Source organism: Enterobacter wuhouensis (assembly GCF_035835995.1).
GTDB classification, from domain to species: Bacteria; Pseudomonadota; Gammaproteobacteria; order Enterobacterales; family Enterobacteriaceae; genus Enterobacter; species Enterobacter wuhouensis.
This window is the reverse complement of sequence record NZ_CP142124.1, coordinates 2065003-2121888: the sequence shown is the minus strand read 5'-3', so window position 1 is coordinate 2121888 and position 56886 is coordinate 2065003. Positions and strand designations below refer to the sequence as shown.

Annotated in this window: 59 protein-coding genes and 1 pseudogene (2 of these 60 cut by a window edge); 41 read left to right on the top strand and 19 right to left on the bottom strand. The window is 55.0% G+C overall.

The features are described 5' to 3' along the window. Positions 1-291, bottom strand: partial view of a toxin YdaT family protein gene (locus tag VPX56_RS10190; protein ID WP_326471501.1) — the 5' portion only. Its footprint begins 261 nt before the window's first position; 291 of the gene's 552 nt are visible here — the first part of the coding sequence; its start codon is at positions 289-291; its stop codon lies beyond the left edge, outside the window. A gap of 2 nt (positions 292-293) precedes the next feature. Next, positions 294-521: a transcriptional regulator gene (locus tag VPX56_RS10185; RefSeq protein ID WP_044596538.1), complete on the bottom strand. Its 228-nt coding sequence runs from the start codon at positions 519-521 to the stop codon at positions 294-296. 102 nt (positions 522-623) lie between these two features. On the opposite strand from VPX56_RS10185, the gene VPX56_RS10180 reads away from it, so the two are divergent. The 11 genes and pseudogenes from VPX56_RS10180 to tus all read left to right on the top strand — a co-directional run bounded on the left by VPX56_RS10180 (position 624) and on the right by tus (position 11319). Then, entirely contained in the window at positions 624-1004 is a 381-nt protein-coding gene (locus VPX56_RS10180; protein WP_224065705.1) for a helix-turn-helix domain-containing protein, read from the top strand. A 144-nt stretch (positions 1005-1148) separates the two neighbouring features. Then, positions 1149-2141, top strand: a complete 993-nt coding sequence (locus tag VPX56_RS10175; RefSeq protein WP_224065706.1) for a P63C domain-containing protein — start codon at positions 1149-1151, stop codon at positions 2139-2141. Positions 2142-2460: 319 nt separating this feature from the next. Beyond that, positions 2461-2616, top strand: a pseudogene (locus tag VPX56_RS10170) (hypothetical protein); the annotation flags it as partial. Next, on the top strand, positions 2609-2773 hold the full coding sequence (locus VPX56_RS10165; RefSeq protein WP_061098049.1) for a YdaE family protein: 165 nt from the start codon (positions 2609-2611) through the stop codon (positions 2771-2773). The pseudogene VPX56_RS10170 and the gene VPX56_RS10165, both read left to right, overlap by 8 nt. Before the next feature lie 140 nt (positions 2774-2913). Beyond that, positions 2914-6051: a RecE family exodeoxyribonuclease gene (locus tag VPX56_RS10160; protein ID WP_326471494.1), complete on the top strand. Its 3138-nt coding sequence runs from the start codon at positions 2914-2916 to the stop codon at positions 6049-6051. Positions 6052-6060: 9 nt separating this feature from the next. After that, positions 6061-7146, top strand: coding sequence for a RecT family recombinase (locus VPX56_RS10155; protein WP_326471492.1), 1086 nt, complete (start codon positions 6061-6063; stop codon positions 7144-7146). A 38-nt stretch (positions 7147-7184) separates the two neighbouring features. After that, positions 7185-7427, top strand: a complete 243-nt coding sequence (locus tag VPX56_RS10150; protein ID WP_048979543.1) for a DUF4060 family protein — start codon at positions 7185-7187, stop codon at positions 7425-7427. 64 nt (positions 7428-7491) lie between these two features. Further along, positions 7492-7707 (top strand): excisionase family protein, encoded by a 216-nt coding sequence (gene xisR / locus VPX56_RS10145; RefSeq protein ID WP_047647992.1) that lies wholly within the window; start codon positions 7492-7494, stop codon positions 7705-7707. Further along, the gene (locus VPX56_RS10140; protein WP_326471489.1) at positions 7707-8987 is read left to right on the top strand and encodes a site-specific integrase; all 1281 of its coding nucleotides are present in this window, start codon (positions 7707-7709) and stop codon (positions 8985-8987) included. Before xisR ends, VPX56_RS10140 begins: the two co-directional genes overlap by 1 nt. Positions 8988-9016: 29 nt before the next feature. Then, positions 9017-10315 carry a two-component system sensor histidine kinase RstB gene (gene rstB, locus VPX56_RS10135; RefSeq protein ID WP_326471487.1) on the top strand — a complete coding sequence of 433 codons (1299 nt, stop codon included), beginning with the start codon at positions 9017-9019 and terminating at the stop codon, positions 10313-10315. Positions 10316-10389: 74 nt separating this feature from the next. After that, positions 10390-11319 carry a DNA replication terminus site-binding protein gene (tus, locus tag VPX56_RS10130; RefSeq protein WP_131634497.1) on the top strand — a complete coding sequence of 310 codons (930 nt, stop codon included), beginning with the start codon at positions 10390-10392 and terminating at the stop codon, positions 11317-11319. On the opposite strand, the gene fumC is transcribed toward tus, so the two are convergent. Further along, positions 11320-12714 (bottom strand): class II fumarate hydratase, encoded by a 1395-nt coding sequence (gene fumC / locus VPX56_RS10125; RefSeq protein ID WP_326471484.1) that lies wholly within the window; start codon positions 12712-12714, stop codon positions 11320-11322. 182 nt (positions 12715-12896) lie between these two features. Further along, complete coding sequence (fumA, locus tag VPX56_RS10120) at positions 12897-14543, bottom strand: class I fumarate hydratase FumA (protein ID WP_131634495.1); 1647 nt, start codon at positions 14541-14543, stop codon at positions 12897-12899. 199 nt (positions 14544-14742) lie between these two features. Here fumA and manA point away from each other — a divergent pair, with 199 nt between their 5' ends. Next, positions 14743-15918, top strand: coding sequence for a mannose-6-phosphate isomerase (gene manA, locus VPX56_RS10115; RefSeq protein ID WP_326471482.1), 1176 nt, complete (start codon positions 14743-14745; stop codon positions 15916-15918). 99 nt (positions 15919-16017) lie between these two features. Continuing rightward, positions 16018-17544 carry a YdgA family protein gene (locus tag VPX56_RS10110; RefSeq protein WP_326471480.1) on the top strand — a complete coding sequence of 509 codons (1527 nt, stop codon included), beginning with the start codon at positions 16018-16020 and terminating at the stop codon, positions 17542-17544. Between the two features lie 101 nt (positions 17545-17645). Here VPX56_RS10110 and VPX56_RS10105 read toward each other — a convergent pair whose 3' ends face one another. Further along, positions 17646-18674, bottom strand: coding sequence for a Mal regulon transcriptional regulator MalI (locus tag VPX56_RS10105; RefSeq protein ID WP_131634492.1), 1029 nt, complete (start codon positions 18672-18674; stop codon positions 17646-17648). A 178-nt stretch (positions 18675-18852) separates the two neighbouring features. On the opposite strand from VPX56_RS10105, the gene malX reads away from it, so the two are divergent. From malX to add, 3 genes are all read left to right on the top strand, one after another. Continuing rightward, positions 18853-20445 carry a maltose/glucose-specific PTS transporter subunit IIBC gene (malX, locus tag VPX56_RS10100; protein WP_326471477.1) on the top strand — a complete coding sequence of 531 codons (1593 nt, stop codon included), beginning with the start codon at positions 18853-18855 and terminating at the stop codon, positions 20443-20445. Positions 20446-20493: 48 nt separating this feature from the next. Beyond that, positions 20494-21666: a MalY/PatB family protein gene (locus tag VPX56_RS10095; RefSeq protein WP_326471475.1), complete on the top strand. Its 1173-nt coding sequence runs from the start codon at positions 20494-20496 to the stop codon at positions 21664-21666. A gap of 96 nt (positions 21667-21762) precedes the next feature. After that, on the top strand, positions 21763-22764 hold the full coding sequence (gene add / locus VPX56_RS10090; protein ID WP_326471473.1) for an adenosine deaminase: 1002 nt from the start codon (positions 21763-21765) through the stop codon (positions 22762-22764). Between the two features lie 53 nt (positions 22765-22817). On the opposite strand, the gene VPX56_RS10085 is transcribed toward add, so the two are convergent. Further along, positions 22818-23858, bottom strand: coding sequence for an oxidoreductase (locus VPX56_RS10085; protein ID WP_326471471.1), 1041 nt, complete (start codon positions 23856-23858; stop codon positions 22818-22820). Positions 23859-24099: 241 nt separating this feature from the next. On the opposite strand from VPX56_RS10085, the gene blr reads away from it, so the two are divergent. The 12 genes from blr to gstA all read left to right on the top strand — a co-directional run bounded on the left by blr (position 24100) and on the right by gstA (position 34200). After that, entirely contained in the window at positions 24100-24225 is a 126-nt protein-coding gene (blr, locus tag VPX56_RS10080; protein WP_168112406.1) for a division septum protein Blr, read from the top strand. A gap of 230 nt (positions 24226-24455) precedes the next feature. Further along, the gene (ydgT, locus tag VPX56_RS10075; protein ID WP_131634487.1) at positions 24456-24671 is read left to right on the top strand and encodes a transcription modulator YdgT; all 216 of its coding nucleotides are present in this window, start codon (positions 24456-24458) and stop codon (positions 24669-24671) included. An 86-nt stretch (positions 24672-24757) separates the two neighbouring features. Then, the gene (locus VPX56_RS10070) at positions 24758-25198 is read left to right on the top strand and encodes a DUF2569 domain-containing protein (protein WP_263609381.1); all 441 of its coding nucleotides are present in this window, start codon (positions 24758-24760) and stop codon (positions 25196-25198) included. Between the two features lie 76 nt (positions 25199-25274). Continuing rightward, on the top strand, positions 25275-25856 hold the full coding sequence (gene rsxA / locus VPX56_RS10065; RefSeq protein ID WP_131634485.1) for an electron transport complex subunit RsxA: 582 nt from the start codon (positions 25275-25277) through the stop codon (positions 25854-25856). After that, the gene (gene rsxB, locus VPX56_RS10060) at positions 25856-26434 is read left to right on the top strand and encodes an electron transport complex subunit RsxB (protein WP_131634484.1); all 579 of its coding nucleotides are present in this window, start codon (positions 25856-25858) and stop codon (positions 26432-26434) included. Before rsxA ends, rsxB begins: the two co-directional genes overlap by 1 nt. Beyond that, complete coding sequence (gene rsxC / locus VPX56_RS10055) at positions 26427-28358, top strand: electron transport complex subunit RsxC (protein ID WP_326471465.1); 1932 nt, start codon at positions 26427-26429, stop codon at positions 28356-28358. The genes rsxB and rsxC overlap by 8 nt, the downstream gene beginning before the upstream one ends. Next, positions 28359-29411, top strand: a complete 1053-nt coding sequence (rsxD, locus tag VPX56_RS10050; RefSeq protein WP_131634482.1) for an electron transport complex subunit RsxD — start codon at positions 28359-28361, stop codon at positions 29409-29411. A 10-nt stretch (positions 29412-29421) separates the two neighbouring features. Continuing rightward, a complete protein-coding gene (gene rsxG, locus VPX56_RS10045; RefSeq protein ID WP_131634481.1) occupies positions 29422-30042 on the top strand; it encodes an electron transport complex subunit RsxG in 621 nt (206 codons plus the stop codon). A 2-nt stretch (positions 30043-30044) separates the two neighbouring features. Continuing rightward, positions 30045-30731 (top strand): electron transport complex subunit E, encoded by a 687-nt coding sequence (locus VPX56_RS10040; RefSeq protein WP_131634480.1) that lies wholly within the window; start codon positions 30045-30047, stop codon positions 30729-30731. Next, complete coding sequence (gene nth / locus VPX56_RS10035) at positions 30728-31363, top strand: endonuclease III (protein WP_131634479.1); 636 nt, start codon at positions 30728-30730, stop codon at positions 31361-31363. The genes VPX56_RS10040 and nth overlap by 4 nt, the downstream gene beginning before the upstream one ends. A gap of 613 nt (positions 31364-31976) precedes the next feature. After that, positions 31977-33485, top strand: a complete 1509-nt coding sequence (gene dtpA, locus VPX56_RS10030) for a dipeptide/tripeptide permease DtpA (RefSeq protein ID WP_131634478.1) — start codon at positions 31977-31979, stop codon at positions 33483-33485. Positions 33486-33594: 109 nt separating this feature from the next. Next, a complete protein-coding gene (gstA, locus tag VPX56_RS10025) occupies positions 33595-34200 on the top strand; it encodes a glutathione transferase GstA (RefSeq protein WP_326471457.1) in 606 nt (201 codons plus the stop codon). 59 nt (positions 34201-34259) lie between these two features. Here gstA and pdxY read toward each other — a convergent pair whose 3' ends face one another. The 5 genes from pdxY to anmK form a co-directional block, all read right to left on the bottom strand. Continuing rightward, positions 34260-35120 (bottom strand): pyridoxal kinase PdxY, encoded by an 861-nt coding sequence (pdxY, locus tag VPX56_RS10020; protein ID WP_326471455.1) that lies wholly within the window; start codon positions 35118-35120, stop codon positions 34260-34262. A 66-nt stretch (positions 35121-35186) separates the two neighbouring features. Continuing rightward, a complete protein-coding gene (gene tyrS / locus VPX56_RS10015; RefSeq protein ID WP_131634475.1) occupies positions 35187-36461 on the bottom strand; it encodes a tyrosine--tRNA ligase in 1275 nt (424 codons plus the stop codon). A gap of 125 nt (positions 36462-36586) precedes the next feature. Then, on the bottom strand, positions 36587-37243 hold the full coding sequence (gene pdxH, locus VPX56_RS10010) for a pyridoxamine 5'-phosphate oxidase (RefSeq protein ID WP_131634524.1): 657 nt from the start codon (positions 37241-37243) through the stop codon (positions 36587-36589). 57 nt (positions 37244-37300) lie between these two features. Next, complete coding sequence (gene mliC / locus VPX56_RS10005) at positions 37301-37624, bottom strand: C-type lysozyme inhibitor (protein ID WP_131634474.1); 324 nt, start codon at positions 37622-37624, stop codon at positions 37301-37303. A gap of 94 nt (positions 37625-37718) precedes the next feature. Beyond that, entirely contained in the window at positions 37719-38843 is a 1125-nt protein-coding gene (gene anmK / locus VPX56_RS10000) for an anhydro-N-acetylmuramic acid kinase (RefSeq protein ID WP_326471450.1), read from the bottom strand. Positions 38844-39096: 253 nt separating this feature from the next. On the opposite strand from anmK, the gene slyB reads away from it, so the two are divergent. Then, the gene (slyB, locus tag VPX56_RS09995) at positions 39097-39564 is read left to right on the top strand and encodes an outer membrane lipoprotein SlyB (protein WP_131634472.1); all 468 of its coding nucleotides are present in this window, start codon (positions 39097-39099) and stop codon (positions 39562-39564) included. A gap of 202 nt (positions 39565-39766) precedes the next feature. Beyond that, positions 39767-41128 (top strand): sensor domain-containing diguanylate cyclase, encoded by a 1362-nt coding sequence (locus VPX56_RS09990; protein ID WP_131634471.1) that lies wholly within the window; start codon positions 39767-39769, stop codon positions 41126-41128. Positions 41129-41165: 37 nt separating this feature from the next. Here the strand turns inward: VPX56_RS09990 and slyA are convergent, their stop codons facing one another. After that, entirely contained in the window at positions 41166-41606 is a 441-nt protein-coding gene (slyA, locus tag VPX56_RS09985) for a transcriptional regulator SlyA (RefSeq protein ID WP_131634470.1), read from the bottom strand. A 187-nt stretch (positions 41607-41793) separates the two neighbouring features. On the opposite strand from slyA, the gene VPX56_RS09980 reads away from it, so the two are divergent. Genes VPX56_RS09980 through VPX56_RS09970 form a run of 3 tightly spaced genes read left to right on the top strand, consistent with a single transcriptional unit; the run spans position 41794 to position 44926 of the window. Continuing rightward, positions 41794-42030 (top strand): DUF1656 domain-containing protein, encoded by a 237-nt coding sequence (locus tag VPX56_RS09980; protein ID WP_263609376.1) that lies wholly within the window; start codon positions 41794-41796, stop codon positions 42028-42030. 2 nt (positions 42031-42032) lie between these two features. Then, the gene (locus VPX56_RS09975; RefSeq protein WP_131634468.1) at positions 42033-42893 is read left to right on the top strand and encodes an efflux RND transporter periplasmic adaptor subunit; all 861 of its coding nucleotides are present in this window, start codon (positions 42033-42035) and stop codon (positions 42891-42893) included. Further along, the gene (locus tag VPX56_RS09970; protein WP_326471443.1) at positions 42893-44926 is read left to right on the top strand and encodes an FUSC family protein; all 2034 of its coding nucleotides are present in this window, start codon (positions 42893-42895) and stop codon (positions 44924-44926) included. Before VPX56_RS09975 ends, VPX56_RS09970 begins: the two co-directional genes overlap by 1 nt. On the opposite strand, the gene sodC is transcribed toward VPX56_RS09970, so the two are convergent. The 3 genes from sodC to VPX56_RS09955 all read right to left on the bottom strand — a co-directional run bounded on the left by sodC (position 44905) and on the right by VPX56_RS09955 (position 46688). Beyond that, on the bottom strand, positions 44905-45423 hold the full coding sequence (gene sodC / locus VPX56_RS09965; RefSeq protein ID WP_326471441.1) for a superoxide dismutase [Cu-Zn] SodC: 519 nt from the start codon (positions 45421-45423) through the stop codon (positions 44905-44907). The two genes, VPX56_RS09970 and sodC, sit on opposite strands and share 22 nt — an antisense overlap. Before the next feature lie 80 nt (positions 45424-45503). After that, positions 45504-46400, bottom strand: a complete 897-nt coding sequence (locus tag VPX56_RS09960) for an aldo/keto reductase (protein WP_326471439.1) — start codon at positions 46398-46400, stop codon at positions 45504-45506. Positions 46401-46448: 48 nt separating this feature from the next. Further along, positions 46449-46688: a DUF1289 domain-containing protein gene (locus VPX56_RS09955; protein ID WP_263609372.1), complete on the bottom strand. Its 240-nt coding sequence runs from the start codon at positions 46686-46688 to the stop codon at positions 46449-46451. 149 nt (positions 46689-46837) lie between these two features. Between VPX56_RS09955 and eptA the strand changes: the two genes are divergently transcribed. The 5 genes from eptA (at position 46838) to rnt (ending at position 51513) form a co-directional block, all read left to right on the top strand. After that, a complete protein-coding gene (gene eptA / locus VPX56_RS09950) occupies positions 46838-48463 on the top strand; it encodes a phosphoethanolamine transferase EptA (RefSeq protein WP_326471436.1) in 1626 nt (541 codons plus the stop codon). A gap of 41 nt (positions 48464-48504) precedes the next feature. Beyond that, positions 48505-49104, top strand: coding sequence for a TetR/AcrR family transcriptional regulator (locus tag VPX56_RS09945; protein ID WP_263609370.1), 600 nt, complete (start codon positions 48505-48507; stop codon positions 49102-49104). Positions 49105-49157: 53 nt separating this feature from the next. Continuing rightward, positions 49158-50255: an alkene reductase gene (nemA, locus tag VPX56_RS09940; RefSeq protein ID WP_263609369.1), complete on the top strand. Its 1098-nt coding sequence runs from the start codon at positions 49158-49160 to the stop codon at positions 50253-50255. A 98-nt stretch (positions 50256-50353) separates the two neighbouring features. Beyond that, on the top strand, positions 50354-50761 hold the full coding sequence (gene gloA, locus VPX56_RS09935) for a lactoylglutathione lyase (protein ID WP_131634460.1): 408 nt from the start codon (positions 50354-50356) through the stop codon (positions 50759-50761). A gap of 92 nt (positions 50762-50853) precedes the next feature. Next, positions 50854-51513, top strand: coding sequence for a ribonuclease T (gene rnt / locus VPX56_RS09930; protein WP_131634459.1), 660 nt, complete (start codon positions 50854-50856; stop codon positions 51511-51513). A gap of 75 nt (positions 51514-51588) precedes the next feature. On the opposite strand, the gene grxD is transcribed toward rnt, so the two are convergent. Further along, positions 51589-51936 (bottom strand): monothiol glutaredoxin 4, encoded by a 348-nt coding sequence (gene grxD / locus VPX56_RS09925; RefSeq protein ID WP_263609367.1) that lies wholly within the window; start codon positions 51934-51936, stop codon positions 51589-51591. 338 nt (positions 51937-52274) lie between these two features. Here grxD and VPX56_RS09920 point away from each other — a divergent pair, with 338 nt between their 5' ends. Further along, positions 52275-53048, top strand: coding sequence for a C40 family peptidase (locus VPX56_RS09920; protein WP_326471431.1), 774 nt, complete (start codon positions 52275-52277; stop codon positions 53046-53048). Between the two features lie 121 nt (positions 53049-53169). Then, entirely contained in the window at positions 53170-53751 is a 582-nt protein-coding gene (gene sodB / locus VPX56_RS09915; RefSeq protein WP_263609365.1) for a superoxide dismutase [Fe], read from the top strand. A gap of 37 nt (positions 53752-53788) precedes the next feature. Here the strand turns inward: sodB and VPX56_RS09910 are convergent, their stop codons facing one another. Next, positions 53789-54955 carry an MFS transporter gene (locus VPX56_RS09910; protein WP_131634455.1) on the bottom strand — a complete coding sequence of 389 codons (1167 nt, stop codon included), beginning with the start codon at positions 54953-54955 and terminating at the stop codon, positions 53789-53791. A gap of 164 nt (positions 54956-55119) precedes the next feature. Further along, a complete protein-coding gene (gene cydH, locus VPX56_RS09905; protein WP_041162048.1) occupies positions 55120-55209 on the bottom strand; it encodes a cytochrome bd-I oxidase subunit CydH in 90 nt (29 codons plus the stop codon). A gap of 297 nt (positions 55210-55506) precedes the next feature. Between cydH and purR the strand changes: the two genes are divergently transcribed. Further along, positions 55507-56532 carry an HTH-type transcriptional repressor PurR gene (purR, locus tag VPX56_RS09900; protein WP_131634454.1) on the top strand — a complete coding sequence of 342 codons (1026 nt, stop codon included), beginning with the start codon at positions 55507-55509 and terminating at the stop codon, positions 56530-56532. Between the two features lie 18 nt (positions 56533-56550). Here the strand turns inward: purR and punR are convergent, their stop codons facing one another. Then, positions 56551-56886: the 3' end of a DNA-binding transcriptional activator PunR gene (gene punR, locus VPX56_RS09895; protein WP_131634453.1), read on the bottom strand. Its footprint extends 576 nt past the window's final position; 336 of the gene's 912 nt are visible here — the last part of the coding sequence; its start codon lies off the right edge, out of view; it ends in the stop codon at positions 56551-56553.

Here is a 56886-nt window from a genome sequence, read left to right as displayed (position 1 = left end):
GTTCTTTCGGTACGACGCGGAGTCTTCTTTGTTGTCGAGCCAGCGGAACAGCTTCACGTTCCAGACATCGGCCTGGCCTGAGAAATCCAAGCCATCAAGTTTAAGTTCTTCCGCCGCTTCTTGGATTTGAAGCGCAACAATTACGCGCCCTTCTGCCGCTGCCCAGGCTCGGACCGCAGAGCAGATATCACGATGATCAATATCCTGCCCTGCATATTCGCTTTGATGACACTGGAATATCAGAGGATTAGAGGAAGCTCTGCTACTCTTTTGAAATGAAACAGTTTGCATAGTTAAGGCTCCTGTTTAGGTAAACCGTCTGTTGGGTTTGGGTAGAGATCTGGGCGCAGCTCGTGCGGAGTTACGCCGGTCATTTTGAAAATGGGGAAAATGTAGTTTGGCGGGACGATCCCATGGTCACGATTCTTCCAGTGACTTACGGACATACTGGTCACACCAAGCGCGATGCTGAGCTTTCTTGCTGATCCAGCGGCTTTAATTGCTTTATCAAGTGCGGACATGTGCTTCTCCTGCTTAATGTTAGCGAAAGTAAACCACAGATTTATATTTTTCGCAAATCTCGAGTTTATTGCGTGTGTAAACCAAATATTTACAATGACACTATGAGAAAAGAAGAACCCAACCTCGTTCTGGTAGAACGCCTTACTGAGATCACCGATCGGGGCGTTACCAAAGCAGACATGGCACGAATAGCTGGAGTAACACCTCAGGCCGTAAATGGCTGGTTCAAAAAAGGCGTGATTAGTAAGAAATCAGCATTGGCCATAGCCGATGCTGTTGGCATTTCTGTCGCCTGGCTACTCGGTGAGGACGTTGGTGAGAAAGATGGACTCAAGCCAGACGAACAGCGCCTGCTCGAGCTTTACCGACAGTTGCCGGAGGAAGAACAACGGAACATGCTTCGCATTTTCGCGCTTCGTTTAAAAGAACTTGATGAGCTGTACGAGAAATACATGAAGGGGCGTGTTCGTTCACAGGATTGACTCATTTGGATTGCTAAAAGGCATACCAAGATAAATAGTATCTTACGCTGCAGAAATGCAGCTTTTTTTTGCAAAAACAAAATTTGCACGTTGTTACATGCATATGTTTTAATGCACGTAATTTCACAACACGAGTAGAGTACCATGACTAAACATATTGATAGCGATGCAGATAATGAGCCTTCAGGAAAAGCAAAAGGCGGTAAAGCAAAAGCTGCAAAAATGACACCTGAAGAAAGAAAGGAAGCTGCCAAAAAAATGGCAGCGGCTAAAAAGGAATTGGCATCACTTCCTGTAGCTGAATATGGATCCTCAGATGCCCCACTACGCATTGGTGATGCTGAGATACAATGCTATGTACTTAGTGATGGCTCACGTGTTCTTTCTCAAAGGGGGGTGTTTTCCGGATTAGGAATGTCTGGTGGTGCTGCTGACCGACTACTTAATTTCGTAGGCGGTGACAGGATAAAACCCTTTTTAAACAATGACATACTGCCGGTTATCGAAAACCCAATAAAATTCAGACACAAAAACGGTGGAGGAGTCGCTTTTGGTTACCCTGCAACCATATTGGCAGACATTTGCGATGCAATTCTCGCGGCCAGAAAAGAAGGAAAGCTTCAAAAACAACAGGAGCATTTAGCTGAACGTGCTGAACTACTCGTTCGTGGCTTTGCTCGAGTTGGTATAGTAGCTCTAATTGATGAAGCAACCGGGTATCAAAAAGCTCGTGAGCGAGATGCACTCGCAAAAATACTTGAAGCTTTTGTTGCTAAAGAATTACAACCATGGGTACATACCTTCCAACCTGATTATTACGAGCAGTTGTGCCGTCTCAGAGGGGTTCCGTATCCACCACAAAAGAAAAATTTTCCATCTTATTTTGGTACATTGACCAACAAAATTGTCTATGACCGACTTGCCCCCGGGTTACGCGATGAGCTAAAGAGCGAAGCAGCTAAAAGTAAGAAGAAGGGGCGTCTGCATCAACATCTTACTCAAGAAATTGGCCATCCCAAGCTCAGAGAGCATTTGTCTTCAGTTGTTACAATCATGAAATTGAGTAAGGATTACGAACACTTTGAGGGTAACTTAGAAATGGTTCATCCTGAGCTGCCTAAAACTGATATTGAATAATTTAACTACCCGGCCGTCGAGTCGGGTTATATTCTTTACCCACCCTCTCTGTTTCCAAGCCGCACTAATGAATCCCCTATCCCGACCTTAGCGTCGGGATTTTTTTCCGCTATATGTCAACCACTTCACATAATCCACACCTATAAACCTCAGATTTACAATTAAAACCAATCACTGGTTGACACAAATATAAACCAGTGATTTAATCACATTTACCAAGACGCACTACGAACCACTAAGGCAGGACGCCCACGAAGTAGCCGCCGACGGCATACGAATAGTCGGATGAGGTGGAGAGATTAACGCGCATCAGGTGTAAACGTTCCGCTGGCCAGCGATAAGGCAAACGAGGGTGAGAATGATTGATTTCGCACGCAAACCAGGACGGCAGCAGGCCGTAAAACTGAACTTCTTCGAGGTGATTCTTCGCCGCTTGTGCTACCTGCTGGCGCAAAAGGGGAATCCAGATGTGTAACTCAACGAAATGCGGGTACTGCGGCAAGCCGGTTGAACCGGAGGAAGTAGTCAAAAGTACCCTTCTCTATCGCAACGGCGCACAGCTGGCGCGCAAAGAAAAAGAATACTGCTCTGAACGTTGTGCTTCGTACGACCAGATGGCCCACGAGGCATAACGTAAAAGCCGCGCAAGGCGGCCCGTACGTCCGGTGCTCCCGACCAAAGTTACACCGGAAAACTACTTAAAAAACCAAAGTTCACCCAATGGGCGCTATCTCTGGCCCGGGGATCTTACATCCAAAAAAGAGGATCTCACATGGAATTTTTCTATGTAGTTAAGGCTACGCAGAAATCTGGCAAAGAAGACGCAGTGATTTGGTTCACTGCGAAATCAGAAGCCCGCGCAAACCTGCAGCTCGATGTTGAGTTAGAAGATGCTGGTATTGAAACCGGCCGCGGTAAGGATTACACCAAGCCGCTTCGCACCGATTTCCCTGTTTACAACGACCTGCCGGAAGAAAGTGCAGTGGATTACACCTGGTGCAAACGCTACGCACTCCAAGACGATGGATGCACCTGGCTGCCAAAGGCTGGTGCTGAGTCGCCTGAAGTCGTGGACAACACTGCCGCACCGGAAACGACCGTTAAAGTCGAAACTATCGTCGAAAGTGTCCCGCTTGAAAACCGCACTCCAGCGGTCCGTTTTGCCATCCACCTGACCTGCGACAAATACCAATCACACATCACTAAAGAGCAGCAGCTGGCTGCCAGCGAAATGTCACTGGATGAAGGTAACACCTATCTCCAGAACCTGCTGCTGGCGAAGAACGACATCCCTGAAGTTGCCGAACTGAGCCTGAACGCTGAGTGGAAACTCGTACAGGCGATAAAGCTGGTATTCGCGCCAGATGAAGCGCACGAAGCTGAAGTAATTGCTGCATTCATGACTGACTGGGTGAGAGCAGATGCCGGCGACCGCAATCAGTTAGTTGAAGAGTGGAGAAGCGGAAAGCTTACTCTTCTCAAATCAGAAAGCACCAGCGACGCCGACGTTACAACTGGTCAGGATCTAAAACCTGATAACGGTATCCAGATTGACGAAAGTGATGACGAAACCACACGTTATCCAGTCGTTCGTATGCCGTTCCGCAAGCAGCTACTCGCCCAGTTCACCGGCGATGAACTGCGCCACCACTTAACCCGCGAAGAGTACGAAGCTATCAGCGCGCTGGAGATGGACACTGACAACAGCTATGTCCAGAACCTGGTGCTGGCGGCAGAAAACTGCGAAGAAATGAAGGGTTACGATACCAAAGACCTGTGGCGCTATACCGACGCCATTCGCAAGGTGTTCAGCCAGGATAAGCGCCACGAACTCGCTTTGGTACTTCGTTTTACCCGCATCTGGGCGGCGACTTATTATATTGACCGCGGAATTCTCGTTCGCGAGTGGGCAGCCGGTAATCGCATCAGTAATGTTCAGCGCACTGATTCTGGGACCAATGCAGACGGTGGCTATGTAACGGATCGCGGCGAAGGCGCGCACCACACTCTGGACACTCTCGATCTTGAGATCGCATGCGCCCTACTGCCTATGGACTTCCACCACTTCGAAATTCCTTCGAGCGTGTTACGACGCGCCAAAGAAATCGTGGCTAAGAAAGAAGAACCATGGAAGTCATGGAGCGCCATCCTGCGTAATCAGCCCGGCGTACTAGCGGTGAACCGTGCGGCAATCTTCAATCTTATCCGCATCGCGCCGGAAAATATCCACCACACGCCAGCGGCGCATCTTGAGTTCGTGAATAAAACCATGACGGCTGAATTTAACTCTGCTGTGGAATTACTGCCGTTGCCTACTCCTGTAGTTGAGGCTGAAGCCCCAGCTGAACAACCGCAGGTTGAAAATCTCGGTAGTGGCGTGTTCTCCATCGATGGCCTGGTGGTTGGAAATACCGCCCCGGTCATCGATATCCCCTCAAATGAAGTCGAAAAAACGGAAAACGCAACGGAGACCACCAGCGATGTGCAGATGGAAACGACTCAGCCAGAGAAAGTCGAAAATACTGATCCGGTACAACCAGGCAAAGGCGCTGATGCAGCTAATAAGCAAGCAGTTACCGTAGCGCCGGAAGAGCAGCAGTCAGAGCCAGTAATCGAATACCCGGCTTGCTTCGAGCCTGGCCGCTACGAATGTCTGCCGAATGAGGTTTATCACGCAGCAAACGGTATTAGCTCAACCCAGGTAAAAGATGCCCGCGTCAGCCTGATGTACTTCAACGCGCGCCATGTGGCTAAAACTATCCCGCGCACAGCATCCAAAGTGCTGGACATGGGAAACCTGGTGCACGCCCTTGCATTGCAGCCGGAAAACCTCGAAGCAGAGTTCAGCGTAGAACCAGAGATCCCTGAAGATGCGTTTACGACCACCGCTACTCTGCGTGAGTTCATCGACGGGTACAACGCCAGCCTGCCGGCACTGCTGAGCGCTGACGAGATTAAAGCGTTACTTGAAGAACATAACGCATCCCTTCCCGCTCCAGTGCCGCTTGGCGCCAGCCTGGAAGAAACGGCTCAAAGCTATATGGCTCTCCCTGCTGAGTATCAGCGTATTGAAGAAGGCCAGAAGCAGACAGCAGCGGCAATGAAGGCATGCATTAAAGAGTACAACGCAACCCTGCCCATGCCGGTTAAAACCAGCGGCAGCCGTGATGCGTTACTTGAGCAATTAGCAATCATCAATCCAGACCTGGTGGCGCAGGAAGCGCAGAAACCGACGCCGCTGAAAGTCTCCGGCTGCAAAGCAGACATGATCCAGGCTGTTAAATCAGTTAAGCCCGATGCCGTGTTCGCAGACGAGCTGCTGGATGCCTGGCGCGACAACCCTGGCGAAAAGATTCTGGTTACCCGCCAGCAGCTGGCCACAGCGCGGGCAATTCAGTCTGCACTCCTGGGGCACCCGACCGCCGGCATGCTGCTGACACATCCAAGCCGCGCCGTTGAAGTGAGCTATTTCGGTTTCGACGACGAAACCGGATTAGAAGTGCGTGTACGCACTGACCTCGAGATTGAACTGGACGGCGTGCGTATCGGTGCTGACCTGAAAACCATCAGCATGTGGAATGTGAAGCAAGAAAGCCTGCGCGCCAGGCTGCACCGGGAAATCATAGACCGTGACTATCACCTCAGCGCTGCTATGTATTGCGAGACCGCGGCGCTGGACCAGTTCTTCTGGATTTTCGTCAACAAAGACGAGAACTACCACTGGATCGCCATCATCGAGGCATCCACAGAACTGCTGGAACTGGGCATGCTCGAGTACCGCAAAACTATGCGCGCCATTGCCACAGGATTCGACACAGGCGAATGGCCAGCGCCGATCACTACCGATTACACCGATGAACTGAACGATTTCGACCTGCGCCGCCTCGAAGCGCTGCGTGCTCAGGCTTAAGGGGGATTTATGCATAACACAAACGTTACCGTTGCTGACCAGAATACCGTTATTAACTCCAACGTGGCTTTGTTCGATTCCCAGTATCTGAACGCCATCAGCACGTTCGCGCAGATCATGGCGCAAGGAATCGCGACCGTTCCTAAACACCTTCAGGGTAATCAGGCCGACTGCATGGCTGTAGCGATGCAAGCAGCACAGTGGCAGATGAATCCCTTTGCCGTGGCGCAGAAAACGCACCTGATTAACGGTGTGCTCGGGTATGAAGCGCAGCTGGTTAATGCCGTAATTTCACGCAGCGGCGTGCTGGCCAGCCGCTTTGAATATGAATGGTACGGGCCATGGGAAAAGGTAGTTGGAAAATTCAATATCCGTAAAGGCGACAAAGGCGAGTACCGCGTCCCGGGCTGGACCCTGGCTGACGAAGCCAGGATCGGCATTATTATCCGCGCAACCCTGAAAGGTGAAGATCAGCCAAGGGAACTCGATTTGCTGCTGGCTCAGGCCCGTACCCGAAATTCTACCCTCTGGGCTGACGACCCTCGCCAGCAACTGGCGTACCTGGCTGTCAAACGCTGGGCGAGGCTGTTCTGCCCGGATGTGATTCTGGGCGTCTACACCCCGGATGAACTCGATGATCGCCGTGAAGAACGAGAGGTAAACCCCGTACCGGCGCAGCACGTAAGCCTTGCAGACATTTCAGGTGACAACGTCACTACTACTCAAACGGCTCAGGAATCAGCTCAAAACATCGATGCACTTGCTGATGATTTCCGTGATCGCATCGAGGCGGCTCAGGATGTGGATAGCGCTAAAGCTCTGCGCGCAGATATTGAAACCGTCAAAGCAACGCTGGGTTCTGCCCTGTTCACTGAGCTGAAAAACAAGGCCGTGAAGCGTTATTACCTGGTTGATGCACGGAACAAAGTCGAAGCAGCCATCAATTCCTTGCCACCTTCAGATGAGCCCGATGCAGCTGAGCGGTTCGCAGAAGTAGAGCGCGTTCTTGCATCGTCGAAACGTCATCTGGGCGACGAACTGCATAGTCAGTTCAGCATTACCCTGGCGGATATGAAACCGGAATACATGGACTAACGAGATCGGGAGGGGAAACCCTCCCTCAAGGAGAAGAAATGCGACTGATTAATCGAGGCAGTAAGCAATCCCCTTTAGCTCGCCAGGCATGTGAAATCGCACTCGCAGCCCACCAGCAAAGATATGGTGACTATGGGCGTAGCAAGATGAAAGAGACCTATACGGTGAAAGTGGAAGGCGTGAAGGTCTGGGTTGAAGTGGTCAACTGCAAGGCAAGCTACGTGGCCACAGCAATGACTGGCATGCGCCGACTACGTTCCCTGCCCGGCCAGGCAAACTGAAACTGAAATATCAACGACTAAAGACCGGCATATCTATACTCATGCCGGTTACCTGAGGTGAACTATGTCGCAGGTAATTTACGATTCAGAATGGGGCGTTGCTTCAAAACTAAAAGAGAAGACAGGCCTTACCGATCGTCAGATTAAAAGCTATCGCCAAACCTCCTGGGTAGAAGGTGTTCATTTTAAGAGAATCCCATTGGATGGAAGCAGCTCCGAAGAGCGAGGACTTGTCTGGTACAACATCCCAAACATTAACAGGTTTGTGAAGGAGGCATAATGGCTGCAATGCCAACGGGTGTTGAGATCCATAACAATAAAATACGAATTAGTTTCAAGTTTCAGGGCGTTAGATGCCGAGAAACATTGAAAGGATGGATCGTAAATGCTTCGAATCTCAAAAAAGCCGGGAATCTAAGGGCCAAAATTGTTAGCGAGATTCAGCTGGGTACTTTTGACTACCGGGGCGTGTTTCCGGAGTCAAAGGTAGCAGCAAAGTTTTATGCATCTAAAAATATTACGACGTTCGCCGAACTTGCATCAGCCTGGTATGAAAACCATAAAATCGATCTCTCCCCCAATGCCACAAGAAGCTATGGGATAGCTGTAAGAACGTTAACAAAACTAATTGGCCCTGATACGCTGGTTGCATCCATCACCAACAGCGACATTCTGGGCTGGAGAAAGGAATTACTGACTGGCGAGACCAACTATGCTCCCGAAAAGAGGAGAAATAAAACCGGCCGCGCCGTTAGAACAGTAGATTATTATCTGGCCATCCTGCGACAAATCCTCGACTATGCGGTTAAAAATAAAGTCATTTCATATCAACCATATGTCGGAATAAAAAGGCTTCGCAAAGGGCAAACAAAACCAGATCCGCTTCTGAGACATGAGTTTGAGCAGTTGAAAGAGACTGCTCCGGCTCAGCAGAAAAACATGTGGCAATTTTTCGCTTATACCGGCGTTCGGCCCGGGGAGCTTTGCGCTCTTGCCTGGGAGGATATCGATCTTAATTCCGGCGAAGCTACGATTGCACGCAATCTAACTCAGGAAGGTTTGTTTGGACCACCCAAAACCGAACCTGGATACCGGACGATAAAGTTACTGGAGCCGGCTCTGGAGGCTTTGCGAGCTCAAAAGGAACTTACCGGGAGTGCCCCTAAGGTACCAATCACTTTTCACCACCGGGAGTTCGGTAAAACGGAAACGCAGAAACTGCACTTTGTGTTTATGCCTCGACCTCAGAAAGGCAAGCAAGCTGCGTACTATTCAGTCAGCTCAATTGTGTCACTATGGGATATTACTGTAAGACGATCGGGCATTCGCCGCAGACGCCCCTATCAGCTGCGTCATACATACGCGTGCTGGATGTTGTCGGCAGGTGCTAATCCTGCTTTTATAGCGAATCAGATGGGTCATGAGAATGCAGAGATGGTCTTCCATGTATACTCTGCGTGGATAAATGCTCTCGATAGCGATCAGGTATCATTTTTGAATCAGCGCTTTGGCGGATATGCAAATGCCCCTATAATGCCCCTGAAGGTAAAAACAAAGTAGTTAATTACTTGATTTTCCGGTGATATTTAATGAAAAAGCTGTTTGTGCAGTTTTATCTCCTGCTGTTTGTCTGCTTTCTGGTAATGACCATGCTGGTTGGGCTGGTCTATAAATTTACCGCCGAACGCGCGGGCAGACAGTCGCTGGATGATTTGATGAAGAGCTCGCTCTATCTGATGCGCAGCGAGCTGCGTGAGATCCCCCCGCACGACTGGGCCAGAACCCTCAAAGAGCTGGATCTTAACCTGTCATTTGATCTGCGCATTGAACCGATGAAGGATTTCGATTTAGACCCGCCGACCATGCAGCGCCTGCGTGATGGTGACATCGTGGCGCTGGACGAAAAATACACCTTTATTCAGCGCATCCCGCGCAGCCACTACGTTCTGGCCGTGGGGCCCGTTCCCTATCTTTACTATCTGCACCAGATGCGCCTGCTGGACATGGCGCTGCTGGCATTTATTGCCATTTCGCTGGCCTTACCGGTGTTCATCTGGATGCGGCCACACTGGCAGGACATGCTAAAGCTGGAATCCGCCGCGCAGCGTTTCGGCGACGGGCACTTTACGGAGCGCATTCACTTCGACAGCGGTTCCAGTTTTGACCGGCTGGGCGTGGCCTTCAACCAGATGGCTGATAATATTAATGCGCTAATTGCCAGCAAGAAACAGTTAATCGACGGGATCGCTCACGAGCTGCGAACGCCGCTGGTTCGTCTGCGCTACCGCCTGGAGATGAGCGAAAATCTCACCGAGGCAGAGAACCAGGCGCTGAATCGCGATATTGGCCAGCTGGAAGCGCTCATCGAGGAGCTGCTAACCTATGCCCGCCTCGATCGGCCGCAAAACGAGCTGAATCTCAGCACGCCGGACCTGCCCGCCTGGCTGCAGACGCATATTGATGATGTACAGAGCGTAAATCCGCAGCGGACGCTGCTAACCGCTATCGCTCCCGGTGATTACGGCGCGCTGGATATGCGCCTGATGGAGCGCGTGCTGGACAACCTGCTCAATAACGCCATGCGCTACAGCGAAAGCACGCTGCGGATTGGTTTAGATTTGCAGGGAAATCAGGCCAGCCTAACCGTTGACGACGATGGCCCGGGCATCGCCCCGGAAGCGCGTGAAACCGTCTTCGAGCCGTTTGTACGCCTCGATCCCAGCCGCGATCGCGCTACCGGCGGCTGCGGCCTGGGGCTGGCGATTGTCTATTCCATCGCGCAGGCGATGGGCGGAACCGTTCGCTGTGACGAAAGCCCGTCAGGCGGCGCGCGCTTCTGCTTTAGCTGGCCGGTTTACCATAACATCGTCCTTCCCCAACCTGCCTGACCATAACCGCACGCTGGCCTGACCCGGTGTGCTGTGCTATACCGTAAGTATGTTGTAACTAATTAAGGAAAATCATGGCGACGTACGACCTCCTGGAAAGGCTAAACGCCACATTTCGGGAAATAGAACACGAGCTGCTCAGCCTCGCTGACCATTTGCAGTCCTGCCGTCTGTTGGCCGCGCGGGTATTCAGCCTGCCAGACGTGGCAAAAGGTGCCGAGCACGATCCGCTGGAAACAATCGAGGTGAAACAGCACATCGGCAAATCGGCGCTGGAGATGACGCTGCAGCACTATCGCCGACTGTTCATCCAACAGCAGTCAGAACATCGCAGCAGCAAAGCGGCGGTTCGCCTGCCCGGCGTGATTTGTCTGCAAACGGAGACCGCGGCGCGCGAGGCGCTGGAAGCGCAGATTGCGCATATCAACGCGCTAAAAGCCGCGTTTGAAAAGATCGTCACCGAGGAGTCTGGCCTTGCCCCGGCGGCCCGCTTCGAGTGGGTGCATCGCCAGCTTCCGGGCCTCATTACCCTTAACGCCTATCGTTCGCTGACGGTACTCCGCCACCCCGCCACGCTCCGTTTTGGCTGGGCCAACAAGCACATCATCAAAAACTTCACCCGCGATGAGATCCTTGCCCAGCTGGAAAAAAGCCTGAAGGCGCCGCGCACGGTCGCGCCGTGGTCGCGCGAGCAGTGGATTGAGCGCCTGGAGCAGGAGTATCACAGTATCGCATCGCTTCCGGCCAGCACGCGCCTTAAAATCAAACGTCCGGTGAAGGTTCAGCCCATCGCCCGCGTCTGGTATTCCGGCCAGCAAAAGCAGGTGCAATACGCCTGCCCTACGCCGCTGATTGCGCTATATGATGCCGACCAGGGGGCGGTGGTGCCGGATATTGGTGAACTGTTGAATTACGATGCCGAAAACGTTCAGCATCGCTATAAGCCCCAGGCGCAGCCGCTGCAGTTGATTATCCCGCGGCTGCACCTGTACGTGGCGGAGTGATTACTTCATGCTGCCAACCATCGCTTCCGGACGGACCCAGGCATCAAACTCGGCGTCCGTCAGGTAGCCCAGCGCCAGCGCCGAAGCTTTGAGCGTCAGCCCTTCCTTGTGCGCTTTCTTGGCGATTTCGGCGGCCTTATCGTAGCCGATATGGGTATTGAGCGCCGTCACCAGCATCAGCGATTCATTCAGCAATTGGCCGATCCGTTCGCGATTCGGCTCAATCCCCACCGCGCAGTGTTCGTTAAAGCTCTCCATGCCGTCCGCCAGCAGGCGTACGGATTGAAGAACGTTGTGGATCACCATCGGGCGATAGACGTTAAGCTCAAAGTTACCGGATGCGCCCCCCATGTTGACGGCCACGTCGTTGCCCATCACCTGACAGCAGAGCATGGTCATGGCCTCACACTGGGTCGGGTTCACTTTACCCGGCATGATGGAGCTGCCCGGCTCGTTCTCCGGAATGCTGATTTCGCCAATGCCGCAGCGCGGGCCGGAAGCCAGCCAGCGCACGTCGTTGGCAATCTTCATCAGCGACGCCGCCAGCCCTTTCAGTGCGCCGTGAACGTGGACCAGCGCATCGCAGGTTGCCAGCGCTTCGAACTTGTTTGGCGCCGTCATAAACGGCTGTCCGGTGATGTTTGCCAGCTCTTCCGCCACGCGCACCGCGTATTCCGGATGGGTATTTAACCCGGTTCCGACCGCCGTCCCGCCGAGCGCCAGCTCCGCCAGATGCGGCAGGCCGTGATCGATGTGCTTCAGGTTGTGTTCAAGCATCGCCACCCAGCCGGAAATCTCCTGGCCGAGCGTTAGCGGCGTGGCGTCCTGCAGGTGCGTACGGCCAATTTTGACGATATCGCGGAAGGCCTGCGCCTTTTCATTAAGCGTGGTTTTCAGCACGTTCAGCTGCGGGACGAGCTGCTCGCGGATGGCAATCACCGCCGCCACGTGCATCGCCGTCGGGAAAACGTCGTTTGAGCTTTGGCTCTTGTTAACGTCATCGTTCGGGTGAACCTTACGCTCCATGCCGCGCACGCCGCCCAGCAGTTCGCTTGCCCGGTTCGCCAGCACCTCGTTCATGTTCATGTTGCTCTGGGTGCCGGAACCGGTCTGCCAGATGGCGAGGGGGAATTCATCGGGGTGCTTACCGGCCAGGACCTCATCAGCGGCATTAATGATGGCCGCGGCTTTGTCCGCTGCCAGCAGCCCCAAATCCTGATTGACCCTGGCTGCCGCGCGCTTGGTCAGCGCCAGCGCCTGGATCAGCGAGACGGGCATTTTTTCGGTAGAGATACGGAAATGCTCCAGCGAACGCTGGGTTTGCGCGCCCCATAGCCTGTCAGCCGGGACGTCAATCGCGCCCATCGAGTCTTTCTCATGGCGTACCGTTGTCATTACTTTCTCCTTGATAACAAAAGAGGGATTGCTCACATGCTTAAGAGATAAGTATTGATGACTTCTGAGGACTTATATGGCGCTTTGTGCGCTCTTATTGGTGTCGGGTGGCGGCTTCGCCTTACCCGACCTACGAGAATGTAGGCCGGGTAAGCGTCAGCGCCACCCGGCAATTTACAGAATTACTTCACGCACGCCGAACACTGAGAAGACTGGATCTGTTTGAAGAAGTCGTTGCCTTTGTCATCCACCAGGATAAACGCCGGGAAGTCTTCCACTTCAATTTTCCAGATCGCTTCCATGCCCAGTTCCGGGTACTCCACGCACTCCAGGCTCTTGATGCTGCCCTGCGCCAGAACCGCAGCCGGGCCGCCGATGCTGCCGAGGTAGAAGCCGCCGTGCTTGTGGCAGGCGTCCGTCACCTGCTGGCTGCGATTGCCTTTCGCCAGCATGATCATGCTGCCGCCGTTGGCCTGAAGCTGGTCAACGTAAGAGTCCATACGGCCCGCCGTGGTTGGGCCTAGCGAGCCTGAGGCATAGCCTTCAGGCGTTTTCGCCGGGCCCGCGTAGTAAATCGGATGATCTTTAACGTACTGCGGCAGCCCCTCGCCGTTGTCCAGACGCTCTTTCAGCTTCGCGTGCGCGATGTCGCGCCCAACGATAATCGTGCCGTTCAGGGAGAGTCGCGTCGAAACCGGGTACTGCGAAAGCTGCGCCAGAATCTCTTTCATCGGACGGTTAAGGTCAACGTGAACCGCTTCCCCCTCGCCCGCTTTACGCAGTTCTTCCGGGATGTATTTCCCCGGGTTGTTCTCGAGTTTTTCGATCCACACGCCCTGGCGGTTGATCTTCGCCTTGATGTTGCGGTCCGCCGAGCAGGAGACGCCCATGCCGACCGGGCAGGATGCGCCGTGGCGCGGCAGGCGGATCACGCGGATGTCGTGCGCGAAGTATTTACCGCCAAACTGCGCGCCGAGCCCCAGATTTTGCGCTTCGGTCAGCAGCTCCTGCTCAAGCTGAACGTCGCGGAACGCCTGACCGTGCTCGTTACCTTCGGTTGGCAGGCCGTCATAATATTTGGTTGAGGCCAGCTTGACGGTTTTCAGGGTGCTTTCCGCCGAAGTACCGCCGATCACGAAGGCGATATGGTACGGCGGGCACGCTGCGGTGCCGAGGGTACGCATCTTCTCAACCAGGTAGTTTTTCAGCTTGCCCGGGGTGAGCAAAGCTTTGGTTTCCTGGTAGAGGTAGGTTTTGTTGGCTGAACCGCCGCCCTTGGCGATGCAGAGGAATTTGTACTCGTCACCGTCGACGCTGTAGAGATCGATCTGCGCCGGCAGGTTGGTACCGGTGTTGACCTCTTTATACATATCCAGCGCCGCGTTTTGCGAGTAGCGCAGGTTATCTTCGATGTAGGTGTTGTAGACGCCGTGCGCCAGCGCAGCTTCATCACCGCCGCCGGTCCAGACGCGCTGGCCCTTTTTACCGACGATAATCGCGGTGCCGGTATCCTGGCAGGTTGGCAGAATGCCCTTTGCCGCAATATCCGAGTTGCGCAGGAACTGCAGCGCAACGTACTTATCGTTCTCGCTGGCCTGCGGATCGCTCAGGATATCGGCAACCTGCTGCTGGTGCGCCGGGCGAAGCATAAAGGAAGCGTCGTGGAAAGCGTGCTGCGCCAGGAGGGTCAGCGCCTGCGGGTCAACCTTAAGGATTTCCTGCCCTTCGAATTCGGAGACGGAAACGTGATCGGGGGTTAACAGGTAATACTCGGTCCGATCCTTACTGAGGGGGAAAGGATCCTGATAATGGAATGGTTTGTTCGACATTGTTCTCTCACTTACTGCGTAGGTCTGATTATTCAGGGCAGATGTTCCGCTGCCCGGCTTAAAAGCGAGTTAGCTTATCCTACACAATTTTTTAACAAAAACTGAGACTAGTACGACTTTTTACATCCGAAGGTTACTTCCACGCGGTTTATTGCTTTAATACCCGAAGTTAATTCCACATTTGAATCAGGGCTTGATAATGCAAAAACTCATCAACTCAGTGCAAAACTACGCCTGGGGAAGTAAAACTGCGTTAACGGATCTCTACGGGGTCGCCAATCCGGACAACCTGCCGATGGCAGAACTGTGGATGGGCGCGCACCCGAAGAGCAGCTCAAAAATTGAAGACGCCAGCGGCCAGGTTCGCAGCCTGCGTGACGTGATTGATGGCGATAAGGCCGCACTGCTCGGCGACAAGGTTGCCAGCCGCTTTGGTGAACTGCCGTTCCTGTTTAAGGTGCTGTGCGCCGACCAGCCTCTCTCCATTCAGGTTCACCCGAACAAGAAAGCCTCAGAAATCGGCTTTGCGAAAGAGAACGCGGCGGGCATCCCGTTAGACGCCGCCGAGCGTAACTACAAAGATCCAAACCATAAGCCTGAGCTGGTTTTCGCCCTCACCCCGTTCCTGGCCATGAACGCGTTCCGCGAGTTCTCTGAGATCGTCTCGCTGCTGCAGCCTGTTGCTGGCGCGAACAAGGCGATTGCCCATTTCCTCGAAAACCCCAATGCCGAGGGTCTGAGCCAGCTTTTCGCCAGCCTGCTGAATATGCAGGGGGAAGAGAAATCTCACGCCCTGGCGGTGCTGAAAGCGACGCTGAACGGCCAGCAGGGCGAGCCGTGGGACACCATTCGCCTGATATCCGCGTTCTACCCGGACGACAGCGGCCTGTTCTCCCCGCTGCTGCTGAACGTGGTCAAGCTGAACCCGGGCGACGCGATGTTCCTGTTTGCTGAAACCCCGCACGCCTATCTGCAGGGCGTGGCGCTGGAGGTAATGGCTAACTCGGATAACGTGCTGCGCGCAGGCCTGACGCCGAAATATATCGATATTCCCGAGCTGGTCGCCAACGTGAAGTTCGTGGCGAAGCCTGCCGACGAACTGCTGACTCAGCCGCTGAAAAACGGCGCTGAGCTGGACTTCCCTATTCCTGTCGATGATTTTGCCTTCTCCCTGCACGACCTGAGCCAGGCAGAAACGGCGATTGCGCAGGACAGCGCGGCGATCCTGTTCTGTGTGGAAGGCGAAGCGGTTCTGCATAAGGGGGAGCAGCGTCTGGCGCTGAAGCCGGGCGAGTCGGCCTTTGTCGCGGCGAATGAGTCTCCTGTTCGCATCAGCGGCCACGGTCGTCTGGCCCGCGTTTTCAATAAGCTTTAAGGACTTACTGAATTTTTTAACAACTCTTGCTAAGCTAGTTAAAGACTTTACATCTCCGGGCGGTTTTTACCGCCTGGTTTCATTTTAGGGATAGTCGCAATGAAAAAATCGGTCGTAGCGGTAGGCGTGATTGTTGCTTTAGGGGTGGTCTGGACGGGAGCTTCCTGGTTTACCGGCAAGCAGCTGGAAAGCCGTCTGGCAGAGATGATGGCGCAGGCGAACAGCGAAATTAAGCGCAGCGCGCCTGAAGCCGGTCTGGAGCTGAGCTACCAGAATTATCAGCGCGGCGTGTTTACCAGCCATATGCAGGTAGTGGTCAAACCCGTCGCGGGCAATACCAACGCGTGGTTGAAGCCGGGCCAGAGCGTGGTGCTGGATGAAGTGGTAAGCCACGGCCCGCTTCCGCTGGCGCAGCTAAAAACCTTAAATCTGCTCCCGTCAATGGCGTCAGCGAAGACCGTGCTGGTGAACAACGAGGTGACAAAACCGCTGTTCGATCTGGCAAAAGACGAATCGCCTTTTGAGATCAACACCCGTATCGGCTATTCCGGGAATACGAGTTCTAATATCGATCTGAAAGCGCTGAACTACGAAAAAGGTAATGAAAAAGTTGCCTTCAGCGGCGGTAATTTCAAACTGGATGCAGACCGCGATGGAAAAAATGTCTCCCTGACGGGTGACGCAGAGAGCGGTCTGGTCAATGCCGTTAATGAGTACAACCAGAAAGTGCAGCTTACGTTCAATAACCTCAAAGCCAGCGGCAATAGCCGCATGACTGACTTTGACGAACGCATTGGCGATCAGAAGCTGAGTCTGGATAAGGTCGCGATTGCGATTGAAGGCAAAGAGATGGCCGTGCTGGAAGGGATGGATCTTGATGGCAAATCCGACGTCTCTAAAGACGGGAAGAGCATCAACACCCAGCTCGACTACACGCTGAAAAGCCTGAAGGTGCAGAACCAGGATCTCGGCAACGGCAAGCTGTCGCTTAAGATCGGCAACATCGACGGTCAGGCGTGGCATGAGTTTAGCCAGAAATACAGCAAAGAGAGCCAGGCCCTGCTGAGCGACGCCGCGCTTCAGCAAAATCCGGTTGTGTATCAGCAGCAGGCCATGGCCGTGCTGTTCAATAACCTGCCAATCCTGCTGAAGGGCGAGCCGGTCATCACCGTCGCGCCGCTGAGCTGGAAAAACAGAAAAGGCGAAACCAACTTCAACCTGTCGTTGTTCCTGAAAGATCCGGCAACCGCGACGGGCGAGCCGCAGACGCTGGCGCAGGAAGTGGATCGCAGCGTGAAGTCCCTCGACAGCAAGCTGACCATCCCGATGGACATGGCAACCGAGTTCATGACCCAGATTGCGAAGCTGGAAGGCTACGGTGAAGAAGATGCCGGCAAGCTGGCGAACCAGCAGGTGAAAGGCCTGGCAGCGATGGGGCAAATGTTCCGCATCACGAAGGTGGAGGACAATACCATTTCCACCAGCCTGCAGTATGCCAGCGGCCAGGTGACCCTCAACGGCGACAAAATGCCGCTGGAAGACTTCGTTGGGATGTTTGGTATGCCGACGCTCGGGATGCCGGAACCGGCTGAACCGGCAGCGCCGCCTGCGGTACCACAGCAGTAAACAGCAAAACCCCTCGCATGAGGGGTTTTTTATTGCCGGGTGGCGGTGACGCTTACCCGGCCTACGACTCCGGGCCGTTGTAGGCCCGTGCAAAGCGGAGGTTATTTTACCGTCACCAGCCGCGCCGCCACAATCTGGTGTCCGGCCTGCACGTCCGTATTTTCGATGCGCTGCATGATCCTGTCCGCCAGCGTGTAACCCATCTCGCGCGCGGGAGTGGTGGCCCAGACGATCGGCAGATCGTCGAGCGCATTTTCGCCGACGTCCGCAAACGCACCCAGCGCCACCTGGTGGCCGAAGAAGGTTTCAACCCCACCCTCGCCGCTTTGACGCCCTGCGCGGATCAGGCCAAACCAGGCGCCCATGGCAATCACGTCGTTATAGCAAATCACCGCGCTAATGGTGGGGCTGGCGCGCAGCAGCGAACCGATTGCTTCTGCGGCTTTCTTCTGGCTGGATTCGCACTCCACCACCCATTCGCTGTGGAACGGTAGCCCGTATTTGATAAGCGTTGAGCAGTAGCCGCCGACCCGCTCGGCTCGCGTGAGGGATGAACTTTGCCCCCCGAGCCAGGCGATGCGCTGATGTCCACGACGAATAAGATGCTCGGTCAACATTTGTGCCGCCTGCATGTTGTCCGGACGAAGCGTGTCGGCTTCATCCAGATAGCTCGCGCGGGAGGCAAATACCAGCGGCACGCCCTTCTCTGCGGCACGCTCGCATAATTCACTGCCGACGCCTGACGCCCCGGCAACAATCACGCCATCAACGCCCTGCGTCAGCAGCATATCCAGCCGGGAGAGAAGCTGATCGGCCTCGCGCCCGCCGTGCAGCAGAAAGACCATTCGCCCCTGGGCCTCAAGCGCTTCCGTTAAGCCGGCGGTCAGCTCTGCATAAAACGGCGACGTCAGGTCGCGAACAATCAAACCAATCACCCCGCTTTGCCCGCCGCGAAGCGCTGATGCCTGGCGATTACGCACAAAGCCCAGCTGCTCAACCGCCTCGTTAACCCGCTGACCGGTCGCAGGAGATATACGCCCTTTCCCGCTCAGCACCAGCGAAACGGTACTGACAGAGACGCCAGCCGCCAGGGCGACATCGTTAATGGTGATCTTTTTCGCTACGGCCATGTCTTGGCGTGACTCCCTGATAATGAGATCGGTAAAACGTTTTATCAATACGTTATCTTTATACTACCAGTAAAAGCCTGAGAATGTGATTTAGCGCGCACTAAAATTTGATAAAACGTTTTATCTTCTCGCTGCATTGACGCAGGTAAATCTTTTCAAACCATCAAGGAGTCGTTTTATGACGGCGAAAGCAGCACAAAAAATATCGCTGTGGGAGTTTTTCCAGCAACTGGGTAAAACCTTTATGCTGCCCGTGGCGCTTCTCTCATTCTGTGGGATCATGCTGGGGATCGGCAGCTCGCTGAGCAGCCATGATGTCATCACGCTAATTCCTTTCCTCGGCAATCCTGTGCTGCAGGCGATCTTCATCTGGATGAGCAAGGTCGGCTCCTTTGCGTTCAGCTTCCTGCCCGTCATGTTCTGTATCGCCATCCCGCTGGGTCTGGCGCGTGAGAACAAAGGCGTGGCTGCATTTGCCGGATTCGTTGGTTATGCCGTGATGAACCTGGCGGTCAACTTCTGGCTGACCGCGAAAGGCATTCTGCCGACTACCGATGCCGCTATCCTGAAGGCGAACAACATCCAGAGCGTGATTGGTATTCAGTCCATTGATACCGGGATCCTCGGCGCGGTTATCGCAGGCGTGATCATCTGGATGCTGCACGAGCGTTTCCACAACATTCGCCTGCCGGACGCGCTGGCGTTCTTCGGCGGCACCCGCTTTGTGCCGATTATTACCCTCGTGGTCATGGGGCTGTTTGGCCTGATCATTCCGCTGATTTGGCCGGTCTTTGCGATGGGCATCGCCGGCATTGGTCGCATCATTAATGGCGCGGGTGATTTTGGTCCGATGATTTTCGGTACCGGCGAACGTCTGCTGCTGCCGTTTGGCCTGCAGCATATTCTGGTGGCGCTGATTCGCTTTACCGAAGCGGGCGGCACCATGGACGTGTGCGGTCACGACGTGAGCGGCGCGCTAACCATCTTCCAGGCGCAGCTGAGCTGTCCGACCACGCACGGCTTCTCCGAGAGCGCCACCCGCTTCCTGTCACAGGGTAAAATGCCAGCCTTCCTTGGCGGCCTGCCGGGCGCGGCGCTGGCGATGTACCACTGTGCTCGCCCGGAAAACCGTCATAAAATTAAGGGCCTGCTGATCTCCGGCGTGATTGCCTGCGTTGTCGGCGGCACCACCGAGCCCATCGAATTCCTGTTCCTGTTCGTTGCGCCGGTGCTGTACCTCATCCACGCCGTGCTGACCGGTCTGGGCTTTACCGTCATGGCCGTGCTGGGCGTGACCATCGGCAACACCGACGGTAACGTGATTGATTTCGTGGTATTCGGCATCCTGCACGGCCTGTCTACCAAGTGGTATCTGGTGCCGGTTGTGGCGGCAATCTGGTTCGCGGTGTACTACGGTATCTTCCGCTTCGCTATCACCCGCTTTAACCTGAAAACACCGGGCCGCGATCTGGATACCGCCAGCAGCGTTGAGCAGGCGGTTGCCGGTACGGTAGGAAAATCCGGCTACAACACCCCTGCTATTCTGGCGGCGCTGGGCGGCGCGGAAAATATTACCTCGCTGGATAACTGCATCACCCGCCTGCGCCTGTCGGTGGCGGATATGTCCAAAGTCGATACCAACGCGCTAAAAGCCAACCGCGCCATCGGTGTGGTACAGTTAAATCAGCATAATTTGCAGGTGGTTATCGGCCCGCAGGTGCAGTCGGTGAAAGACGAACTGGCAACCCTGATGCGAACAGTAGAAGCCTGATGCCTCAGCCCCCTCTCATGAGGGGGTTTTACTTTAAGGATTAACGTCATGTTTGATTTTTCTACCGTCGTGGATCGCCACGGCACCTGGTGCACCCAGTGGGACTACGTGGCCGACCGCTTTGGCGCGGCAGACCTGCTGCCGTTTACCATCTCGGATATGGATTTTGCCACCGCGCCCTGCATTACCGAGGCGCTGCATCAGCGCATTAACCACGGCGTGTTTGGCTATAGCCGCTGGAAAAACGAGGAATTTCTGGCGGCGGTCGCCCACTGGTTCCAGCAGCGTTTTAACAGCCGTATTGATACGACGACTCTGGCGTATGGCCCTTCCGTTATCTACATGGTGTCCGAGCTGATCCGTATCTGGTCGAACCCCGGCGATGGCGTGGTGGTGCATACGCCGGCTTATGACGCATTTTATAAAGCGATAGAGGGCAACCAGCGCGCGGTAGTGCCTGTCGCGATGCAGAAACAGACCACCGGCTGGCAGGGTAATATGGCAGCCCTTGAAGCGGCGCTGGCGAAACCGGAAAACAAAATCCTCCTGCTCTGCAGTCCGCAGAACCCGACGGGCAAGGTCTGGACGCACGAAGAACTCGCGCACATGTCCGGGCTGTGCGCACGCTATGGCGTGGCGGTGATTAGCGATGAAATCCACATGGACATGGTATGGGGAGACCATTCCCACACGCCGTGGAACGACGTCGCGCGCGGCAAATGGGCGCTGCTGACCTCCGGCTCCAAGAGCTTCAACATTCCGGCGCTCACCGGGGCATACGGCCTGATTGGCGATGACGAAAGCCGTGACGCCTATCTTAGCGCGCTCAAGGGCCGCGATGGTCTTTCATCCCCTTCCGTGCTGGCGCTTACCGCGCACATTGCCGCCTATCAGCAGGGTGAAGCCTGGCTGGACGCGCTGCGGGCCTATCTTGAAGAAAATCTGCACTATATCGCTCGCGAACTGAACGGTGCTTTTCCGAAACTTAACTGGCAGCCGCCAGAGGCGACCTATCTTGCGTGGATCGATCTCAGCCCGCTGGGTATTGATGACGGTGCCCTGCAAAAGGTGCTGATTGAGCAGGAAAAGGTCGCCATCATGCCGGGATATACCTACGGTGAAGAGGGTAACGGCTATGTTCGCCTGAACGCTGGCTGCCCTCGCAGCAAGCTGGAACAAGGGGTGACGCGCCTCATTGCCGGCATCAATACCCTTCTGTAATGCTTTTGCGCAACGGAATATTCCCTTGCGCAAATAGCTTTTTACCTCGTTTTGTTTTTATAATATGGCGCACTTTAACCAGAAAAGAGTGCGACCATGATTGATACACGCCTGCCCTTAACAGATATTCACCGCCACCTTGACGGTAACATTCGTGCCCAAACCATTCTCGATCTTGGCCGCCAGTTCAATTTACCCCTTCCCGCTCAAACGATAGACGCGCTGATCCCGCACGTGCAGGTCACCTCAAACGAACCGGATCTGGTGAGCTTCCTGAGCAAACTCGACTGGGGCGTGAAGATGCTGGCCTCGCTGGATGCCGTTCGCCGCGTGGCATTCGAGAACATTGAGGATGCGTCCCGCAACGGACTGCATTATGTCGAACTGCGTTTTTCACCCGGCTACATGGCGATGACGCACAACCTGCCGATCGCTGGCGTGGTGGAAGCCGTAATTGAAGGCGTGCGTGAAGGATGCAACGCGTTCGATGTCCAGGCTCGACTGATTGGCATCATGAGCCGTACCTTCGGCGAAGGCGCCTGTCTTCAGGAGCTGGAAGCTCTTCTGGCCCATCGTGACAAGATCACCGCGGTGGATCTGGCCGGTGACGAGCTTGGCTTCCCGGGCAGCCTGTTCCTCTCCCACTTTAACCGCGCGCGCGATGCGGGCTGGCACATCACCGTGCATGCCGGTGAAGCGGCAGGTCCGGAAAGCATCTGGCAGGCTATTCGCGAGCTGGGTGCCGAACGCATCGGCCACGGCGTGAAGGCGGTAGAAGATCGCGCCCTGATGGATTTCCTGGCGGAGCAGCGTATCGGTATTGAATCCTGCCTGACGTCCAACATCCAGACCAGCACGGTGTCGTCGCTGGCGCAGCACCCGCTGAAAACCTTCCTGGAACACGGCGTGCTGGCCACGCTGAACACCGACGATCCGGCGGTTCAGGGCGTGGATATTATTCATGAATATAACACCGCTGCGCCGCAGGCGGGCCTGAGCCGCGAGCAGATCCGCCAGGCGCAGATTAACGGGCTCGAAATCGCCTTCCTGACGCCCGCGGAGAAGCAGGCGCTGAAGGATAAAGTGGCTCGCGGTTGAGCATTTGCCGGGTAGCGGCTACGCCTTACCCGGCCTACAAGAACATTCAGAACTTATGCCAGACAGAGCGTGGCGCGATGTTTGGCAGATTCGATGCCCAGCTCAATCAGCTCCATAATCTGAATCGCCTGGCTCGCCGGAACCGGGTTTTCTCCTGAGCCATTAAGCGCATCGCGGATGGCGGCGTAATAGGCGGGATAGTTGCCTGGCAGGGTCAGCAGCGTTTCCTCCACCAGCGTCTCGCCCTCGGCTCGCGTGACCACCCCATCACGCATATCGTATCCCCAGTCTTCCTGCGGTAAACGCTCCCCGTTTTTCAGGCGATCTTCCTGCGGGTCCAGACCAAACTTCACGTAGCTTCCCCGGGTGCCGTGGAGGATATAGCGCGCAGATTCGGCCGCGGCGAGCATCGTCCCATGCAGGATAATGCGCCGCTGTGGATAGCTTAATATTGCGTGGAAGTAGTCCGTCGCCTGCGCGCCCGGCCGGAGCTGAGCCAAATCGACGGTCATGCTCACCGGCAGACCAAAGAGATTAACGGCCTGGTCAAGTAGATGCGGGGCTAAGTCGTACCAGATGCCGCTGCCCGGGCCTGCCTGTTCCCGCCATCGATTACGCACCTGCGGGCGGTAGCGGTCGAAATGCGATTCAAAATACGCGATTTCGCCCAACGTCCCCTCGCTCAGCAGCGCCTTAATAGTCAGGAAATCACTGTCCCAGCGTCGGTTGTGAAACACCGAAAGCAGCCTGCCGAGGCTTTTTGCCAGCGCCTCCAGCTCGCGCGCCTGTGACAACGTCACGGTGAAGGGTTTATCAACCACCACGTGCTTCCCCGCCTCCAGCGCGGCTTTTGCCAGCGGGAAGTGGGTATCATTTGGCGTCGGGATCACAATCAAATCAATATTCGGATCGTTGAAAAGATGCTTAGGTTCAGAAACAACGGGAACGTTGGGCCAGTCGGCATGAACTTTGGCTGCGTCGCTGCTTGAAACTGCCGCAAGCGTCATTCCCGGCGTCCCGGCAATCAAAGGCGCGTGAAAGGTTTTACCCGCATAACCGTAACCAATAAGCCCGACACGGATGCTGTCACTCATTGCAATGCCCTCTAAGGAATTATCTTATTTCACACTGGCTATTCTGGTTCATTACCGATTAATAATGTGCCATAGGCGTTAAAATAGCATCCTGCACCAGCCGTTTTTGTTAAAATAATGTAACCTTCTGATTTTGATTAGGGGAACCGTTCCCAAAGCACTTGCCGTCTCGAATAGGTCGCTGTAACATTTGCAATCTGTATTTATGGATAAATTACAAACACGAATCATGACGTCAATTATTAATCGAATCATTGAATTAGCGGGATGGATTGTTCTTGGGGTATCGGTCATTTTGCTTGGCGTTGCCAGCCACATCGATAACTACCAGCCGCCGGAGCCTGTCACAGTCGCACAACCGAAGTGATCGAGCACGGCAATAAAGCGTGACACATTATGTCAGTTAGCTGTTGCCAGTCTTGTTGAACGCGGTTACCCTTCTTTCCAGGCATCTCCTGATGCCTGATCTTTCAGCAAAGAAAACTCCTAATTTAGTCGCGTTATCTGAGTGGGCTGTTTACGTCTTAATTAATCCGTTTATTATTCGATCGAATTACCGTTGCCGGTATTACTCCTTTTATATGGAAGCTTATTAACATGACAGTTCAGGACTATTTATTAAAATTCCGCAAGATCAATTCCCTTGAGAGCCTGGAAAAACTGTTTGACCACCTGAACTACACGCTGTCGGATAATCAGGACGTCATCAATATGTATCGCGCCGCCGATCACCGTCGCGCTGAGCTTGTCTCCGGTGGACGGCTGTTCAACGTGGGTGAAGTGCCCAAGTCCGTATGGCGATACGTTTTATAAGAAAGTAGCCATCCGTGTGAAATGTTATATACTCAGCGCCCTGCAAATTTCTGTATAACATTTCGCGCAGACCTATCGGAGAGTTCATGACCGCAACGCCTGGAGAGAGAATTGGAGGCTGGTTAATCGCCCCGCTGGCATGGCTGCTGCTTGCCTTATTAAGCGCATCGCTTGGGCTTCTGCTTTATACCACCGCGCTGGTTACCCCTCACGCCATTAAGACGTTAATGTCCCAAAGCGTATTCAACATCGTGATGTGGTTTGTCTCTTTCGCTTTCGCGATAGCGATGTGGTACTACACGCTGTGGCTGACCATTGCGTTCTTTAAGCGCCGTAAAGGTGTGCCTAAGCACTACATTATCTGGCTGCTGATTTCAGTCCTGCTGGCGATTAAGGTCTTTGCCTTTGCACCGGTTTCTGACGCTCTGGCCGTTCGCCAGCTGCTTTTCCCGCTGCTGGCCACCGCACTGCTGGTGCCCTACTTCAAACGCTCGGCGCGCGTGAAGAGAACTTTTGTTAACCCGTAATAACCTTACAGTTAACCTGTTGTCGCCTGTTGTGGTTTATCCGATAATAGGCGGCTTTTTTATTTCAGGCTAAATAATGACCGATTACTTACTGCTCTTTGTCGGCACTGTGCTGGTTAACAACTTCGTACTGGTGAAGTTCCTTGGCCTGTGCCCGTTTATGGGGGTTTCCAAAAAGCTGGAGACCGCAATGGGCATGGGGCTGGCGACCACCTTCGTGATGACGCTGGCCTCCATTTCCGCATGGTTGATTGATACCTGGATCCTGATCCCGCTGGACATGATCTATCTGCGCACCTTGTCCTTTATTCTGGTGATTGCGGTGGTTGTGCAATTTACCGAAATGGTGGTGCGTAAAACCAGCCCGGCGCTGTACCGCCTGCTGGGTATTTTTCTGCCGCTGATCACCACCAACTGCGCCGTGCTCGGCGTGGCGCTGCTGAACATCAACCTCGGACATAATTTTATGCAATCGGCGCTGTACGGCTTCTCTGCCGCCGTCGGTTTCTCTCTGGTGATGGTGCTGTTCGCCTCTATACGCGAACGCCTGGCGGCGGCAGATATCCCTGCCCCCTTCCGGGGAAATGCGATAGCGCTGGTCACCGCAGGTTTAATGTCTCTGGCCTTTATGGGCTTTAGTGGTCTGGTGAAGTTGTAATGAATGCTATCTGGATTGCCATCGCCGCCATCAGCGTTCTGGGGTTGGTGTTTGGTTTGATTCTGGGTTACGCCTCCCGCCGTTTCGCGGTTGAGGACGATCCCGTTGTTGAAAAAATCGATGAGCTTCTGCCGCAAAGCCAGTGCGGCCAGTGCGGCTACCCGGGCTGCCGTCCCTATGCGGAAGCCGTTGGCGTTCAGGGTGAAAAAATTAACCGCTGTGCGCCGGGTGGCGAAGCGGTGATGCTGAAAATCGCCGCCCTGCTCAACGTCGATCCGCAGCCTGTGGACGGCGATGTTGAGGCGCAGGAGCCGGTCCGCGCGCTGGCGGTCATTGACGAAGCGAACTGCATTGGCTGCACCAAGTGTATCCAGGCGTGTCCCGTTGACGCCATTGTCGGCGCAACGCGCGCCATGCACACCGTTGTGGCGGATCTGTGCACCGGCTGTAACCTTTGCGTCGCCCCCTGCCCGACGCAGTGCATAACGTTACGCCCGGTCGAGACGACTACCGAAAGCTGGAAGTGGGATCTTCAAACCATTCCGGTTCGCAACATTCCCGTGGAACAACATGCTTAAGTTATTTTCTGCATTCAGAAAAGAGAAGATTTGGGACTTCGACGGCGGTATCCATCCGCCGGAAATGAAAACCCAGTCCAACGGCACGCCGCTGCGCCAAATTCCGCTGGCGACCCGTTACGTTATGCCGCTGAAACAACATATCGGCGCAGAGGGTGAGCTGTGCGTTAAAGAAGGCGATAGCGTTCTTCGCGGACAGCCGCTGACCTTTGGTCGCGGACGCATGCTGCCGGTTCACGCCCCCACCTCCGGCACAATCGTTGCAATTGCCCCGCATACCGTTGCACACCCATCGGCGCTCTCTGAGCTAAGCGTGATGATTGAAGCCGACGGCGAAGACCGCTGGATCGAGCGCGACGGCTGGAGCGATTACCGCTCCCGCAGCCGTGAAGATCTGATCGAACGCGTTCATCAGTTCGGCGTGGCCGGCCTTGGCGGGGCAGGCTTCCCGACGGGCACGAAGCTGCGCGGCGGCGGCGACAAAATTGAAACGTTAATCATTAACGCCGCCGAATGCGAACCTTATATTACCGCCGACGATCGCCTGATGCAGGACTGCGCCGCGCAGGTGGTGGAAGGTATCCGCATCCTTGCCCATATTCTGCAGCCGCGCGAAGTGTTGATTGGGATAGAGGATAATAAACCGCAGGCCATTTCCATGCTGCGTGCGGTCCTGGCAGGCAGCCACGATATTAGCCTGCGCGTTATTCCAACCAAGTATCCGTCTGGCGGCGCAAAACAGCTGACCCAAATTCTGACCGGCAAGCAGGTTCCGCACGGCGGACGTTCATCTGATATCGGCGTGCTGATGCAGAACGTGGGTACGGCCTATGCCGTTAAACGCGCGGTAGTGGATGGAGAACCCCTCACCGAGCGCGTGGTGACCCTGACCGGCGGATCGGTTTCCCGTCCGGGTAACGTCTGGGCGCGTCTGGGTACTCCCGTGCGCCATCTGCTGGAACAGGCCGAGTTTTGCCCCGGCAGCGATCAGATGGTGATTATGGGCGGCCCGCTGATGGGCTTTACCCTGCCGTGGCTGGACGTGCCGGTGGTTAAAATTACCAACTGCCTGCTCGCCCCTTCCCCAACGGAAATGGGCGAAGAGCAGGAAGAGAAAGGCTGCATCCGCTGCAGCGCCTGTGCCGATGCCTGCCCGGCAGACCTGCTCCCGCAGCAGCTCTACTGGTACAGCAAAGGCCAGTTGCACGATAAAGCCACGGCGCACAATCTGGCGGACTGCATTGAATGCGGTGCCTGCGCCTGGGTCTGCCCGAGCAACATCCCCCTGGTGCAATATTTCCGCCAGGAAAAGGCGGAGATTTACGCCATTTCCATGGAAGAAAAACGCGCCGCCGAAGCAAAAGCGCGCTTCGAAGCCCGTCAGGCACGACTGGAGCGCGAGAAGGCCGCTCGTCAGGAGCGACACAAGCAAGCCGCCGTGCAGCCAGGTGAAAAGGATCAGGATGCAATCAAGGCCGCGCTGGCTCGCGTTCGCGAGAAAAAAGCAACCGCCGCACAGCCTGTTGTCATCGCCGCTGGCGAGAAGCCGGATAACAGCGAGGTGATTGCCGCCCGTGAAGCGCGCAAGGCCGAGGCGCGCGCGCGTCAGGCGGAAAAAGCGCAAAGCGCGCCACAGCCTGAAACGGATGTCGATCCGCGTAAAGCCGCCGTTGAAGCGGCGATTGCCCGTGCCAAAGCGCGGAAAACGGCGCAACAGGAACAGGTAGCTGAACCTAAAGCGCCGGTCGATCCCCGCAAGGCCGCGGTCGAAGCCGCGATTGCCCGCGCCAAAGCGCGAAAAGCCGCTCAGCAGGAAGAACAGCCGCAGGCCGCTAACGACGACCCGCGCAAAGCTGCCGTCGCCGCCGCGATCGCGCGCGTTCAGGCGAAGAAAGCCGCACAGCATGCAGTTAACGAGGATTAAATGGTTTTCAGAATCGCAAGTTCCCCTTATACCCATAACCAGCGCCAGACATCGCGCATTATGATGCTGGTCTGCCTGGCCGCGCTGCCGGGCATCGCCGTGCAGTATTGGTTTTTCGGCTGGGGAACCCTGTTCCAGATAGTCCTGGGCTGCGCCAGCGCCCTGGCCGCGGAGGCGCTGGTCCTCAAGCTGCGCAAGATGGACGTTCCCCGCATTCTTAGCGATAACTCGGCCCTGTTGACCGGCCTACTGCTGGCGATCAGTATTCCGCCGTTCGCACCGTGGTGGATGGTGGTGCTGGGTACCGCGTTTGCGGTGATTATCGCCAAACAGCTTTACGGCGGATTAGGGCATAATCCCTTTAACCCGGCGATGATTGGCTACGTGGTGCTGCTGATCTCTTTCCCGGTGCAGATGACAAGCTGGCTGCCGCCGCATGAGATTGCCGCCACCGTGCCGGGCTTCATGGACGCCCTGCAGGTTATCTTTACCGGCCATACGGCGCTCGGTGCCGATATGAACTCGCTGCGGATGGGCGTGGACGGTATCAGCCAGGCGACCCCGCTCGATACGTTCAAAACCTCACTGCATGCCGGGCAGAGCGTTGAGCAGATCATGAAATCTGCCATCTACAGCGGCATGCTGGCGGGTGCGGGCTGGCAGTGGGTCAACCTCGCGTACCTTCTCGGTGGGCTGTTCCTGCTGCAGCAAAAAGCAATTCGCTGGCATATCCCGGTCAGTTTCCTGGTCACGCTGGGCGTCTGCGCAACGCTGGGGTGGGTAGTTAATCCTGCATCCTTCGCAAGCCCGCAGATGCACCTGCTCTCCGGTGCCACCATGCTGGGCGCATTCTTTATTCTGACCGATCCGGTAACGGCGTCGACCACCAACCGTGGACGTCTGATTTTCGGTGCACTTGCCGGGCTTCTGGTGTGGCTGATCCGCAGCTTTGGCGGCTATCCGGACGGTGTGGCCTTCGCGGTGCTGCTGGCAAATATCACTGTTCCACTCATCGACTATTACACGCGTCCGCGCGTATACGGCCACCGGTAAGGGTTTCGCGATGCTGAAAACAATGCAAAAACACGGCGTCACGCTGGCCATTTTCGCCGCCGTACTGACAGGGCTAACCGCCCTGGTCAACGCCCTGACCAAAACGACCATCGATGAACAGGCAGTGAAGCAGCAAAAAGCGTTGTTCGATCAGGTCATCCCGTCTGATTTCTACGATAATGACCTGCAGAAAAGCTGCTTTATTGTGGATGCACCGCAGCTTGGCAAAGGTACGCACCGCGTCTTCATTGCCCGCAAAGGCGATAGCGCAGTGGGTGCCGTAATGGAGGCAACGGCGCCGGACGGCTATTCAGGCGCGATTCAGCTTCTCGTGGGCACTGATTTTTCCGGTACCGTACTCGGGACCCGCGTGACGGAACATCACGAAACGCCGGGCCTTGGCGATAAAATCGAAACGCGCCTGAGCGACTGGATCCTCCATTTTGCCGGCAAAATCATTCATGGCGAAAACGATACCGCCTTTGCGGTGAAAAAGGACGGCGGCGAATTCGACCAGTTTACCGGCGCGACCATCACGCCGCGCGCGGTGGTTAACGCCGTGAAACGAGCCGGGCTATACGCTGAAACGTTGCCCGCGCAGATCAACAATCTTCCGGCCTGTGAGGAGTAGTCATGAGCCAGGTTAAAGAGGTTATCGTTCAGGGGCTGTGGAAGAACAACTCTGCGCTGGTGCAGCTGCTGGGGATGTGTCCGCTTCTCGCGGTGACATCGACCGCCACTAACGCCCTGGGGCTGGGGCTGGCTACCACGCTGGTGTTGACCCTGACCAACCTGTCCATCTCCGCACTGCGCCGCTGGACGCCTACGGAAATCCGTATTCCGATTTACGTCATGATCATTGCGTCGGTGGTGAGCGTCGTCCAGATGCTGATTAACGCCTACGCGTTTGGTCTGTACCAGTCGCTCGGGATCTTCATTCCGCTTATCGTGACCAACTGTATTGTGGTCGGGCGCGCAGAAGCCTTTGCCGTGAAGAACAGCCCGGCAATGTCGGCTCTCGATGGTTTCGCCATCGGTATGGGCGCAACCTGCGCAATGTTCGTGCTGGGATCGCTGCGCGAAATTCTGGGCAACGGCACCCTGTTTGACGGTGCAGATGCGCTGCTGGGCAGCTGGGCTAAGGTATTGCGCATCGAAGTTTTCCACACCGACACGCCGTTCCTGTTGGCGATGCTTCCACCCGGCGCTTTTATTGGCCTTGGCATGATGCTGGCGATAAAATACCTCATTGATGAAAAACGTAAGCGCCGCGCGGCCGAGCGCAGCGTACAGGAAGGGATACCCGAGAAGGCTTCATGAATAAAGAGAAACGCATTGCGATCCTGACCCGTCTGCGGAATGAAGATCCACATCCCACGACGGAGCTGAATTTTAACTCACCGTTTGAGCTGCTGATCGCGGTGCTGCTTTCTGCCCAGGCCACGGACGTAAGCGTCAACAAGGCCACTGCCCTGCTCTATCCGGTGGCTAATACGCCGAAGGCGATGCTGGAGCTTGGCGTTGACGGCGTGAAGTCGTACATCAAAACCATTGGCCTGTTTAACAGCAAGGCCGAAAACGTGATTAAAACCTGCCGTATCTTGCTGGAACAACACGGTGGCGAAGTGCCGGAAGATCGCGCGGCGCTGGAAGCTCTGCCGGGCGTTGGCCGTAAAACGGCCAACGTGGTGCTGAACACGGCCTTCGGCTGGCCGACCATCGCCGTTGATACGCACATTTTCCGCGTCTCTAACCGCACGAACTTCGCCCCCGGCAAAAACGTTGAGCAGGTAGAAGAGAAGCTGTTAAAAGTGGTTCCCGCCGAGTTTAAGGTCGATTGCCACCACTGGCTGATCCTGCACGGGCGCTATACCTGCATCGCACGCAAGCCCCGCTGCGGCTCGTGCATCATTGAAGATCTCTGCGAATTTAAAGAAAAAGTGTACGCCTGACGCGCGTTGCCTTTCTTTCCACGCATTCAATCCCTTATAAAAGGAAGGCCTAACTGCAGACCTTCCTGTTGACCCATTATTGTCCGCCAGGCACGCTAGTTACCTTATCGATTGTTCGGTTATATAACACTCAAACAGGTTAATTGTTTTTTCATCACCAAAAATTTCTATACATATGTGATCAAGATCACTCTGATAACGTCATGTTGAATTTTTGTTGTTAAAAGCTTTGTAAAGCCTTTGCCAGATAAGATTTAACCGATCATACGCCGCAGATAAGACCAGTCATTTTTCAGAATATGGGCTATATCACTGCCTTTAAGGGTAAATAGCAGAACATATCGCCATACAGCCACTTTACAGGGGCTTTCGTAGTGAAAAAAACCAACAATACTCAACCAATGAGATTTAACGCTAAATAACATTTGCATGTTCGGATGATTATACCACCTCAGTTATATGTAACAGAGTATTACAAACGTATTGCCAGACGAGTCAGGATAGTGAACATTACCCGCCGTTTCCCCTCCCAATATAACTATAAAGCGGATGGACTACGGTCATCACGCTATGAACACCCCCGTTAATATGGGATGTAAAAAAAGAGGTATATGTGTCTACTGCAAACAATAAACCAACAGATGAAAGCGTGAGCCTTAACGCTTTTAAACAACCAAAAGCGTTCTATCTGATCTTCTCCATCGAGTTATGGGAGCGTTTTGGTTACTACGGCCTGCAAGGGATCATGGCTGTTTACCTGGTTAAACAACTGGGTATGTCGGAAGCGGATTCCATCACACTGTTCTCTTCTTTCAGTGCACTGGTGTACGGCCTGGTTGCCATCGGCGGCTGGCTGGGCGATAAAGTCCTCGGGACCAAACGCGTCATTATGCTGGGCGCTGTTGTTCTGGCAATTGGTTATGGTCTGGTTGCATGGTCCGGGCACGATGCGGCTGTGGTTTATATGGGTATGGCGACGATTGCCGTCGGTAATGGTCTGTTTAAGGCAAACCCTTCCTCCCTGCTCTCTACCTGCTATAACAAAGATGACCCACGTCTGGACGGTGCATTCACCATGTACTACATGTCCATCAACATTGGTTCATTCTTCTCTATGCTGGCAACACCATGGCTCGCCGCGAAATTCGGCTGGAGTGTGGCGTTTGCGCTGAGCTTCGTGGGTATGCTGATCACCGTGGTGAACTTCCTGTTCTGCCGCAGCTGGGTTAAAGACTACGGTTCTAAACCTGACTTCGAGCCGGTTCACATGGGTAAACTGCTGGCCACCATCGTGGGCGTTGTGGTCCTCGCTGCAATCGCGACCTGGCTGCTGCATAACCAGGGTGTTGCTCGCGCCGTTCTGGGTGTGGTTGCGCTGGGTATCGTCTGCATCTTTGCGAAAGAAGCCTTCGCCATGCAGGGTGCTGCTCGTCGTAAGATGATTGTGGCGTTCATCCTGATGCTGGAAGCGATTATCTTCTTCGTTCTGTACAGCCAGATGCCAACCTCTCTGAACTTCTTTGCCATTCGTAACGTCGAGCATTCCATTCTGGGTATCGCGTTCGAACCTGAGCAGTTCCAGGCATTGAACCCGTTCTGGATCATGATTGGCTCCCCTATCCTGGCCGCAATCTATAACAAGATGGGCGACCGTCTGCCAATGCCGCACAAGTTCGCGGTGGGCATGGTACTGTGTTCTGGCGCATTCCTGGTGCTGCCGCTGGGGACCAAATTTGCGTCCGACGCGGGTATCGTCTCCGTTAACTGGCTGATCCTGAGCTACGCCCTGCAGTCTATCGGCGAGCTGATGATCTCCGGTCTGGGACTGGCAATGGTGGCACAGCTGGTTCCTCAGCGCCTGATGGGCTTCATCATGGGTAGCTGGTTCCTGACCACCGCCGGTGCGGCCATCATCGCTGGTAAGATTGCTAACCTGATGGCGGTTCCGGAAAACGTCACCGACCCGCTGCTTTCCCTGAACGTGTACGGCACCGTGTTCATGCAGATTGGTATTGCTACTGCGGTAATCGCAGTGCTGATGCTGCTGACTGCTCCGAAGCTGAACCGTATGACTCAGGACGACGACAAATCCGCAAAGGCGAACGAAACCGCGACCGCGTAACGTCATCGGGAAACGACTGAAAAGAAAAAAGCCGCTAATGCATTAGCGGCTTTTTTTTTATTCGAACGCACACTAACATAGCTGGAACCTCAGCAAAAAGGAGTTACCGATGAAACTGTTCTATAAACCGGGCGCCTGCTCTCTTGCTTCCCATATCACCCTTCGCGAGAGCGGCAAAGATTTCACGCTGGATGGCGTTGATCTGATGAAAAAGCGCCTCGAGAACGGCGATGACTTTTTTGCGATCAACCCCAAAGGACAAGTTCCGGCTCTGCTGCTGGATGACGGTACGCTGCTGACCGAAGGCGTGGCGATTATGCAGTTCCTCGCGGACAACGTGCCGGATCGTCAACTGCTGGCACCCACCGGCAGCATTTCCCGCTACAAGACGCTGGAATGGCTGAACTACATTGCCACCGAACTGCACAAAGGCTTCACGCCGTTGTTCCGCCCGGATACTCCGGAAGAGTACAAGCCGACCGTGCGTACGCTGCTGGAGAAAAAGCTGCAGTACGTTAACGAATCGTTGAAGGACGAACAGTGGATTTGCGGCGCGCGTTTTACCATTGCCGATGCGTATCTGTTTACCGTTCTGCGCTGGGCGCGCGCGGTTAAGCTGAATATGGAAGGGTTAGACCACGTTGCATCTTACATGCAGCGCGTAGCGGAACGCCCTGCCGTCGCAGCGGCGCTAAAGGCGGAAGGGTTGAACTAACCGAGCGGCCTGTATTGCCGGGTGGCGCTGCGCTTACCCGGCCTACAAAATCGTTGCTCTTACAGTTGCGTGGCGCTGAAATAATGCTCCGGCTTCGCGATACGATCCTGCGCCGCGACCACCTGCAACTCATATTCCTGCATATTTTTCGTTGCAATCATGACCTCATAGACTGCCGCTGTGACGTGCTCAAGCGCATCGCGCAGGCTCGCCCCCTGCAGCAGCTTCACCAGCAGCAGGCCGCTGGTAACGTCACCGACACCCACAGGCTGACGCACGCCAAAATCCACCAGCGGGCGGCTGATGTGCCACGCTTCGTCTTTGGTGACCAGCAGCATCTCAAAACGGTCCTTGCTCAGCCCTGCACGCGCAAGATGCTTGACCAGCACAATCTCCGGCCCCTGCGCAATTAACTCACGAGAAGCGCTTACAGCCTCTTCAACGCTGTTAACCGCATGCTCGCAGAGGATTTCCAGCTCGATCAGGTTTGGCGCAATGATATCGCTGGCCGGCAGCGCATGGCGGACGTGAAACTCCGCTACGCCAGGCGCAACGATGCAGCCCTTCTCCGGATGCCCCATGACGGGATCGCAGAAATACTTTGCCTCGGGGTTCGCCGCCTTCACCTGACGCACGATGCCGAGGATATGCTCCCCCTGCTCTGCGGAGCCGAGATAACCGCTCAGCACCGCGTCACAACGCTTCAGCTGGTCGATATCCGCAATCCCCTGAACGATTTCCGTCAGATGCGAGGGCGGCATGACGCAGCCGGTCCATTTGCCGTACTGCGTGTGGTTGGAAAACTGTACGGTATTTAGGGGCCAGACGTTGGCACCGAGGCGGCGCATCGGGAATTCCGCTGCGCTATTGCCAGCATGTCCAAACACAACGTGGGACTGAATGGCGAGGATGTTCTTCATTTTTTGCTTACCAAACCCTGAAAAAACAAAAGGGGCGTGGTTTCCCACGCCCCTGAGCACTTTTATTTACTTCCAGCAGACGAGACAGTAATTTTTCTTACCGCGACGCAGCAGCGTGTAACGGCCGTACAGACGATCGCCGTCGACGAAGGTATATTCCGGGTCAGCCTGCTTTTCACCGTTGATGGTGATCGCGTTGGAGGCGATGGTTTTACGCGCCTGGCCGCGAGACGGCTGAAGCTCGGAGTCCACCAGCGCCTGCATAAGATCTGCGCCTTTTTCCATCTCAACCATTGGAACGCCGTCCTGCGCCAGCTGTTCGAAGTCTGCTTCGCTTAAGTCGCTCAGCGTACCGTTGAACAGGCTCGCGGTGATGCGTTTTGCCGCAGCCAGCCCTTCCTCACCGTGAACCAGTTTGGTCACTTCGTCCGCCAGCACGTACTGCGCGCGCGGGGCTTTACCGCTGTTTTTGTCTTCTTCTTCCAGAGCATTGATGGCCTCAATGTCCATAAAGGTGAAGAACTTGAGGAAGCGGTAAACGTCGGCATCCGCCGTGTTGATCCAGAACTGGTAGAACTTGTACGGGCTGGTTTTCTTCGGATCGAGCCACACCGCGCCGCCTTCGGTTTTACCGAACTTGGTGCCGTCAGCTTTGGTGATCAGCGGTACGGTCAGGCCGAAGACCTGATTCTGGTGCAGACGACGGGTTAAGTCGATACCGGACGTAATGTTGCCCCACTGGTCGGAACCGCCAATCTGCAGGGCAACGCCGTGCAGTTTGTTCAGACAGGCAAAGTCATAGCCCTGCAGCAGGTTATAGGAGAACTCGGTAAAGGAGATGCCCTGGTCGTCACGGTTCAGACGCTGCTTAACGGCTTCTTTGTTAATCATCTGGTTAACAGAGAAGTGCTTGCCGATATCACGCAGGAACGTCAGTACGTTCATACCGCCAAACCAGTCGTAGTTGTTTGCGGCAATCGCAGCGTTATCGCCACAGTTGAAGTCGAGGAACGGTGCCACCTGCTTGCGGATTTTATCTACCCACTCCTGCACGGTGTCTTCGGTATTCAGTTTACGCTCAGCGGCTTTGAAGCTTGGGTCGCCAATCAGACCGGTCGCGCCGCCAACCAGTGCAACAGGCTTATGGCCCGCCATCTGGAAGCGTTTCAGGCATAACAATGGAACAAGATGCCCCAAATGCAAGCTGTCAGCGGTGGGGTCGAAGCCGCAATAGAGCGCGATCGGCCCTTGCGCCAGTCGCTCTGCTAACGCTTCCTCGTCCGTCACCTGAGCCACGAGGCCCCGCTCTTGCAATTGTTTAATCAAGTTACTGCTTGCCATCCAATTCTCCATGTATAAACGACTGCACCTTTGCCGGTACACGACTTTTCGCCTGATGCGAAAGGACCATAGAATAAAGCGCTGGCGCACGTAGCGCTAGCGCTTAACACAACAAATTTCGGGGATTAGGGTGCCAGTCTGTCGATTTTCCAGCCGCTGTTCTCGCGCTGGTATAAAAAGCGGTCGTGAAGGCGATGTTCGCCCCCCTGCCAGAACTCCATCTGTTCAATCGGGATGCGGAAACCGCCCCAGAAGCTGGGCAGCGGAACCTCACCCTGCTGGAATTTCTGTTTCAGCTCGAGGAATTTGCTTTCCAGCACGCCGCGGGCCGAAATGCGGCTGGACTGTTTTGACACCCAGGCGCCAATCTGGCTGTCGCGCGGGCGGCTGTGGAAATACTTCACGACTTCCAGGGTGGAGAGCCGTTCGGCTTTGCCCGTCACCATGACCTGACGCTCCAGCATATGCCAGGGGAACAGCAGGCTAATGCGCGGATTGTTTTCCAGGTGGTGTGCTTTGCGGCTGCCGAGGTTGGTGTAGAACACCAGCCCTTTCTCATCATAGTGCTTGAGCAGCACGATACGCTGATAGGGTTGGCCGTTTTCATCAACCGTTGCGACGACCATCGCCGTGGGATCGGCGAGCTTCGCTTCACAGGCCTGTTTCAGCCAGCGTTCAAAAAGCACCAGCGGTTCGGCGGGAAGATCCTGGCGACGCAGGCCGCCTTTGGTGTATTCACGGCGCAGATGCGCAATTTGCTGCAGTTCGTCGTTATCTGACATGGCGTTAGCTGAAATTGACATTGGGTGGCGCTATTGTGCGCCGCCCCTGTGAAAATCTCAACGCTTCGGGTTTTCTAACTGGCAATTGTTCAGCACGATACGGTCGCGTTTATAGACCGTTGCGCTGTCGCCTTTAGACCAGAACACGTAGATACCGTCCGTATAGCGCGCGCCCGAGGCCGACATCCCCTGCTTAAGGGTCAGCAGTTTGTTGTCATAGACAAAGCTTGCTTCCTGACGCGGATTATTCACTTTTACGGTCAGCGGCTTTTCATCGCAGCGATACGCCAGGGTATCGGTCTGCATGCGCTCAACGAGTTGGTTATAGGCGCTGCACCCTGTCATCAATAGAGGGAGAGCAAGAAGAAGATATTTTTTCATGGGCGTATTCCGAAGACTATCCTGGTCCTGGAGGACATTCCTGCCCTCCTGTTTTTGGTCCATTTTAACGGCAGAAAGCGGTCCTGAATTTCAGTTAACTCTGATTATGGCGAGGGTTTGCCGGGAAAATAGCGCCCAGCACGCTGGCATCATGCGCGCCGGTGACCGAAGGAAGGTTGCCGGGCAGCCCGGCCACGGTACGCCAGGCAAGCCATGCGAACGCCAGCGCTTCCATATCATCACCGCTGATCCCGGCGTCGTCCGTGGTGGTCACTTCGGTACCCGGTAGTAATCCCGCCAGGCGCGCCATCACCAGTGGGTTTCGGCTTCCACCGCCGCAGACCAGCAGGCGCTCGCATCCTCCGCTCAGGAGAACCTGTTCCGATATGGACACCGCGGTTAACTCGGCAAGCGTGGCCTGCACGTCCTGCGGCGCAAGCGCGGGGAATGGCGCAAGCTGGCGTTCCAGCCAGCCATAGTTGAAATATTCTCGTCCGGTGCTTTTCGGTGCCGGCAGAGAAAAATAGGGGTCGCTAAGCATGGACTGCAGTAAAGGAATGATCACTTTACCTTCGCTGGCCCAATCCGCATCCTTATCGTAGGGCTTACCGCACTGCCGCCAGATCCACGCATCCATCAGCATGTTACCCGGGCCGGTATCGTAACCGCGCACCGGCTGGCCGGGGATCAGCATCGACAGGTTTGCAATGCCTCCTATGTTTAGCACCATTCGGCGCTCAACCGGGTGCGCCAGCAGCGCCTGATGGAATGCGGGCACCAGCGGCGCTCCCTGCCCCCCAAGGGCGATATCACGACGGCGGAAATCCCCCACTACCGTAACACCCGTTTTCGCCACAATCTGGTTGTTATCACCAATCTGCAGGGTATGCGGCGCGTCACCGGTGGGTTCATGCCAGACGGTTTGCCCGTGGCAACCGATGGCGACCACGTCCTGCGGCTGCAGGTTTTCTTTGCGCATCAGCGCCAGCACCGCGTCAGCAAACAATGCCCCCAGTCGTACATCAAGCTGGCCAAGTTGAGAAAGCGTAAGTTGCTGGCCCTGACAGATACTCAGGATGTCCTCTTTCAAGGAGACGGGTATCGGCCAGGTCAGGCTCGCCTGCTGTGCCACCATGTTTTCATCTATGGCGGCCAGAACAACATCGACCCCATCAAGACTGGTACCTGACATCACACCAATGTAGCGACCCGATTTCATGCGCTTTCCTTACGTTATGTGGGCTTAAGATAAACACTCCAACATAAACAGCGCCGCTTTGCTATGCGGCGATAATATTTTTTAACAATGTCAGGGAGGTCACAGCGGAATTTTTGTTTATATCTCGTTAAGCCAAATTCAAGTACACTTTTCCTATTGTTAGTGCAATGGTAGGAATGATGGCCGTTAATGCCATATAATTTAGCCATAACGGATGCCCGAACCGGGCGTTTTTGGTGAACAGGAGATTCAAATGATTTTACGTGTACTGGGCGTTTCGCTGATTGGTTTAACACTGGCTGGTTGTGTGAATGACAGTTCACTTTCTGGCGACGTTTATAGCGCTTCTGAAGCTAAACAGGTTCAGAACGTGACTTACGGTACTATTGTTAACGCGCGTCCTGTTCAGATCCAGGGTGGCGATGAAAACAACGTTGTCGGCGCTATCGGCGGTGCTGTGCTGGGTGGCTTCCTGGGTAACACCGTAGGGGGTGGTACAGGTCGTTCTCTGGCAACAGCGGCAGGTGCGGTTGCGGGTGGCGTTGCGGGCCAGGGCGTTCAGGGTGCGATGAACAAATCCCAGGGCGTAGAGCTGGAAATCCGTAAAGATGACGGTAACACCATTATGGTCGTGCAGAAACAAGGTAACACCCGTTTCTCTGCCGGTCAGCGTGTTGTTCTGGCGAGCAACGGAAGCCAGGTCACCGTTTCCCCACGCTAATCTCTTTCTGGATGTGGCCTCCGGGCCACATCCATTTACATTATCAATCATTTTAAAACATTGTTTTACAAAAATCCTAACTGAGCAATTAATAAACCCTTCCGACATTGTTCGCGCGCAAAGTATTCATTTGTTAACGCATTAAACTATTCGAATTCAACTTACCTATTAATGCAACTTTAGTGCATTGTTAAAAACATGTATGAATCCGATTAGCTCTTATTTAAAAAACCGTTATATCTCTTTCTGCCTGGGTTGCATTGCAGTGGTTGGGCTGATGCAGGGTCTATTTCTCCATCTTGTTGAAGCCATCCCATCCTTTTCCCCATTATTATTCCCAACGCTGACCATTTTTTTACTCGTCTTTCATATGTTTATTGCCTGCTTTATGGCAATGAAATACTGGTGCGACCGCAAGCGATTATATTTGGTCGCGATTGCATTTGCTTTTGCAGGTTCAATGCTCCTGATGGTCGGTACGCTTTTAAGCTTCCCGGCATGGCTTCACCTGTACTCCTTCAGCATGGTGGACTATAACGATGCGATGATCTTCTTTATGTTCCGCCACCTGTTGATGGCGGTGCTGTTTATCATTTCAGGGCTGCTGTATACCCTTCGGGACTACCCGCTCTCGCGCTCTGGCCACATTTTTTCCGTCATCGGTATGTTTGTGTTCACCGTCGTTATGGTTGTGCTGGCCTGGCTTTATTCCGGCCACTCCTCGCTGCTCTCGTTAGATCTGGTGGATAATGAAACGCGGGAGTTTATGGTGCTCTGGCACCAGTTTATCAATATTATTTTAATTATCTTCTGGGTCGTTACATTAGCTGTTCTGATGTTTATTACGCGATTGCGGAATCTTTTTTGGGTTGGCGGTAACTTTTTATGCGTCTGTTATGCGGTGACGCTGACTATGCTGCTGATGGGCGGTCACGCAGAAGATATTGCCTGGTACCGTGCCCGTTTGTTTGAAACCACGGCAACCCTGCTTATTATTTTCGTGCTCCTGTATGACGTATTTAATCTTTATCGTGACTCGCATTTAAAGTACCAACAGTCTTATCAAAACTCGATTCGCGATCCGCTGACGCGCCTCTACAATCGCAGTTATTTTTATGACGCATTAAACCAGGCGCTGAGTCATGCTACCGCGAGCAGGCCTGTTTCAATTATCGTTAGCGATCTCGACCGCTTTAAGCGCATCAACGATAACTACGGCCACCTGCAGGGCGACAAAGTGCTGCAGTTTGTTGCCAATCTGCTGATGGATTCCGTTCGTCCACAGGACATTGCGGCGCGTATTGGCGGCGAGGAGTTTGTCCTGATGCTGGCGAATACCCCTTCAGACGCCGCCCTTCAGGTCGCGGAGCGTATAAGACTGCACTTGAGCAGTTTCGATAAATCAAGCAGCGCAGGACACCTGCCCGAGCAGATCACCATCAGCATGGGCGTCTTTACCGCAGCGTCACCAGAAATTACCGCCGAAACCTGCGTGGAGAGCGCGGACAAGGCAATGTACGAGGCAAAAGAAACCGGTCGAAACCGGGTGGTCGTCTTTGGTTGAAAAAAAGGCCTTGCAGATGCAAGGCCTTTTTATGATATCAGTCGCGCGACTGCAGCTCATGGATATTTTGCTCAAGGCGCGCAATGAGGCTGATGAGCAGTTCAAGCTCCTCAGGCGAAACGCCAGAAAGAATTTCGCCCCGCGTTTTACTGATGACGGCTTCCATCTCAGTGATGATTGGAGCCGCTTTCTCCGTGAGTTTAATGCGCTTAGCGCGACGATCGCTGGCGCAGGTTTGCCGGGAGATCAGTCCCTTCTCCTCCAGCTGATCGAGCGTACGCACCAGCGACGGCTGTTCAATCCCGATCGCTTTTGCCAGTTGGATCTGCGACTGTTCGGGCGGAAGCTGATGAATGTTATGCAGCGTAACCCAGTGCGTCTGTGTCAATTCCAGAGGTTTCAGGCGATGGTCAATCAGAGCACGCCAGACGCGTACTAACCTTGCCAGATCAGAACCTAATGGCGATTCCAATTTCATCTCCTTATAATTAGCTTGCTAAGTTATTATACTGATTTTAGAATAGTGTGCAGCATTTATATTGCCAAAACAAATGTAATACTGCATCCAACGTTGTTAATAGGATGATTTACACTGAGTAAGGATGTTTCATCATTTTAACAACAGGCCATCGTGGCTATGTGTTCACTGCAAAGGATCTCTGCTCGTGAAGTTCTCTTTAAGCTCCGCGGGGTTACCCCTTCAAGACCTGATCTTTGGTGCATCAGTCTACTTTCCTCCCCTGTTTAAAGCCGTTCTGGTGGGCTTTATGATCTGGCTTGTCGCACATCGACTACTCCGTGACTGGATGTATTCCGGCGAGATCTGGCACCCTATGCTTATGGATCTCTCCCTGTTTGCCCTCTCCGTGAGCCTGGGCCTGGCCATTTTGATTGTGTGGTAAACATGTCGCTAAAAACAGTAAAGTACTTTTCCACCCTTTTTGTTCTTGCCCTGGCGCTGATTGCCGGATGGTGGCTCTGGAATTTTTATATGCAGTCCCCCTGGACGCGTGACGGAAAAATCCGCGCGGAGCAGGTCAGCATCACGCCACAGGTTTCCGGAAGCATCACGACGCTTTTAGTTAAGGATAACCAGTTCGTTAAAAAGGGTGACGTTTTATTCCGCATTGACGAAACGCCCTTTCATATCGCCGTGCTCAACGCGCAAGCTCAGCTGGCGAAAGCCCAGTCCGATTTAGCGAAAGCGAACAACGAAGCAAACCGCCGCCGCCATTTGTCGCAAAATTATATTTCCGCTGAAGATTTAGATACGGCCAATATCAACGTAAAAGCCATGCAGGCCAGCGTAAACGTGGCGGAAGCCTCGCTCAAGCAGGCGCAGTGGGAACTGACGCAAACCGTGGTCGCCGCGCCGGTAGACGGGTGGGTGACTAACCTCACTGCCCGCGTGGGCAACTATGCCAGCACCGGACAGCCCGTCTTTGCCCTCGTCGACAGTCACTCCTTCTACGTCGTGGGGTATTTTGAAGAGACTAAGCTGCGTCATATCCGCGAAGGCGCTCCCGCCACCATCACGCTTTACAGCGGCTCGCAGACGTTACAGGGTCACGTTTCCAGCATTGGCCGCGCTATCTACGATCAGAGTGTTGAAACCGATTCTGGTCTGGTCCCGGACATTAAGCCGAACGTGCCCTGGGTTAGACTGGCGCAGCGCGTACCGGTTCGCGTGGAATTCGATCGCTTGCCGCAGGATATCACCCTGGTATCCGGCACCACCTGCACCGTCTCTGTCGGAACACGCTGATGAACCTGCAGGCGTTTTCCTGGCGAAACATGCCGTGGATTAAAGCAACGCGCCCGCAGTGGCGGTATGCGCTGCGAAACGGTATTGCCATGTGCCTGGCGCTGACCATCGCCTACTACCTGAATCTGGACGAGCCATACTGGGCGATGACCTCTGCGGCGGTGGTGAGCTTCCCGACCGTCGGCGGCGTAATCAGCAAGAGTCTGGGCCGCGTGGCCGGCAGCCTGCTGGGCGCCACGGCGGCGCTGATCATCGCGGGCCACACGCTGAACGATCCTTGGCTTTTTTTGCTAAGCATGGCGGCGTGGCTTGGGTTTTGCACCTGGGCCTGCGCCCACTTTACCAATAACGTCGCCTATGCATTCCAGCTGGCCGGGTATACCGCCGCCATTATCGCCTTTCCGGTCGTCAACGTCCTGGACACCACCGAGCTGTGGGATATCGCCCAGGCCCGCGTCTGCGAAGTGATTGTCGGCATTCTTAGCGGCGGATTTATGATGATGATCCTGCCCAGCACGTCAGACGGTACGGCGCTTATCACCGCCCTCAAGACCATGCATGCCCGACTGCTGGAACACGCCAGCCTGCTCTGGCAGCCAGACATCAACGATGACATCCGGCTTGCGCACGAGAAAGTGATCGGTCAGATCCTGACCATGAACCTGTTGCGTATTCAGGCCTTCTGGAGCCACTACCGCTTTCGTCGCCAGAATACCCTGCTTAACTATTTGCTGCACCAGCAGTTACGGATGACCAGCGCCATCTCCAGCCTGCGCCGAATGCTGCTGAACTGGCCGACGCCGCCGGAAAACACCCGCGCAATAATTGAAATGCTGCTCGCAGCCCTTGCCCGTCCGGATGCGGACATCTATACCGTGGCGCGAATTATCGCCCCCCTGGCCCCAGCGGATGAGTACGACTACCGCCATCGCGCCTTCTGGCAGCGGCTGAACTATTTTTGTCGCTTATATCTGCGCAGCAGCCGTTGGATCGAAGCGGTTGAGAACGCGACGCCGATTACCGAATTCAACGTTCCTGGCAGCCCCGCGCTGACGCGGCACACAGATTACCTTGAAGCGCTGTGGAGCGGTTTTCGCACCTTCTGTGCCCTGATGCTGGTTGGCTCCTGGGCCATCATCACGCAATGGGATGCCGGTAGCGCGGCCCTGACGCTTGCTGCCATCAGCTGCGTGCTTTACTCCGTCGCCGCATCGCCCTTCAACTCCCTCACGCTGCTGCTGCGCACGCTGGTCCTGCTGTCACTGTTCAGCTTTGTGGTGAAATTTGGCCTGATGGTGCAGATAAGCGATCTGTGGCAGTTCCTGCTGTTTCTGTTTCCTCTCCTGACGACCATGCAGTTGCTCAAGCTGCAAATGCCCAGGCTGGCCGGCCTGTGGGGACAGCTAATCGTCTTTATGGGGTCGTTTATTTCGGTCACCAATCCGCCCGTTTATGATTACGCGGACTTTCTAAACGATAACCTGGCGAAAATTCTGGGCGTGGGCCTGGCGTGGCTGGCCTTCGCCGTGCTGCGCCCCGGCTCGGATGCCCGTAAAAGCCGCAGACATATTCGGGAGCTACGCCGCGGTTTTGTCGACCAGCTCAGCCGTAAACCCCATCTTCGGGAAAATGAGTATGAATCGCTGGTGTATCACCATGTCAGCCAGCTCAATAACAGCCAGGACTCCCTTTCCCGCCGCTGGCTGTTGCGCTGGGGCGTGGTGCTGTTGAACTGTTCACACGTGGTGTGGCAGCTTCGCGCCTGGGAAACGCGTTCCGACCCGCTGTCGCAGGTGCGAGATGTCTGTATCGCCCTGCTGCGTGACGTCATGAGCGAGCGCGGAGTCCAGCAACGACCGCTGGAGGCCACGCTGACTGAACTTCAGCGCATCTGCGATACCCTCGCGCAACACCATTTGCCTGCCGCGCGCGATCTCGCCTCAATCATCTGGCGACTGCACTGCTCACTGTCGCAGCTGGAGCAGGCGCCGCCGCCGGGTACGATTGGCGATCAGATAACGCCGCAGGCATAGCGTGCCCCGCCGCCGCCGAGCGGTTTGGGCCGATCGGACATGTTATCGCCACCCACGTGGATCATCAGCGCTTTGCCTTTGACCTCTTCAAGCTTTTTGAGGCGCGGGGCAACGACCGGATCGGTAGCTTTGCCATCGTTGTTCACCACCAGCACCGGCAGGTCGCCAAGATGTCCCATACCTTCAGGGCCTTCGTGTTTACCGGAGTGCTGTGGATCGAGGTGGCCCCCCGCCGCTTCTGCCGCTGAAGCCTTACCCTCCTTCAGCGCGGGCTGACAGCTGCCATTTGCATGAATATGAAAGCCATGTTCGCCGGGAGGGAGAGCTTTAAGATCGGGGGCAAACTCCAGCCCCTTATCGGTTTCAGTGATTTTCACCGTACCAATGGACTGGCCCACACCCTGAGAGGTGACAAGATTGATTTCCACTTCATCGCTGGCCGCCTGCGCCCCTGCGCAAACAGCCAGCGTAATAACTGCCAGAGCAAAACGCTTCATATGACCTCCGTTGGTTATTTTTTGCCCCTTAAGTGTATACCAGGGGCAAAGATTTCACCGGAGAGGCCTCTTTTTGCGGATTAAGGCACGTCGTAGCCCAGCGCGGCTTTGCGGATGCGGAACCACTGCTGGCGGGTCATCTGCAGCTCTTCGGCCGCCAGCGCGGAACGGACGCGCTCAATTTTACCCGAACCAATAATCGGCAGCGGTTTAGACGGCAGGCGCAGGATCCACGCGTAGACAACCTGCTCGATGCTCTCGGCATTGAGCTCGCGGGCGACGGTTTCAAGCTCGTCGCGCAGCGGCTGGAATTCATCATCGTTGAACAGACGACCGCCGCCCAGGCACGACCAGGCCATAGGACGAATGCGCAGCTGCTGCAGCTGATCGAGCGTGCCGTCCAGCAGCAGAGGCTGGTGCACCGGGGAAATTTCAACCTGATTGGTTGCCAGCGTAAACGGCAGACGCGACTGCAGGAGCGCAAACTGCGCGGGTGTGAAGTTAGACACGCCGAAATGGCGGACTTTGCCGCTCTGGTGAAGCTCCAGGAAGGCTTCTGCCACCTCATCGGCATCCATCAGCGGATCGGGACGGTGGATCAGCAGCAGGTCGATGTGGTCCGTCGCCAGGTTCACCAGAGATTGCTCAGCGCTTTTGACGATGTGGGCACTGTCGGTGATGTAGTGTCCGAGCACATGCTCGGGTTTTGCCGTGGTGGCGATACCGCATTTGGTGACGATCTCCATGCGCTGGCGAAGCGCAGGAACCCGCTTGAGCGCTTCCCCAAACGCGGCTTCGCACTGATAACCGCCGTAGATGTCAGCATGATCGACAGTGGTAATGCCTAAGTCGAGATGCTCTTCAATGAAGCTCGCCAGCTGAAGGGGGGACATATTCCAGTCCATCAGACGCCAGTAGCCCATGACGAAGCGGGAGAACTCAGGGCCCTGGGGGGCAAGGGTAATACGCTGAACCATAACAAATTCCTCAAGGAAGTGATGTTATGAGTATACGCAATTACCCGCCTAAAACAGTGAAGGTTGCTGCGGTTCTTCCGATTCACCCGCTTTGTTTGCGCGGATTTTGCGCAGGAGCCGCTGTCGGCAGAGACGAAGTACGTCCTGCTTTTGCGTATCGCTAAAGTTTTGCCAGTTGAAACGCTCGTCGCGGGTACGCATACACCCGCGACAATATCCGCGCTCGTCCACCTGACAAATACCCCGGCACGGGCTCTGGATGGGGAAAAACTCCAGCTGCTCTGCCACACACACCTCCAGAAACCGACTATCACCTACAGTGAAGACGCTAAATGCCCTATGCGCAAGGGCTTTACCACAGATTTGTGGCATTAAGGTTTCACTAATCTTGCGCCTCTATACTCGCTGCATCATTAGAATGACGGGTTTATTAATCGATGTGGTCAATCAAAAAGTTACAGTGTAACGACATAAAATTCACTCTGGGCTGCGCGCTTTTCTTTACGCTCTTAAACGCGCTGTTTATTCAGCGCAGCTGGGCCATCATCGCCCCGGCACGCTTACACGACATGCTCTTTGCCGCATCCGTACCGCTGGTGCTGTTTTGCGGCTGGGTGATTGTCTTTAGCGTGCTTAATATCCCCTTTATTCGCAAGCCGCTTCTGATTGTCCTGACCGTAGGCTGCGCCGCCGCGACTTACTTTATGTATACCTATGGCGCGGTTATCGATCAGAACATGATTGTGAACGTGTTTGAGACAAACTCCCAGGAAGCGAACGCGCTGGTCACGCCGCAGATGATTCTGTGGATAGCCGTCGCCGGTCTCGTTCCGTCCGTGGTGCTTGCCCTGACGCGCATACGCACGGGAAAATGGTGGTATGCCCTGCTGATGCGCTTTGCCGCCATGCTCGGCGCGCTGCTGGTGATTATTTTGGTTGCGGCGGTGTTCTATAAGGATTACGCCTCGCTGTTCCGTAACAACAAAAGCATCGTCAAGATGGTCACCCCGGCGAACTACGTCAGCGCCGTGGTGAAATACAGCAAAATGCGCTGGTTTGCCGGCGACCAGACGCTGGTACGTATCGGCGAAGACGCCCATAAAGGCCCGCTGATTGCCGGGCAGCAGAAAAAAACCGTTCTGGTCCTGGTAGTGGGCGAAGCGTCGCGCGCGGCGAACTACTCCCTCAACGGTTATGGCCGCGAAACGAACCCTGAGCTGAAAAAGCAGGATGTCATTAACTTCCCGCAGGCGTCCTCATGCGGAACGGAAACGGCGGTCTCTGTTCCGTGCATGTTCTCCGGCATGCCGCGTAAAAAGTACGATGCCGATCTGGCCCGCCATCAGGAAGGCTTGCTCGACGTGCTTAAGCACGCGGGGATTTACCTGCTGTGGCGCGACAACGACGGCGGCTGTAAGGGTGCCTGTGACCGCGTACCGCATACGGACATGACCCAGTGGAAGCTGGATCAGTTTTGCAAAGACAAATCGTGCATTGACGACGTGAACCTCTACCGTCTGGATAACGTGCTGGACGGTCTGAAGCAGGACACCGTTTTGGTGATCCACCTGATGGGTAGCCACGGCCCGGCCTACTACAACCGTTATCCGGATACGTTCCGCAAGTTCACCCCGACCTGTGATACCAACGAAATTCAGGACTGCGATCATCAGGCGCTGATGAACACCTACGACAATTCCATTCTGTATACCGACAGCGTGGTCAGTAAAACCATCGACGCGCTGAAAGCCCGTCAGGCCAGCATGAATACGGCCCTGATCTACCTTTCCGATCACGGGGAGTCGCTGGGGGAAAGCGGTATTTACCTGCACGGCACGCCGTATATGCTCGCCCCAGAGCAGCAAACGCATATTCCGTTTATGTTCTGGCTATCGCCGGACTACACCAAAAACTTCGGTGTTGACGAACGGTGCATGCGCGATTTTGCTGCAAAAAATGCGGTTTCACAGGACAATCTTTTCTCGACCGTGCTTGGCATGATGGACGTAAAATCAACGGTTTATAAACAGCAGCTGGATATAATGAACGCGTGCCGCCGCTAAACCTGCTTGCATTAGACCGAACGGTCTATTAGAGTGCGGCCATGAGCAGAAATACTGAACACGATACGCGCGAACATTTACTGGCGACCGGCGAGCGTCTTTGCATGCACCGTGGATTCACCGGTATGGGTCTGAGCGAGTTACTGAAAACCGCTGAGGTGCCGAAGGGCTCTTTTTACCACTACTTCCGGTCTAAGGAAGCCTTCGGTGTGGCCATGCTGGAGCGGCACTATGCCGGCTACCACCAGCGGCTGGCCACCCACTTCGCCAGCGGTGAAGGTAACTACCGCGATCGTGTTCTGAATTACTATCAGGAAACGCTGACGCAGTTCTGTCAGCAGGGCATCATCAGCGGTTGCCTGACGGTAAAACTGTCCGCTGAAGTGTGCGATCTGTCAGAAGATATGCGCACGGCAATGGATAAAGGAGCCACCGGCGTCATCGCGCTTCTGGCGAAGGCGCTGGAGAAAGGACGCGACGAAAAAACGCTGGCCTTTACCGGCGAGCCGTTAACGCAGGCGCAGGTATTGTACGCCCTCTGGCTGGGCGCTAACCTGCAGGCCAAGATTTCTCGCAGTGCCGTGCCGCTTGAAAGCGCGCTGGCACATGTGAAAAGCAGCATTACAGCGCCTGGCGTGTAGCAGGCGTTTTTATTTACTTAATCACTAGTCGACTGGTCTACTCAGGAGTCTTTATGTCCGCTGAAAAATTATTTACCCCACTGAAAGTAGGCGCCGTAACCGCGCCAAACCGCGTGTTTATGGCTCCTCTCACCCGCCTTCGCAGCATTGAGCCGGGTGATATTCCGACCCCTCTGATGGGTGAATATTACCGTCAGCGCGCAAGTTCTGGCCTGATCATCTCTGAAGCCACCCAGATTTCCGCCCAGGCGAAAGGCTATGCGGGTGCGCCAGGGCTGCACAGCCCGGAACAGATTGCCGCGTGGAAGAAAATCACCGCGGGCGTGCACGCTGAAGATGGCCGCATTGCGGTACAGCTGTGGCATACCGGCCGTATCTCACACAGCAGCATCCAGCCTGGCGGTCAGGCGCCGGTTTCAGCCTCAGCCCTGAGCGCGAATACCCGCACCTCTCTGCGTGATGAAAACGGCAACGCCATCCGCGTCGATACCTCCATGCCGCGTGCGCTGGAGCTGGACGAGATCCCGGGCATCGTTAACGATTTTCGTCAGGCGGTCGCCAATGCCCGTGAAGCCGGCTTCGACCTTGTTGAGCTGCACTCTGCCCACGGTTACCTGCTGCACCAGTTCCTGTCGCCGTCTTCCAACCATCGTACCGACCAGTACGGCGGCAGCGTTGAAAACCGCGCGCGCCTGGTGCTGGAAGTGGTCGATGCGGTATGTAAAGAGTGGAGCGCAGACCGTATCGGTATTCGCGTCTCGCCAATTGGTTCTTTCCAGAACGTGGACAATGGCCCGAACGAAGAAGCCGACGCCCTGTACCTGATCGAAGAGCTGGCGAAGCGCGGTATCGCCTACCTGCACATGTCCGAGCCGGACTGGGCTGGCGGCCAGCCTTACACTGAAGCCTTCCGCCAGAAGGTGCGCGAGCGCTTCCACGGTGTGATCATCGGTGCGGGTGCATACACTCCAGAGAAAGCCGAAGATCTGATCGGCAAAGGCCTGATCGACGCGGTAGCGTTTGGTCGTGACTTCATTGCCAACCCGGATCTGGTTGCTCGTCTGCAGAAAAAAGCCGAGCTAAACCCACAGCGTCCGGAAAGCTTCTACGGCGGCGGCGCAGAAGGCTACACCGACTACCCTTCTCTCTGATCCCCGTTTGTCATTGATAGCGGCGACATTTCGCCGCTATACTAAAACATCGTTTCTGTTCAAAAAGATAATCCATTCCATTGGTTAATGAGGAAATTATGCGCCTACTTCACACCATGCTGCGCGTTGGCGACCTGCAACGTTCTGTCGATTTCTACACTAACGTCCTGGGCATGAAGCTGCTGCGCACCAGCGAAAACCCGGAATACAAATATTCACTGGCATTTGTTGGGTACGGTCCGGAGTCTGAAGAAGCGGTTATCGAGCTGACCTACAACTGGGGCGTTGACAGCTACGAGCTGGGCACCGCGTACGGCCATATCGCGCTGGAAGTGGACAACGCAGCGGAAGCCTGCGAGCGTATCCGCAGCAACGGCGGCAACGTCACGCGTGAAGCGGGTCCGGTAAAAGGCGGCACCACCGTGATTGCCTTTGTTGAAGATCCAGACGGCTATAAAATCGAGCTGATTGAGGCCAAAGACGCCGGTCGCGGCCTGGGCAACTGATCCCACCGGGCGCAATATGCGCCCGTCGTTTTACTTCCCCTCTCAAAATTTGCCATAATGCGCACTGCTTTTTCCCCTTGTAAGAGACCCTGATGTCCGATAACGCTCAACTTACCGGTCTGTGCGACCGTTTTCGTGGTTTTTATCCCGTTGTCATTGATGTAGAAACAGCCGGATTTAACGCTAAAACCGATGCGCTGCTAGAAATTGCCGCCATCACGCTGAAGATGGATGAACAGGGCTGGCTTATACCGGACACCACGCTGCATTTCCATGTTGAACCCTTCGAAGGGGCAAACCTGCAGCCAGAAGCACTGGCCTTTAACGGTATCGACCCGAAAAACCCGCTGCGCGGGGCGGTGAGCGAATATGATGCGCTTCACGCCATTTTCAAAATGGTGCGCAAAGGCATGAAAGAGAATGACTGTAGCCGCGCGATCATGGTGGCCCACAACGCCACGTTCGATCACAGCTTTACGATGGCCGCCGCCGAGCGTGCGTCGCTCAAGCGTAACCCCTTCCACCCGTTTGTTACCTTTGACACCGCGGCGCTGAGTGGCCTGGCGCTGGGACAAACGGTCTTATCAAAAGCCTGCATCACGGCAGGTATTCCGTTTGACGGCACGCAGGCGCACTCGGCGCTCTACGATACCGAGCGCACGGCAGAATTGTTCTGTGAAATAGTGAACCGCTGGAAGCGCCTGGGCGGCTGGCCGCTGCCGATGGGCGATGAGGCCGATGGCCAATCGTAGGCCGGTAAGCACAGCGCCACCCGGCAAAAAAAAGCGACCACGCTAAGCGGGTCGCTTTTTTATTTCCGCAGAAAATTACTCTGCGTCCGGCTCTTCAGTTTTGTACTTCGCCGCCGTCTCTTTGATCAGCTGCTGCAGTTCGCCACGCTGATACATTTCGATCAGAATGTCGCAGCCGCCAACCAGTTCGCCGTCAACCCACAGCTGCGGGAAGGTCGGCCAGTTGGCGAATTTTGGCAGCTCAGCGCGAATATCCGGGTTCTGCAGGATATCGACGTAAGCAAAACGTTCACCACAGGCAGAAAGCGCCTGAACCGCTTGTGCGGAGAAACCGCAGCTTGGCAGCTTTGGAGAACCTTTCATGTACAGGAGAATCGGGTTTTCTGCGATCTGGGTCTGAATTTTTTCGATAGTGGTGCTCATGTCTTGCTTCCTTTAACTTCTGTTACGGCATTCGTCTGACATTGTAGCGGGTCAGAGCGACATCGGAAAATAACATTTTTGTCACGTCTATATATTCTAACGTTTGGCACCATAAGTTGCATTGGAAATATAGCTTAACCCTATTCCCGATAAGGTTTTGCTTAGGGAGTGAACAATTGTGCGTCAGAACGATGCATTTTTTTGCACTTGCTAACGAAACAGGTTTTTAGATTGAAAAATGCTATTAACTTCCAGGCTTTTTATAGATTAGAATCGACGGGCTTTGTAAATCATACGCGGGTATTAGCGATAGCCTGCATTAATCAGGGGAATGCCCAGTGGCGCGGATAAATAAAATCTCGATCACGCTCTGTGCTTTACTGTTTACATCATTTATTTTCACGCCAGCGGCGAACGCCTCACAGCAGGCGCGGCATTCTGCCGTACAAAAAACGCATCTGGCGAAAACCACAGAACGTAAGAAAAAAACCTCCAGCAAGACCGTAAAGAAAAAAACAACGACAGAAACGAAAAAGACCGTCTCCAGCAAAACAAAAACGAAATCTTCCCGCACCGCCCACGCCACCCGGAGTAAAGCCTCGCAAACCGCCGCTAATCTCGTTACCGAAAAATGCACCCCGCGGAAAGGCCATAAGGCGAAATGCACGAAAGTCACGAAAATAGCGGAAGTGCATAAGGTTCGCGTGCAGAAAGCGCAAAAAACGGCGATGAATAAGCTGATGGGGCAGATTGGTAAACCGTATCACTGGGGAGGAACTTCCCCACGTACCGGTTTCGACTGCAGCGGTCTGGTCTATTACGCCTATAAAGATTTGGTCAAATTCCGCATTCCGCGTACCGCGAACGAAATGTATCACCTGCGTGATGCGGCGCCGGTCAACCGCGGCGAGCTGGAAAACGGCGATCTGGTCTTCTTCCGCACCCAGGGACGTGGCACGGCTGACCATGTCGGCGTCTATGTCGGTAACGGGAAATTCATCCAGTCGCCGCGCAGCGGTCAGGATATCCAGATCACCTCCCTCAGCGAAGATTACTGGGTGCGCCACTATGTCGGTGCACGCCGCGTCATGACGCCGAAAACCATTCGTTAACCCCTGCCCTGCCGCATCCGTGGCAGGGTAAGTTCCTCTTTTGCATACCCTTTCAATTTGCTATTCTGTCCTTGTTGTCTGTAGGGTTATTGGCAACGTAAATATAATAAGGAGAGAAGCAATGTCGTTCGAATTACCTGCACTACCGTATGCAAAAGACGCCCTGGCACCCCACATTTCTGCAGAAACCCTGGAGTACCACTACGGCAAACATCACCAGACCTACGTCACCAACCTGAACAATCTGATTAAAGGCACCGACTTTGAAGGCAAAACGCTGGAAGAGATCGTACGCAGTTCAGAGGGTGGCGTGTTCAACAACGCCGCGCAGGTGTGGAACCACACCTTCTACTGGCACTGCCTGGCCCCGAATGCGGGTGGAGAACCAACCGGTGAGCTGGCTGCCGCCATTAACGCCGCGTTCGGCAGCTTCGCTGATTTCAAAGCGAAGTTTACCGATGCCGCCATCAAGAACTTCGGTTCTGGCTGGACCTGGCTGGTAAAAGAAGCCGACGGCAAGCTGGCTATCGTCTCTACCTCTAACGCGGGTACGCCGCTGACCACCAGCGCAACGCCGCTGATGACCGTAGACGTGTGGGAACACGCTTACTACATTGATTATCGCAACGCGCGTCCTAACTATCTGGAGCACTTCTGGGCGCTGGCAAACTGGGAATTTGTAGCGAAGAACTTCGCTGCGTAAGAGACTCGCAGAAGGGTTCGCCCTTCTGCGTTTTGATTTACTCTGCGGTGCACACCGCGTCAGGCTGATGACGGCCCGACGCCAGCACCAGCAGCAGACCCAGCGCGGCAATGACTGCCCCCATCACCGGCACAACGCTGTACCCCAGACCGCCAGAGATTACCGCCCCACCCGCCGCGGCACCCAGGGCATTGCCCAGGTTGAATGCACCGATATTGACAGAAGACGAGAGGCCCGGCGCTTCGTGCGCGACGCGCATCACGCGCATCTGCAGCGGAGGCACCACCGCGAAGGTCGCCGCGCCCCAGACAACCATCGCCACTGCCGCACCGACTTCGCTACGCGCCAGCCAGGGGATCGCCACCATAATGACGATCAGCAGCATTAAAAAGCCTTTGAGCGTGCCGCTAACAGAGCGGTCGGCCAGCCTGCCGCCCAGATAGTTACCGAGAGAGAAGCCCACGCCTATCAGCACCAGCATCGCGGTAATAAAGAGCGGCGTTGCATGAGTGATATCGTGCAGCACAGGGGAAATATAGGTGTAGAGCGTAAACATCGCCCCAGCGCCGAGAACGGTTGTCAGCAGTGCGGAGAGCACCTGTGGGCGTACCAGCACCGACAGCTCTTTACGCACGTCAGGGCGTTCGCCTGCGCTCCCTTTTGGCAGAGAGAAGAACAGCGCCACCATCGCCACCACGCCCAGCCCGGCGGTCGCAAGGAATGACATACGCCAGCCGATCGCTTCCCCAAGCCAGGTAGCCGCAGGTACGCCGCCGATGTTGGCTATCGTCAGCCCCATAAACATGGTGGCGACCGCGCTGGCCTGCTTGTGCTTTGGCACCACGCTTGCGGCTACAACGGAGCCCAGGCCAAAGAACGCGCCGTGGTTAAGACTGGTCAGGATACGCGACAGCATCAGCGTGGTGTAATCCGGCGCAATGGCGGAGAGCACGTTGCCCAGCGTAAAAATCGCCATCAGGAATATCAGCGCGTTGCGGCGCGCGCGGTGAGAAAGCAGCAGCGTCATCAAGGGAGCCCCCACCATCACGCCGATCGCATAGGCGCTGATCAGCATACCGGCAGCCGGGATTGAGACGTCTACGCCCCGGGCGATAACGGGCAGTAACCCCATAGGGGAGAATTCAGTGGTGCCGATCCCAAAAGCGCCAATCGCCAGGGCCAGCAGAGGAAAATTGATTTTCATGGGTCAACTCCGGATGCCGTGTCGGAGTGCGACACAGGAATAAGAAGTCAAAAGCATGACATCAATCACAAAAAATGAGAAGTTAACATTTTGGCAAAAGATTTTTGCCGGAGAAGTAACAATCGGGGCAAGTTCGGAGAGAGCAAGCGCTCCCCCCGATTAAATCAGTGCAGTACAGCCGTCAGACCCGCAGCAACAATCAGAGCCAGCACGATAACGGTGGTGGTCAGCGAAAACTTAAGATCGGTACTCATCAATTTTTCTCCTTTTAATCACCCTACGAAAAGTGAGCTTGCTCATTTTTACACAGTTTACGTCAAAAATCTTCCAGGATTTAAACTGATATCCACTTTAGCTCTTCCCCTTTTCATCAAGATAGGACAAAATTCCACGCTAAATTTATTAGCGTACCGGCCATTGACCCCCTCCTGACGTCCTGTGTCGTTTTCCCGGCGTGTCGCAATTCCAGATTGCGTAATAAGGGTGAGAGAAGGCAAACGTTTACCTTCATGTTTTTCAGGAGCTTAGGATATGGTCTGGAGTGACATTTAATGGCAACAATAAAAGACGTAGCAAAACGCGCAAACGTTTCCACTACAACCGTATCACATGTAATTAACAAAACCCGCTTTGTTGCTGAAGAGACGCGCAATGCGGTCTGGGCCGCTATCAAGGAACTGCACTACTCGCCGAGTGCGGTGGCGCGCAGCCTGAAGGTGAATCACACCAAATCTATCGGCCTGCTGGCTACCAGCAGCGAAGCGGCCTATTTTGCCGAGATTATCGAAGCGGTTGAGAAAAACTGCTTCCAGAAAGGCTATACCCTCATTCTGGGGAACGCGTGGAACAACATTGAAAAACAGCGTGCCTATCTGTCGATGATGGCGCAAAAGCGCGTCGATGGCCTTCTGGTCATGTGTTCCGAGTACCCGGAGTCCGTGCTTTCCATGCTGGAAGAGTACCGCCACATTCCGATGGTGGTGATGGACTGGGGCGAAGCGCGAGCCGACTTCACCGACTCGGTGATTGATAACGCGTTTGAAGGCGGCTACATGGCAGGCCGTTACCTGGTGGAACGCGGCCACCGCGAGATTGGCGTGATCCCAGGCCCGCTGGAGCGAAATACCGGCGCAGGCCGTCTGGCCGGCTTTATGAAAGCCATGGAAGAAGCGCTCATCACCGTGCCGGAAAACTGGATCGTGCAGGGTGACTTTGAGCCAGAATCGGGCTATCGCGCCATGCAGCAAATTGTCTCCCAGCAGCACCGCCCGACTGCGGTCTTCTGCGGTGGGGATATCATGGCAATGGGTGCCCTCTGCGCGGCGGACGAGCTGGGTCTGCGCGTGCCGCAGGATATTTCCGTGATCGGGTATGACAACGTGCGTAACGCCCGCTTCTTTACGCCGGCGCTGACCACTATCCACCAGCCGAAAGATTCGCTGGGCGAAACGGCCTTCAACATGCTGATGGACAGGATCGTCAACAAGCGTGAAGAATCCCAGTCCATCGAGGTCCACCCGCGCCTTATCGAGCGCCGTTCCGTTGCGGATGGCCCGTTCCGCGACTACCGTCGTTAATCGTTTTACGGGAGCCAGCTACGCTGGCTCCCGTAACCACTCCCGATTAAGCGTTTCGCTGTCGCCCAGGTAATCCAGCAGCCAGGCCATTGCGGGCGACACGTCATTTTGCTGCCAGGTCAGGCAGCAGGCCGCATCCGGGAACGGGTTCTCCAGCGTAAGCGCCACCCATTCTCCGGTATCGATACGCGGACGCGCAAAATGAACCGGCACCATTCCCACGCACAAACCGGCGGAAAGGCAGGTTGCTGAGGATCCCCAGTCAGGGGCAACGACGCGACGCTGGTTGTCCAGCAGCCAGGTAATACGCTTCGGCAGCGAGCGCGACGTATCCTCAAGCACCAGCGACGGCCA

Bases quoted from the DNA above. Each gene is read 5' to 3' on its own strand.
- grxD (WP_263609367.1), bottom strand. From the start codon at position 51,936: ATGAGCACCACTATCGAAAAAATTCAGACCCAGATCGCAGAAAACCCG.
- VPX56_RS09975 (WP_131634468.1), top strand. From the start codon at position 42,033: ATGTCGCTAAAAACAGTAAAGTACTTTTCCACCCTTTTTGTTCTTGCC.
- rsxB (WP_131634484.1), top strand. From the start codon at position 25,856: ATGAATGCTATCTGGATTGCCATCGCCGCCATCAGCGTTCTGGGGTTG.
- fumA (WP_131634495.1), bottom strand. From the start codon at position 14,543: ATGTCGAACAAACCATTCCATTATCAGGATCCTTTCCCCCTCAGTAAG.
- gstA (WP_326471457.1), top strand. From the start codon at position 33,595: ATGAAACTGTTCTATAAACCGGGCGCCTGCTCTCTTGCTTCCCATATC.
- purR (WP_131634454.1), top strand. From the start codon at position 55,507: ATGGCAACAATAAAAGACGTAGCAAAACGCGCAAACGTTTCCACTACA.
- add (WP_326471473.1), top strand. From the start codon at position 21,763: ATGATTGATACACGCCTGCCCTTAACAGATATTCACCGCCACCTTGAC.
- ydgT (WP_131634487.1), top strand. From the start codon at position 24,456: ATGACAGTTCAGGACTATTTATTAAAATTCCGCAAGATCAATTCCCTT.
- xisR (WP_047647992.1), top strand. From the start codon at position 7,492: ATGTCGCAGGTAATTTACGATTCAGAATGGGGCGTTGCTTCAAAACTA.
- manA (WP_326471482.1), top strand. From the start codon at position 14,743: ATGCAAAAACTCATCAACTCAGTGCAAAACTACGCCTGGGGAAGTAAA.
- rsxC (WP_326471465.1), top strand. From the start codon at position 26,427: ATGCTTAAGTTATTTTCTGCATTCAGAAAAGAGAAGATTTGGGACTTC.
- sodC (WP_326471441.1), bottom strand. From the start codon at position 45,423: ATGAAGCGTTTTGCTCTGGCAGTTATTACGCTGGCTGTTTGCGCAGGG.
- rsxG (WP_131634481.1), top strand. From the start codon at position 29,422: ATGCTGAAAACAATGCAAAAACACGGCGTCACGCTGGCCATTTTCGCC.
- VPX56_RS09960 (WP_326471439.1), bottom strand. From the start codon at position 46,400: ATGGTTCAGCGTATTACCCTTGCCCCCCAGGGCCCTGAGTTCTCCCGC.
- mliC (WP_131634474.1), bottom strand. From the start codon at position 37,624: ATGAAAAAATATCTTCTTCTTGCTCTCCCTCTATTGATGACAGGGTGC.
- rsxA (WP_131634485.1), top strand. From the start codon at position 25,275: ATGACCGATTACTTACTGCTCTTTGTCGGCACTGTGCTGGTTAACAAC.
- sodB (WP_263609365.1), top strand. From the start codon at position 53,170: ATGTCGTTCGAATTACCTGCACTACCGTATGCAAAAGACGCCCTGGCA.
- VPX56_RS09945 (WP_263609370.1), top strand. From the start codon at position 48,505: ATGAGCAGAAATACTGAACACGATACGCGCGAACATTTACTGGCGACC.
- VPX56_RS09910 (WP_131634455.1), bottom strand. From the start codon at position 54,955: ATGAAAATCAATTTTCCTCTGCTGGCCCTGGCGATTGGCGCTTTTGGG.
- VPX56_RS10155 (WP_326471492.1), top strand. From the start codon at position 6,061: ATGCATAACACAAACGTTACCGTTGCTGACCAGAATACCGTTATTAAC.
- VPX56_RS10040 (WP_131634480.1), top strand. From the start codon at position 30,045: ATGAGCCAGGTTAAAGAGGTTATCGTTCAGGGGCTGTGGAAGAACAAC.
- malX (WP_326471477.1), top strand. From the start codon at position 18,853: ATGACGGCGAAAGCAGCACAAAAAATATCGCTGTGGGAGTTTTTCCAG.
- tyrS (WP_131634475.1), bottom strand. From the start codon at position 36,461: ATGGCAAGCAGTAACTTGATTAAACAATTGCAAGAGCGGGGCCTCGTG.
- VPX56_RS10180 (WP_224065705.1), top strand. From the start codon at position 624: ATGAGAAAAGAAGAACCCAACCTCGTTCTGGTAGAACGCCTTACTGAG.
- VPX56_RS10110 (WP_326471480.1), top strand. From the start codon at position 16,018: ATGAAAAAATCGGTCGTAGCGGTAGGCGTGATTGTTGCTTTAGGGGTG.
- rsxD (WP_131634482.1), top strand. From the start codon at position 28,359: ATGGTTTTCAGAATCGCAAGTTCCCCTTATACCCATAACCAGCGCCAG.
- rnt (WP_131634459.1), top strand. From the start codon at position 50,854: ATGTCCGATAACGCTCAACTTACCGGTCTGTGCGACCGTTTTCGTGGT.
- rstB (WP_326471487.1), top strand. From the start codon at position 9,017: ATGAAAAAGCTGTTTGTGCAGTTTTATCTCCTGCTGTTTGTCTGCTTT.
- VPX56_RS10140 (WP_326471489.1), top strand. From the start codon at position 7,707: ATGGCTGCAATGCCAACGGGTGTTGAGATCCATAACAATAAAATACGA.
- anmK (WP_326471450.1), bottom strand. From the start codon at position 38,843: ATGAAATCGGGTCGCTACATTGGTGTGATGTCAGGTACCAGTCTTGAT.
- pdxY (WP_326471455.1), bottom strand. From the start codon at position 35,120: ATGAAGAACATCCTCGCCATTCAGTCCCACGTTGTGTTTGGACATGCT.
- eptA (WP_326471436.1), top strand. From the start codon at position 46,838: ATGTGGTCAATCAAAAAGTTACAGTGTAACGACATAAAATTCACTCTG.
- cydH (WP_041162048.1), bottom strand. From the start codon at position 55,209: ATGAGTACCGATCTTAAGTTTTCGCTGACCACCACCGTTATCGTGCTG.
- VPX56_RS10085 (WP_326471471.1), bottom strand. From the start codon at position 23,858: ATGAGTGACAGCATCCGTGTCGGGCTTATTGGTTACGGTTATGCGGGT.
- pdxH (WP_131634524.1), bottom strand. From the start codon at position 37,243: ATGTCAGATAACGACGAACTGCAGCAAATTGCGCATCTGCGCCGTGAA.
- VPX56_RS10095 (WP_326471475.1), top strand. From the start codon at position 20,494: ATGTTTGATTTTTCTACCGTCGTGGATCGCCACGGCACCTGGTGCACC.
- fumC (WP_326471484.1), bottom strand. From the start codon at position 12,714: ATGACAACGGTACGCCATGAGAAAGACTCGATGGGCGCGATTGACGTC.
- VPX56_RS10150 (WP_048979543.1), top strand. From the start codon at position 7,185: ATGCGACTGATTAATCGAGGCAGTAAGCAATCCCCTTTAGCTCGCCAG.
- VPX56_RS10185 (WP_044596538.1), bottom strand. From the start codon at position 521: ATGTCCGCACTTGATAAAGCAATTAAAGCCGCTGGATCAGCAAGAAAG.
- gloA (WP_131634460.1), top strand. From the start codon at position 50,354: ATGCGCCTACTTCACACCATGCTGCGCGTTGGCGACCTGCAACGTTCT.
- nth (WP_131634479.1), top strand. From the start codon at position 30,728: ATGAATAAAGAGAAACGCATTGCGATCCTGACCCGTCTGCGGAATGAA.
- tus (WP_131634497.1), top strand. From the start codon at position 10,390: ATGGCGACGTACGACCTCCTGGAAAGGCTAAACGCCACATTTCGGGAA.
- nemA (WP_263609369.1), top strand. From the start codon at position 49,158: ATGTCCGCTGAAAAATTATTTACCCCACTGAAAGTAGGCGCCGTAACC.
- VPX56_RS10070 (WP_263609381.1), top strand. From the start codon at position 24,758: ATGACCGCAACGCCTGGAGAGAGAATTGGAGGCTGGTTAATCGCCCCG.
- slyB (WP_131634472.1), top strand. From the start codon at position 39,097: ATGATTTTACGTGTACTGGGCGTTTCGCTGATTGGTTTAACACTGGCT.
- VPX56_RS09970 (WP_326471443.1), top strand. From the start codon at position 42,893: ATGAACCTGCAGGCGTTTTCCTGGCGAAACATGCCGTGGATTAAAGCA.
- slyA (WP_131634470.1), bottom strand. From the start codon at position 41,606: ATGAAATTGGAATCGCCATTAGGTTCTGATCTGGCAAGGTTAGTACGC.
- VPX56_RS10165 (WP_061098049.1), top strand. From the start codon at position 2,609: ATGTGTAACTCAACGAAATGCGGGTACTGCGGCAAGCCGGTTGAACCG.
- VPX56_RS09990 (WP_131634471.1), top strand. From the start codon at position 39,767: ATGAATCCGATTAGCTCTTATTTAAAAAACCGTTATATCTCTTTCTGC.
- VPX56_RS10175 (WP_224065706.1), top strand. From the start codon at position 1,149: ATGACTAAACATATTGATAGCGATGCAGATAATGAGCCTTCAGGAAAA.
- VPX56_RS10160 (WP_326471494.1), top strand. From the start codon at position 2,914: ATGGAATTTTTCTATGTAGTTAAGGCTACGCAGAAATCTGGCAAAGAA.
- VPX56_RS10105 (WP_131634492.1), bottom strand. From the start codon at position 18,674: ATGGCCGTAGCGAAAAAGATCACCATTAACGATGTCGCCCTGGCGGCT.